Source organism: Enterobacter sp. Ap-1006 (assembly GCF_011752835.1).
GTDB lineage: Bacteria > Pseudomonadota > Gammaproteobacteria > Enterobacterales > Enterobacteriaceae > Cedecea.
In genome coordinates this window covers 1-57,005 of the sequence record NZ_VWWU01000009.1, presented here as the reverse complement: position 1 = coordinate 57,005, position 57,005 = coordinate 1, and the positions used below count along the sequence as shown (strand labels likewise).

53 protein-coding genes, 5 tRNA genes and 2 other RNA genes (1 of these 60 running past the window's edge) are annotated in these 57,005 nt (G+C 53.8%); 46 read left to right on the top strand and 14 right to left on the bottom strand.

Going from position 1 to position 57,005, the window contains the following annotated elements; genetic code table 11:
- The 12 genes from wzxE to F3J28_RS21205 all read left to right on the top strand — a co-directional run.
- On the top strand, nt 1-462 hold the 3' portion of the coding sequence (gene wzxE / locus F3J28_RS21260) for a lipid III flippase WzxE (RefSeq protein ID WP_166879552.1). 789 nt of this gene lie to the left of the window's left edge; 462 of the gene's 1,251 nt are visible here — the last part of the coding sequence; its start codon lies off the left edge, out of view; its stop codon occupies nt 460-462.
- Entirely contained in the window at nt 459-1,538 is a 1,080-nt protein-coding gene (locus F3J28_RS21255) for a TDP-N-acetylfucosamine:lipid II N-acetylfucosaminyltransferase (protein WP_166879549.1), read from the top strand. The genes wzxE and F3J28_RS21255 overlap by 4 nt, the downstream gene beginning before the upstream one ends.
- Complete coding sequence (gene wzyE, locus F3J28_RS21250) at nt 1,535-2,890, top strand: ECA oligosaccharide polymerase (RefSeq protein WP_166879546.1); 1,356 nt, start codon at nt 1,535-1,537, stop codon at nt 2,888-2,890. Before F3J28_RS21255 ends, wzyE begins: the two co-directional genes overlap by 4 nt.
- A gap of 11 nt (nt 2,891-2,901) precedes the next feature.
- Complete coding sequence (gene wecG / locus F3J28_RS21245; protein ID WP_166879544.1) at nt 2,902-3,642, top strand: lipopolysaccharide N-acetylmannosaminouronosyltransferase; 741 nt, start codon at nt 2,902-2,904, stop codon at nt 3,640-3,642.
- Nucleotides 3,643-3,898: 256 nt separating this feature from the next.
- Entirely contained in the window at nt 3,899-5,284 is a 1,386-nt protein-coding gene (gene thrP, locus F3J28_RS21240; RefSeq protein ID WP_166879541.1) for a bifunctional threonine/serine APC transporter ThrP, read from the top strand.
- Nucleotides 5,285-5,398: 114 nt separating this feature from the next.
- Nucleotides 5,399-5,475: transfer RNA gene (locus F3J28_RS21235), tRNA-Arg, on the top strand.
- A gap of 60 nt (nt 5,476-5,535) precedes the next feature.
- Nucleotides 5,536-5,611: transfer RNA gene (locus F3J28_RS21230), tRNA-His, on the top strand.
- A gap of 15 nt (nt 5,612-5,626) precedes the next feature.
- Nucleotides 5,627-5,713 (top strand) — tRNA-Leu (locus F3J28_RS21225).
- 33 nt (nt 5,714-5,746) lie between these two features.
- Nucleotides 5,747-5,823, top strand: a tRNA-Pro gene (locus tag F3J28_RS21220).
- A 95-nt stretch (nt 5,824-5,918) separates the two neighbouring features.
- Nucleotides 5,919-5,995, top strand: a tRNA-Pro gene (locus tag F3J28_RS21215).
- 34 nt (nt 5,996-6,029) lie between these two features.
- Nucleotides 6,030-6,143: non-coding RNA, RtT sRNA (locus F3J28_RS21210), on the top strand.
- 34 nt (nt 6,144-6,177) lie between these two features.
- Nucleotides 6,178-6,291, top strand: a non-coding RNA gene (locus tag F3J28_RS21205) — RtT sRNA.
- Nucleotides 6,292-6,989: 698 nt separating this feature from the next.
- Here F3J28_RS21205 and hemY read toward each other — a convergent pair.
- Genes hemY through hemC form a run of 4 tightly spaced genes read right to left on the bottom strand, consistent with a single transcriptional unit; the run spans nt 6,990 to nt 11,076 of the window.
- Nucleotides 6,990-8,186: a protoheme IX biogenesis protein HemY gene (gene hemY / locus F3J28_RS21200; protein WP_166879538.1), complete on the bottom strand. Its 1,197-nt coding sequence runs from the start codon at nt 8,184-8,186 to the stop codon at nt 6,990-6,992.
- A 2-nt stretch (nt 8,187-8,188) separates the two neighbouring features.
- Nucleotides 8,189-9,373 (bottom strand): uroporphyrinogen-III C-methyltransferase, encoded by a 1,185-nt coding sequence (gene hemX / locus F3J28_RS21195; protein WP_166879535.1) that lies wholly within the window; start codon nt 9,371-9,373, stop codon nt 8,189-8,191.
- 18 nt (nt 9,374-9,391) lie between these two features.
- Complete coding sequence (gene hemD / locus F3J28_RS21190) at nt 9,392-10,138, bottom strand: uroporphyrinogen-III synthase (protein WP_166879533.1); 747 nt, start codon at nt 10,136-10,138, stop codon at nt 9,392-9,394.
- Nucleotides 10,135-11,076 (bottom strand): hydroxymethylbilane synthase, encoded by a 942-nt coding sequence (gene hemC, locus F3J28_RS21185; RefSeq protein WP_166879529.1) that lies wholly within the window; start codon nt 11,074-11,076, stop codon nt 10,135-10,137. Before hemC ends, hemD begins: the two co-directional genes overlap by 4 nt.
- Nucleotides 11,077-11,363: 287 nt before the next feature.
- Between hemC and cyaA the strand changes: the two genes are divergently transcribed.
- Nucleotides 11,364-13,913 (top strand): class I adenylate cyclase, encoded by a 2,550-nt coding sequence (gene cyaA, locus F3J28_RS21180; RefSeq protein ID WP_166879527.1) that lies wholly within the window; start codon nt 11,364-11,366, stop codon nt 13,911-13,913.
- Here cyaA and cyaY read toward each other — a convergent pair whose 3' ends face one another.
- Nucleotides 13,914-14,234, bottom strand: a complete 321-nt coding sequence (gene cyaY / locus F3J28_RS21175; RefSeq protein ID WP_008455522.1) for an iron donor protein CyaY — start codon at nt 14,232-14,234, stop codon at nt 13,914-13,916.
- Nucleotides 14,235-14,518: 284 nt separating this feature from the next.
- Here cyaY and lptM point away from each other — a divergent pair, with 284 nt between their 5' ends.
- The 8 genes from lptM to corA all read left to right on the top strand — a co-directional run bounded on the left by lptM (nt 14,519) and on the right by corA (nt 21,461).
- A complete protein-coding gene (gene lptM, locus F3J28_RS21170; protein ID WP_008455520.1) occupies nt 14,519-14,725 on the top strand; it encodes an LPS translocon maturation chaperone LptM in 207 nt (68 codons plus the stop codon).
- A 38-nt stretch (nt 14,726-14,763) separates the two neighbouring features.
- A complete protein-coding gene (gene dapF / locus F3J28_RS21165) occupies nt 14,764-15,588 on the top strand; it encodes a diaminopimelate epimerase (protein WP_008455518.1) in 825 nt (274 codons plus the stop codon).
- Entirely contained in the window at nt 15,585-16,289 is a 705-nt protein-coding gene (locus tag F3J28_RS21160) for a DUF484 domain-containing protein (RefSeq protein ID WP_166879524.1), read from the top strand. The genes dapF and F3J28_RS21160 overlap by 4 nt, the downstream gene beginning before the upstream one ends.
- Nucleotides 16,286-17,191: a tyrosine recombinase XerC gene (gene xerC, locus F3J28_RS21155; protein WP_166879521.1), complete on the top strand. Its 906-nt coding sequence runs from the start codon at nt 16,286-16,288 to the stop codon at nt 17,189-17,191. The genes F3J28_RS21160 and xerC overlap by 4 nt, the downstream gene beginning before the upstream one ends.
- Nucleotides 17,191-17,907, top strand: coding sequence for a 5-amino-6-(5-phospho-D-ribitylamino)uracil phosphatase YigB (yigB, locus tag F3J28_RS21150; protein WP_166879518.1), 717 nt, complete (start codon nt 17,191-17,193; stop codon nt 17,905-17,907). The genes xerC and yigB overlap by 1 nt, the downstream gene beginning before the upstream one ends.
- A 69-nt stretch (nt 17,908-17,976) precedes the next feature.
- On the top strand, nt 17,977-20,139 hold the full coding sequence (gene uvrD / locus F3J28_RS21145) for a DNA helicase II (protein ID WP_008455510.1): 2,163 nt from the start codon (nt 17,977-17,979) through the stop codon (nt 20,137-20,139).
- 149 nt (nt 20,140-20,288) lie between these two features.
- Entirely contained in the window at nt 20,289-20,345 is a 57-nt protein-coding gene (gene ysgD, locus F3J28_RS22560; RefSeq protein ID WP_353591484.1) for a YsgD/CorL family protein, read from the top strand.
- 165 nt (nt 20,346-20,510) lie between these two features.
- Complete coding sequence (gene corA / locus F3J28_RS21140; protein WP_039289228.1) at nt 20,511-21,461, top strand: magnesium/cobalt transporter CorA; 951 nt, start codon at nt 20,511-20,513, stop codon at nt 21,459-21,461.
- A 65-nt stretch (nt 21,462-21,526) separates the two neighbouring features.
- Here corA and F3J28_RS21135 read toward each other — a convergent pair whose 3' ends face one another.
- The 3 genes from F3J28_RS21135 to yigI form a co-directional block, all read right to left on the bottom strand.
- Complete coding sequence (locus F3J28_RS21135; protein ID WP_166879516.1) at nt 21,527-22,810, bottom strand: hypothetical protein; 1,284 nt, start codon at nt 22,808-22,810, stop codon at nt 21,527-21,529.
- Between the two features lie 142 nt (nt 22,811-22,952).
- Nucleotides 22,953-23,846 (bottom strand): EamA family transporter RarD, encoded by an 894-nt coding sequence (gene rarD, locus F3J28_RS21130; RefSeq protein WP_166879513.1) that lies wholly within the window; start codon nt 23,844-23,846, stop codon nt 22,953-22,955.
- Nucleotides 23,847-23,898: 52 nt separating this feature from the next.
- Nucleotides 23,899-24,369 carry an acyl-CoA thioesterase YigI gene (gene yigI, locus F3J28_RS21125; protein WP_008455502.1) on the bottom strand — a complete coding sequence of 157 codons (471 nt, stop codon included), beginning with the start codon at nt 24,367-24,369 and terminating at the stop codon, nt 23,899-23,901.
- A gap of 167 nt (nt 24,370-24,536) precedes the next feature.
- Here yigI and pldA point away from each other — a divergent pair, with 167 nt between their 5' ends.
- The 3 genes from pldA (at nt 24,537) to rhtC (ending at nt 27,981) form a co-directional block, all read left to right on the top strand.
- On the top strand, nt 24,537-25,403 hold the full coding sequence (gene pldA, locus F3J28_RS21120; RefSeq protein ID WP_034807964.1) for a phospholipase A: 867 nt from the start codon (nt 24,537-24,539) through the stop codon (nt 25,401-25,403).
- Between the two features lie 63 nt (nt 25,404-25,466).
- Nucleotides 25,467-27,296 carry an ATP-dependent DNA helicase RecQ gene (gene recQ / locus F3J28_RS21115; RefSeq protein WP_039299290.1) on the top strand — a complete coding sequence of 610 codons (1,830 nt, stop codon included), beginning with the start codon at nt 25,467-25,469 and terminating at the stop codon, nt 27,294-27,296.
- A 64-nt stretch (nt 27,297-27,360) separates the two neighbouring features.
- On the top strand, nt 27,361-27,981 hold the full coding sequence (gene rhtC / locus F3J28_RS21110; RefSeq protein ID WP_166879511.1) for a threonine export protein RhtC: 621 nt from the start codon (nt 27,361-27,363) through the stop codon (nt 27,979-27,981).
- Here the strand turns inward: rhtC and rhtB are convergent, their stop codons facing one another.
- A complete protein-coding gene (gene rhtB, locus F3J28_RS21105; protein WP_008455495.1) occupies nt 27,982-28,602 on the bottom strand; it encodes a homoserine/homoserine lactone efflux protein in 621 nt (206 codons plus the stop codon).
- A gap of 100 nt (nt 28,603-28,702) precedes the next feature.
- On the opposite strand from rhtB, the gene pldB reads away from it, so the two are divergent.
- From pldB to F3J28_RS21090, 3 genes are all read left to right on the top strand, one after another.
- The gene (gene pldB / locus F3J28_RS21100) at nt 28,703-29,695 is read left to right on the top strand and encodes a lysophospholipase L2 (RefSeq protein WP_166879508.1); all 993 of its coding nucleotides are present in this window, start codon (nt 28,703-28,705) and stop codon (nt 29,693-29,695) included.
- Between the two features lie 32 nt (nt 29,696-29,727).
- The gene (gene yigL / locus F3J28_RS21095; protein ID WP_166879505.1) at nt 29,728-30,534 is read left to right on the top strand and encodes a sugar/pyridoxal phosphate phosphatase YigL; all 807 of its coding nucleotides are present in this window, start codon (nt 29,728-29,730) and stop codon (nt 30,532-30,534) included.
- A gap of 111 nt (nt 30,535-30,645) precedes the next feature.
- Entirely contained in the window at nt 30,646-31,545 is a 900-nt protein-coding gene (locus F3J28_RS21090) for a carboxylate/amino acid/amine transporter (RefSeq protein WP_166879503.1), read from the top strand.
- Here F3J28_RS21090 and metR read toward each other — a convergent pair.
- Nucleotides 31,433-32,386, bottom strand: a complete 954-nt coding sequence (metR, locus tag F3J28_RS21085; RefSeq protein WP_166879500.1) for an HTH-type transcriptional regulator MetR — start codon at nt 32,384-32,386, stop codon at nt 31,433-31,435. The genes F3J28_RS21090 and metR overlap by 113 nt on opposite strands.
- 117 nt (nt 32,387-32,503) lie before the next feature.
- Between metR and metE the strand changes: the two genes are divergently transcribed.
- The 3 genes from metE (at nt 32,504) to F3J28_RS21070 (ending at nt 35,836) form a co-directional block, all read left to right on the top strand.
- Nucleotides 32,504-34,765, top strand: coding sequence for a 5-methyltetrahydropteroyltriglutamate--homocysteine S-methyltransferase (gene metE / locus F3J28_RS21080; protein ID WP_166879497.1), 2,262 nt, complete (start codon nt 32,504-32,506; stop codon nt 34,763-34,765).
- Between the two features lie 209 nt (nt 34,766-34,974).
- Nucleotides 34,975-35,553 carry a peptidoglycan-binding domain-containing protein gene (locus F3J28_RS21075; RefSeq protein WP_286178416.1) on the top strand — a complete coding sequence of 193 codons (579 nt, stop codon included), beginning with the start codon at nt 34,975-34,977 and terminating at the stop codon, nt 35,551-35,553.
- Between the two features lies 1 nt (nt 35,554).
- Entirely contained in the window at nt 35,555-35,836 is a 282-nt protein-coding gene (locus F3J28_RS21070; RefSeq protein WP_250153703.1) for a hypothetical protein, read from the top strand.
- A gap of 69 nt (nt 35,837-35,905) precedes the next feature.
- Here F3J28_RS21070 and F3J28_RS21065 read toward each other — a convergent pair whose 3' ends face one another.
- A complete protein-coding gene (locus F3J28_RS21065; RefSeq protein WP_166879492.1) occupies nt 35,906-36,733 on the bottom strand; it encodes a dienelactone hydrolase family protein in 828 nt (275 codons plus the stop codon).
- Nucleotides 36,734-36,987: 254 nt separating this feature from the next.
- Between F3J28_RS21065 and udp the strand changes: the two genes are divergently transcribed.
- The 10 genes from udp (at nt 36,988) to hemB (ending at nt 45,982) form a co-directional block, all read left to right on the top strand.
- Complete coding sequence (udp, locus tag F3J28_RS21060; protein ID WP_008455474.1) at nt 36,988-37,749, top strand: uridine phosphorylase; 762 nt, start codon at nt 36,988-36,990, stop codon at nt 37,747-37,749.
- Between the two features lie 141 nt (nt 37,750-37,890).
- Nucleotides 37,891-39,324, top strand: a complete 1,434-nt coding sequence (gene rmuC, locus F3J28_RS21055; protein WP_166879489.1) for a DNA recombination protein RmuC — start codon at nt 37,891-37,893, stop codon at nt 39,322-39,324.
- Nucleotides 39,325-39,415: 91 nt separating this feature from the next.
- Nucleotides 39,416-40,186 carry a bifunctional demethylmenaquinone methyltransferase/2-methoxy-6-polyprenyl-1,4-benzoquinol methylase UbiE gene (gene ubiE / locus F3J28_RS21050; RefSeq protein ID WP_166879487.1) on the top strand — a complete coding sequence of 257 codons (771 nt, stop codon included), beginning with the start codon at nt 39,416-39,418 and terminating at the stop codon, nt 40,184-40,186.
- 12 nt (nt 40,187-40,198) lie between these two features.
- Complete coding sequence (gene ubiJ / locus F3J28_RS21045) at nt 40,199-40,804, top strand: ubiquinone biosynthesis protein UbiJ (RefSeq protein WP_166879484.1); 606 nt, start codon at nt 40,199-40,201, stop codon at nt 40,802-40,804.
- Nucleotides 40,801-42,441 carry a ubiquinone biosynthesis regulatory protein kinase UbiB gene (ubiB, locus tag F3J28_RS21040; RefSeq protein WP_008455465.1) on the top strand — a complete coding sequence of 547 codons (1,641 nt, stop codon included), beginning with the start codon at nt 40,801-40,803 and terminating at the stop codon, nt 42,439-42,441. Before ubiJ ends, ubiB begins: the two co-directional genes overlap by 4 nt.
- 77 nt (nt 42,442-42,518) lie before the next feature.
- The gene (tatA, locus tag F3J28_RS21035) at nt 42,519-42,773 is read left to right on the top strand and encodes a twin-arginine translocase TatA/TatE family subunit (protein WP_008455463.1); all 255 of its coding nucleotides are present in this window, start codon (nt 42,519-42,521) and stop codon (nt 42,771-42,773) included.
- A gap of 3 nt (nt 42,774-42,776) precedes the next feature.
- Nucleotides 42,777-43,334 carry a Sec-independent protein translocase protein TatB gene (gene tatB, locus F3J28_RS21030; RefSeq protein WP_166879481.1) on the top strand — a complete coding sequence of 186 codons (558 nt, stop codon included), beginning with the start codon at nt 42,777-42,779 and terminating at the stop codon, nt 43,332-43,334.
- A 2-nt stretch (nt 43,335-43,336) separates the two neighbouring features.
- Nucleotides 43,337-44,119: a Sec-independent protein translocase subunit TatC gene (gene tatC, locus F3J28_RS21025; protein ID WP_008455457.1), complete on the top strand. Its 783-nt coding sequence runs from the start codon at nt 43,337-43,339 to the stop codon at nt 44,117-44,119.
- 43 nt (nt 44,120-44,162) lie between these two features.
- Nucleotides 44,163-44,963, top strand: coding sequence for a 3'-5' ssDNA/RNA exonuclease TatD (gene tatD / locus F3J28_RS21020; protein ID WP_166879478.1), 801 nt, complete (start codon nt 44,163-44,165; stop codon nt 44,961-44,963).
- Complete coding sequence (gene hemB, locus F3J28_RS21015; RefSeq protein WP_166879474.1) at nt 44,960-45,982, top strand: porphobilinogen synthase; 1,023 nt, start codon at nt 44,960-44,962, stop codon at nt 45,980-45,982. The genes tatD and hemB overlap by 4 nt, the downstream gene beginning before the upstream one ends.
- Before the next feature lie 46 nt (nt 45,983-46,028).
- On the opposite strand, the gene rfaH is transcribed toward hemB, so the two are convergent.
- Nucleotides 46,029-46,517, bottom strand: a complete 489-nt coding sequence (gene rfaH / locus F3J28_RS21010) for a transcription/translation regulatory transformer protein RfaH (protein ID WP_166879472.1) — start codon at nt 46,515-46,517, stop codon at nt 46,029-46,031.
- 180 nt (nt 46,518-46,697) lie between these two features.
- Between rfaH and ubiD the strand changes: the two genes are divergently transcribed.
- Nucleotides 46,698-48,191: a 4-hydroxy-3-polyprenylbenzoate decarboxylase gene (gene ubiD, locus F3J28_RS21005; RefSeq protein ID WP_166879589.1), complete on the top strand. Its 1,494-nt coding sequence runs from the start codon at nt 46,698-46,700 to the stop codon at nt 48,189-48,191.
- Nucleotides 48,192-48,238: 47 nt separating this feature from the next.
- A complete protein-coding gene (gene fre / locus F3J28_RS21000) occupies nt 48,239-48,940 on the top strand; it encodes an NAD(P)H-flavin reductase (RefSeq protein WP_008455448.1) in 702 nt (233 codons plus the stop codon).
- A 119-nt stretch (nt 48,941-49,059) separates the two neighbouring features.
- Here fre and fadA read toward each other — a convergent pair whose 3' ends face one another.
- Together fadA and fadB are read right to left on the bottom strand one after the other, a co-directional pair.
- Nucleotides 49,060-50,223: an acetyl-CoA C-acyltransferase FadA gene (fadA, locus tag F3J28_RS20995; protein WP_008455446.1), complete on the bottom strand. Its 1,164-nt coding sequence runs from the start codon at nt 50,221-50,223 to the stop codon at nt 49,060-49,062.
- Nucleotides 50,224-50,232: 9 nt separating this feature from the next.
- On the bottom strand, nt 50,233-52,422 hold the full coding sequence (fadB, locus tag F3J28_RS20990) for a fatty acid oxidation complex subunit alpha FadB (RefSeq protein WP_166879469.1): 2,190 nt from the start codon (nt 52,420-52,422) through the stop codon (nt 50,233-50,235).
- Between the two features lie 190 nt (nt 52,423-52,612).
- Between fadB and pepQ the strand changes: the two genes are divergently transcribed.
- The 4 genes from pepQ to hemG are packed head-to-tail and all read left to right on the top strand — an operon-like array spanning nt 52,613 to nt 56,596.
- On the top strand, nt 52,613-53,944 hold the full coding sequence (gene pepQ / locus F3J28_RS20985; RefSeq protein ID WP_166879466.1) for a Xaa-Pro dipeptidase: 1,332 nt from the start codon (nt 52,613-52,615) through the stop codon (nt 53,942-53,944).
- A complete protein-coding gene (locus tag F3J28_RS20980; RefSeq protein ID WP_166879463.1) occupies nt 53,944-54,558 on the top strand; it encodes an IMPACT family protein in 615 nt (204 codons plus the stop codon). Before pepQ ends, F3J28_RS20980 begins: the two co-directional genes overlap by 1 nt.
- A gap of 41 nt (nt 54,559-54,599) precedes the next feature.
- Entirely contained in the window at nt 54,600-56,051 is a 1,452-nt protein-coding gene (gene trkH, locus F3J28_RS20975; protein ID WP_008455438.1) for a Trk system potassium transporter TrkH, read from the top strand.
- An 11-nt stretch (nt 56,052-56,062) separates the two neighbouring features.
- The gene (hemG, locus tag F3J28_RS20970) at nt 56,063-56,596 is read left to right on the top strand and encodes a menaquinone-dependent protoporphyrinogen IX dehydrogenase (protein ID WP_166879461.1); all 534 of its coding nucleotides are present in this window, start codon (nt 56,063-56,065) and stop codon (nt 56,594-56,596) included.
- The last annotated feature ends 409 nt before the right edge of the window (nt 56,597-57,005 follow it).

The window sequence follows — 57,005 nt, the reverse complement described above, 5'->3', positions numbered from 1 at the left end:
TATCTGCAGTTTATTACGGCATCTTTTAGCGTTTACCTGTTGCCAACGCTTGCTCGTCTGAAAGAAAAAAGCGCCATCACGCGTGAAATTGTGCGCTCGCTAAAGTTTGTTCTGCCCGCCGTGGCAACCGCAAGTCTGACAGTCTGGCTGCTGCGTGATTTCGCCATCTGGCTACTGTTTTCGCCAAAATTTATCGCCATGCGTGATTTGTTTGCCTGGCAGCTGGTGGGGGATGTGCTGAAGGTAGGCGCCTATGTGTTTGGCTATTTGGTTATCGCGAAGGCGTCACTGCGCTTTTATATTTTGACTGAAATCAGCCAGTTTATGCTGTTAACCGGCTTTTCGCGTTGGTTAATACCTGCTCATGGTGCGCTGGGCGCGGCTCAGGCTTATATGGCGACCTATATTGTTTATTTTGCGCTCTGCTGTGGCGTATTTCTTATTTATCGTAGACGAGCATGACAACACTGATTCACGTATTGGGATCTGATATCCCGCATCATAATCAGACGGTATTACGTTTTTTTAACGACGTTCTGGCCGCCACGACGCCTCATGCACGAGAATTTATCGTGGTTTCAGAGGATCGCTCTTTGCTGTCCGCTTTTCCGGCGCTGTCGATCTCTCTATGCCCTTCAAAGCAGGCTATTGCCGCAGAAATTGTGGCAAAAGCTCGAGCTAACCGACAGCAGCGTTTCTTTTTTCACGGGCAGTTTAACGGCAGCCTTTGGATTGCCTTGCTAACCGGGGGACTAAAGCCGGAGCAGGTGAACTGGCATATCTGGGGAGCCGATCTTTATGAGGTTTCACGCAGCATCAAATTTCGGCTTTTTTACCAGTTACGCCGTTTTGCCCAAGGGCGAGTTGGGTGCGTTTACGCCACGCGTGGGGATTTAAGCTATTTTCACCAGCGGCACCCACAGGTGCCTGGCGAGCTGCTGTATTTCCCAACGCGTATGGATCCTGGCCTCAATACAATGGCTGTTGATCGGGAACGCAGCGGGAAGTTGACGTTACTCGTGGGTAACTCTGGTGACCGCAGTAACCAGCATGTTGATGCACTGAAGGCTATTCATCAGCAATTTGGCGACACGGTGCGCATTGTTGTGCCGATGGGATACCCGACAAATAACGAAGCTTATATTGCAGAGGTAAAGCAGGCTGGCGGCGGTTTATTTAGCCCGGAAAACCTTGACGTGCTGACGGAAAAAATCGAATTCAATGATTACCTCACTCTGCTGCGTCAGTGCGATCTCGGCTATTTTATCTTTGCACGCCAGCAGGGTATCGGCACACTTTGCTTACTGATTCAGGCCGGGATCCCCTGCGTGCTGAACCGGAAAAATCCTTTCTGGCAAGACATGGTTGAGCAGCATATTCCGGTGCTCTTTACCGGAGATATCCTGGATGAGGCGACTGTGCGGGAAGCTCAGCGCCAGCTACGCTTACTGGATAAACAAAGCATCGCTTTCTTTAACCCGAACTATATCTATGGGTGGCATCGCGCGCTTAGCACCGCGGCTGGAGAGCAAAAATGAGTCTGACGCAATTTGGCGGGTTATTTGTTGTCTGGTTCCTGTCGGTCGGGTTTATCGGATTGTTGACGTATCAAGAGTTTCGCCGCGTGCGCTTTAACTTCAACGTCTTCTTTTCACTGCTTTACCTGTTGACCTTTTTCTTCGGCTTTCCGTTTACCTGTACCCTGGTGTTTCGTTTTGGGGTATCGGTGGTGCCCGCGGACGTGCTGTTGCAGGCTCAGCTCGCGGCGGCATGTTTCTATGGTATTTACTATGTGACCTATAAAACGCGGCTTAGGGCGAAGGCAGGGCACATGGAGCGGCGTCCGCTATTTACCATGAATCGCGTTGAGACGCACCTGACGTGGCTGATGCTGGTGTTAGTGGCTCTGCTCAGCGTCGGGATCTTCTTTGCCCATAACGGCTTCCTGTTGTTTAAGCTGCATTCTTACAGCCAAATTTTCTCCAGTGAAGTATCAGGCGTAGCGCTTAAGCGCTTCTTCTATTTCTTTATACCAGCCATGCTGGTGGTGTACTTCCTGCGTCAGGACAGCCGGGCCTGGATTTTCTTCCTGGTCAGTACTGTGGGTTTCGGCCTGTTAACGTACATGATTGTCGGCGGGACGCGTGCCAACATCATCATCGCCTTCGCCATCTTCTTGTTTATCGGCATTATTCGCGGATGGATCTCTCTCTGGATGCTGGCGGTGGCGGGTGTGCTAGGGATCGTCGGGATGTTCTGGCTGGCGCTTAAGCGCTATGGCCTGAACGTCAGCGGTGACGAAGCGTTTTATACCTTCCTTTATTTGACCCGAGATACGTTCTCTCCGTGGGAGAATCTGGGTCTCTTGCTGCAAAATTACGACAAGATTGAATTCCAGGGGCTCGCACCTATTATTCGGGATTTCTACGTATTTATCCCCAGTTGGGTCTGGCCAGATCGTCCTGGTACGGTGCTGAATACCGCGAACTATTTCACCTGGCAGGTACTGAACAACCATTCGGGGTTGGCCATTTCCCCAACGTTGATCGGCTCACTGGTGGTGATGGGCGGCGTGTGGTTTATCCCACTCGGGGCAGTTGTCGTCGGCTTGATTATCAAATGGTTTGACTGGCTGTACGAGCTGGCGAACAGAGAAAGTAATCGCTATAAAGCGGCAATAATCTATGCGTTCTGCTTCGGGGCGATTTTCAATATGATCGTTCTGGCTCGTGAGGGGCTGGACTCTTTTGTTTCACGCGTGGTGTTCTTCCTGGTCATCTTTGGTGCCTGCCTGGTCGTGGCAAAATTACTTTATTGGCTATTTGAAAGCGCGGGGCTTATTCATGAGCGCTTGCGCCGCGTGTCCACAGTCGACGCGCAAAATGCATGACAAGGATATTCATGAACAACTCTACTGAAGCCCCTTTTTATACTCTTCGTGGTCTTGACCTGTTGGGATGGCGAGATATGCAGCATGCGCTGGATTATCTCTATGCGGGGGGGCGATTGCGCCAGGGGACGTTAGTGGCGATTAATGCTGAAAAAGTGCTGACGGCAGAAGACGATGAGCAAACTCGCGGCCTTATTGCGGCAGCGGAATACAAATACGCCGACGGCATCAGCGTCGTTCGCTCCATCCGGAAAAAATACCCTGAAGCTGTGGTTAATCGCGTAGCGGGGGCCGATCTGTGGGAAGCCTTGATGGTGCGGGCGGGTCAGGAAGGGACCCCGGTATTTTTGGTGGGCGGCCAGCCCGACGTTCTTGCGCAGACCGAAGCTAAGCTACGGCAGCTTTGGCAGGTCAATATTGTCGGCAGCCAGGACGGTTATTTTACCGATGCGCAGCGGCCAGCCTTGTTTGAGCGCATTCGTGACAGTGGGGCGGAACTTGTTACCGTCGCGATGGGCTCGCCGCGTCAGGAGATCCTCATGCAGGCGTGCCGGAAGGTACATCCCAATGCGCTTTATATGGGCGTGGGTGGAACATATGACGTATTTACCGGGCGAGTAAAGCGGGCGCCTAAGGTTTGGCAAAAATTCGGACTGGAGTGGTTATACCGGCTGTTATCCCAGCCAACGAGAATCAAAAGACAGCTCAGACTGCTGCGCTATCAGCGCTGGCATCTGACCGGTAAGCTTTAAACCTTTCAACGCGCTCATCCGGGCGCGTTTTGCTTTCCCTGCATGATTTTCAACCAGACTTATTCCAGTTTGTTACGCAGTTATTTGTAATTTTGTAAAAAATACGGAACCATTGCGCCCACTCGATGCAGTGCCGTAGTGATGTTGCGCCAGCAAATCTCTTGCCGACGCTGCATGGCCTGTTATTGACCCTGGCAACAACCAAACACAATAACCGGTAAAAACCGGAGTAAAGCAAACACAATACAGAGGATTTATGGCAGAGAAAAAAGCAGAGCTGCAGCGCGGGCTGGAAGCTCGACACATCGAACTTATCGCCCTGGGAGGGACCATTGGTGTTGGCCTGTTTATGGGCGCCGCCAGTACCCTAAAATGGGCCGGACCGTCGGTACTGCTGGCGTACATTATTGCGGGCCTGTTCGTGTTCTTTATTATGCGTTCAATGGGAGAAATGTTGTTCCTTGAACCCGTAGCCGGGTCGTTTGCCGTCTATGCGCACCGCTATATGAGCCCCTTCTTCGGCTATCTGACGGCCTGGTCCTACTGGTTTATGTGGATGGCGGTTGGCATCTCCGAAATTACAGCGATTGGCGTCTACGTCCAATACTGGTTCCCGGATCTTCCTCAGTGGCTGCCCGCCATTTTTGCCGTAGGACTTGTGACGCTGGCAAACCTTGCGGCAGTGCGCCTTTACGGGGAAATCGAGTTCTGGTTTGCAATGATTAAAGTGACAACCATCATCGTGATGATTGTCGTTGGCCTGGGCGTTATCTTTTTCGGTTTTGGAAATCATGGTCAGGCGACTGGCTTTAGCAACCTTACAGAGCACGGCGGCTTCTTTGCTGGCGGCTGGAAAGGATTCCTGACCGCGTTGTGTATTGTTGTGGCTTCCTATCAGGGCGTGGAGTTAATTGGTATTACCGCCGGCGAAGCTAAGAACCCGCAGGTCACCTTACGCAGTGCCGTAGGGAAAGTGCTGTGGCGTATTCTGATTTTCTATGTGGGCGCGATTTTCGTTATCGTCACTATTTTCCCATGGAACCAAATTGGCACGACAGGTAGCCCGTTTGTACTGACCTTCGCGAAAATAGGCATCACCGCGGCGGCAGGGATTATTAACTTTGTTGTTTTGACGGCGGCATTGTCTGGCTGTAACAGCGGTATGTACAGCTGTGGGCGTATGCTGTATGCCCTGGCGAAAAACCGCCAGCTCCCGGCCAAAATGGCGAAGGTTTCCCGTAGCGGCGTGCCTGTCGTTGGGGTAGCTGTTTCTATCGGTATTCTGCTGCTCGGTTCTTGTCTGAATTACATCATTCCAAATCCGCAGCGCGTTTTCGTGTATGTCTACAGCGCTAGCGTATTACCGGGCATGGTGCCGTGGTTTGTGATCCTGATTAGCCAGATTCGATTCCGTAAAGCGCACCGGGAAGCCATTGCCAGCCACCCGTTCCGATCTATTTTATTCCCGTGGGCTAACTACCTGACCATGGCGTTTCTGGCGTGTGTGCTTGTGGGGATGGGCTTGAATGAAGATACGCGGATGTCGCTGACGGTCGGCGTTGTTTTCCTGGCTGCGGTGACGTTGGTTTATAAGGTGTTTGGCCTGAATAAGCACGCCGTTAGTGAAAAACTGAACGGATAAGCATCAGGATGCACAAAGCATAACCAAACGCGCAGTTTTGCGAGTATTTTATTGAAATAAGCACTAGACAGCTGAGCACGAAGCCCGTATTATCCGACCCCGCAACGGCGCTACGCGCCCGTAGCTCAGCTGGATAGAGCGCTGCCCTCCGGAGGCAGAGGTCTCAGGTTCGAATCCTGTCGGGCGCACCATTTATTATAATGGCGCTAGAGCTGCGGTGGTATCATGTACCGCGTGAAAGTTTTACAGTGGTGGCTATAGCTCAGTTGGTAGAGCCCTGGATTGTGATTCCAGTTGTCGTGGGTTCGAGTCCCATTAGCCACCCCATTAATTTAGATGTATGCGAAGGTGGCGGAATTGGTAGACGCGCTAGCTTCAGGTGTTAGTGTTCTTACGGACGTGAGGGTTCAAGTCCCTCTCTTCGCACCACACCTAAATTAATCAGCAGTAAAAGCAGTATTTCGGCGAGTAGCGCAGCTTGGTAGCGCAACTGGTTTGGGACCAGTGGGTCGGAGGTTCGAATCCTCTCTCGCCGACCAAATTTTAAAAGCCCTTCTGAAGAAGGGTTTTTGCTTTCAGCCCGGAGCCCTAATAAGCTTTTGATGTGTTGAAAGCAGCAGTAAAAGCAGTATTTCGGCGAGTAGCGCAGCTTGGTAGCGCAACTGGTTTGGGACCAGTGGGTCGGAGGTTCGAATCCTCTCTCGCCGACCACCTTAGAAAAGGCCAGCTTTCGAGCTGGCCTTTTTGCATCTGAGGCTTACAGAGGATGAGAACCTCCGAAGGAGGTTTGAGCCGAGCGTAGCGAGACAACGTTGCTTCAGCAACGGCCCTTAGGGGAATAATCCTCTCTCGCCGACCACCTTAGAAAAGGCCAGCTTTCGAGCTGGCCTTTTTGCATCTGAGGCTTACAGAGGATGAGAACCTCCGAAGGAGGTTTGAGCCGAGCGTAGCGAGACAACGTTGCTTCAGCAACGGCCCTTAGGGGAATAATCCTCTCTCGCCGACCACTTTAAAAAAGGCCAGCTTTCGAGCTGGCCTTTTTGCATCTGAAGCTTACAGAGGATGAGAACCTCCGAAGGAGGTTTGAGCCAGGTTAAGCGAGACAACGATGCATCTGCAACGCCCTTCAAGGAATTAATTCTCTCTCGTTAATCACCGTTGGTGGCGCCCTTTGCCTGGGATTATATGCACCTGTTCTCTGATGTTGTCGCTCAGGTGAGACAATCAGGTTATTTCGTGTCGCCAAATGGAGACATTTAAGATTTTGTTTTTATTGCATTTAATTTTTACCTCCATAAGCCGTCTCCTGGAGGAGACATTTTATTTCTTCTGACGAAAGTAAGCTGGGAAGGCTGAGGTGGAGCGCTTTCTTACGCTAATTCTATGAAAATATTAATGTTAATCGTGATGTGCGTTTCTAAATGCAAACCTGGCATGTATTGTGCAATAATACCTGCGTAGATGCTCATTCCACTTCTTATGTTTGCTTCGGCTTCATAAACCAAGGAATGACGCAGAGCTGATTACGGTGCTTATCGTCCACCGACAGATGTCGCCCCCATGGGGTCTCATCGAACACCCTGGACATAACGTTGAGTGAAGCACCACTTAGTTGTCAAACAGACCTGTTTTAACACCTGCCTTGCGGCAGGTGTTTTTTTTTGCGTGGGAAAAAGAAAAGGGCGGTAGAGCTCCGCCCTGATGATCAGCTGTTAGAGGGAGTTTGCAGCGTGAGCAACAGACCGTCACGACGCATGAGGGCGGCTTCTTCAGGCTTATGTAATTTGTCGAGAGAGTCTGCCAGCCAGGCGTAATCGTAGGCATCCGGGCGCTGTTTAATGGCCTCACGGAATGCATCACATGCCTGCTGCCATTCACCATGTTTCATCAGCAGCTGGCCAAGCGTACTCTGCAGTAAAGGGCGATCGCCTTGCGTTTTGATCTGCTGGCGCAATGCTTTCTCTAACTGCTCTGGGTTACCTGACTTCAGACGCGGCATCAGCAATACCAGACGATCGTCATACTGGCGCTTCAGCCCGTCAAGGATGATCTCCTGGGCGGCGTCGTGATCATCGCACTCAATAAGATGCTCTGCCATGGCGACCTGCAGCGTGGTCTGGTGGCGCGTTTTACGGCTTTGATTACGCCACCAGGCTTTGAGGCCTTCGTTACCCTGTCCGGCCATCGCCTGATCCATAAGGCCGATCCACGCCTGCTGTTGCAGCGCATCGCGGTGGGCTTCATCCCCAATCTGCACTTTTTCCATGGCCGGCAGAATATCCAGCAGGGAACTCCATGCGCCGGTTCGCAGGTAAGCTTGCTCGGCCAGGCGAAGCACTTCAGGATGGCGCGGCGCTATTTCCAGAAGCTTATCAATGCCGTGGCGTGCGGCGTGGTTTTCATTACGGGCAAGCTGCAGGCGAACGCGAGTGATTTCGACCGGGAGCTGATCGTTATCCGCCAGTTCGGCGGCGCGCTCTAAATGCTGGTTCGCACGAATTTCATCCCCGCGTTGCTGGGCGGCTTCAGCAGCCAGCAAGTAGTTAACCACCGGCTGTTCGGCGTGATCGGCATTCTTACTCATCAGCTTCTCAACCTGCTGATAATCGCCTTCGGCCAGTTTCAACAATGCGGCTTTGGTCTGCTTGCGGGCGCGGCTGCGCTTGCGGCCCAGGAACCACCCACGGGTACGGGCACCGGTACGGAAAATGCGGCGCAATACCCATTCGATAGCGAACAACACCAGCATGGTCAGGATCAGAATAATGACTAACCCGGTCACGCTGGTTTCAATGTTGTAGTTATCGGTCTGGATTAAAACATAGCCCTGATGGCCTGCCAGCATTGGGCCCAGCACGATGCCCGCAATCAGCAGCAGGAAGAGCAATAAGACTTTAATCATATTTATTCCCCCTGACTTACGGCGGGTGCCGGCTGAGCGGGGGCCGCTTCAGGCTGCGCATTATTGGCAGCAGGACTTGCCGGCTGAGCAAGCAAATTGCGAACCCGAGTCTGCATCAGCTTTTCAAGCAGGGCCTGGCTTTGCAGCGTTTGCGGAATATCCATATGAATACTTTGCTGGCTCAGGCCATCAAGCTCTTCAAGGAACGCTTTGGTGGCGGAATCATTGGTGTCGTAGTAGGCGCGAACCCACGTTGAAACGTTATCCAGCGCCTGCTTGTAAGTGTCTTCCTGATGGCGTGGCACCGCCTGCGCGGCGACTAGCAGGCGGGAGCGGATGTTTTCGCGCAGGTAGATATCCTGATTCGGCGCCAGGAGCGGAACCGCGGTTTCATCGCGGCGGCGGATAGTAATAAAGCTATCCATAAAGCTGTGCCAGCTTTTCACCAGATTTTGGCGCCATTCGGTAATCGTACCTGACAGCTCGCTGCTGTCAGAATCCATTGGGGAATCATCGCTGTCGTTGTCGGCCAGACGCAAATTATCCAGGCCGTTAGAGAGCTGATTTAGCTTGAGGATAATCCCGTCGTAGTCGACCTGTGTTACCGTAGACAGCGTAGAAATATCGTCGGTCAGTGCGCGGCGAGCGGTGATCAAACTTGGATCGTTCATATCTGCCAGGCTGGCGTCAGCGCTTTTCAATAGCGCAGCGGCCGTGGTGACATCCTGATCGCTCCACAGCTTGCGGCCGGCCAGTTTCACAAGGAAATCGGCCTGTGCAAGCAGCCAGGTTTTGGAATCGCTACCGGAAATAGTCGCGACTTTTTGCTGCACTTCGTCCAGATGACGTGCCAGCGCTGCCTGCTGTTTGTTGGCGTCGCTAAGTGCGGTCGTCTGCTGTTTTAGCGCCGCTTCAAATTCACTTTTTTGTTCTTCTTGCTGTTTTTGCAGGGCAATCAGCTGATTTGCCAGCGCATCGCTGGTGGCCGTCTGAGTGGACGCCTGATGCTTACCATAGCTATAAAGTCCGCCACCTAATGCCAGGGCAATGGCAATCGCGATGGCCCCCAGCGCAATACCGGCAATACCGGAACGATTTTTCTTCGTCACGGGCTCAGCGTGTGATGGCGTCTCCGCCGCGGGTGTGGTTTCCTCAACTATGGCGGAGGAAGTATTTTGTTCCGTCATTGTGGCGTCCTGTTATTGTTAGGTGTGTTGTAACGCACGAAGCAGCGCGTCATTGTCCGCATTCGCGGCGACCCGAATATTCTGCCAACCCAATGTCCTGGCAAGGCTTGCCAAACGCTCGCTGACAACAAGTAACTCACAGCGAAGTAACCAGTTCTCGCGATACCAGTCAGGCGTAAGCGTATAAAGCTGCTGTAGCATTTCGCCGCTGGTCACGACCAGCGTTGAGATCCTCCGGGCGTGCCAACGGTGGGCTTCTTCTGTTCCATCGTAAATAATAGCGCTTCGCTGATAGCATTCGCAGAAGCTAACTTCTGCACCTCGCGCTTCCAGCGTTTCGCCCAACAGTTCACGCCCGCCATTACCACGTAAAATCAATGCGCGCTTACCAGCAACATTTTGTAATTCCGGTAATTGTAGCAAGATTTCGCTGGTTTCCCGATCTTGTGGATAGCGAATCGGAATATGGCTGACGGTATGAAAAGCCAGTGCGGTAGTCCTGCCGATAGCGAACCAACTGAGATTGCCCGGCCACGGGATGCCGTTACGGCGCAAAAGTGGGGCGGCATAGTCAATAACGTGCTGTGAGAGGACAAAGACCAGATCGCCTGGCGCGAGCGCCGCAAGCTGGGCCGGAAGCTGTGATAGTTGCCGGCCGGGCGAGAACTCGATAAGCGGGAAGCTGTAAGCCACCTGCCCGAGTGTGCGCAGTCGGCTCACTAACTCTTCCCCGGCTGGGGAGGGGCGGGTGACGAGGATCGTCATGCGGGAGCGTCTCCATCATAAACGTCGGCGAGGATTTCCCTGGCGCCGTTATTCAACAGCTCTTCAGCCAGTGAAACACCCATCGCCACGGCATCTTCTGGCTTACCTCGACGTTCACCACGAACCATAATGGAACCGTCCGGCGCGCCAACTAATGCGCGCAGCCAAAGCTCGTTATCTTTCAGCTCTGCATAGCTGCCGATCGGCACCTGACAGCCACCTTCAAGGCGCATATTCATCGCACGTTCGGCGCTAACGCGAACGGCGGTTTCATGGTGATTCAACGGTGCGAGCAGTGCTTTGGTGCGTTCATCGTCCAGGCGACATTCGATGCCGACGGCGCCCTGGCCGACCGCGGGTAAAGACACTTCCGGCGGTAAGGCGTAGCGAATGCGATCCTGCATCTCAAGGCGGTTTAGCCCGGCAACGGCAAGAATAATGGCATCGTATTCGCCTTTATCCAGTTTACCAAGGCGGGTGCCAAGATTGCCGCGCAGGGAACGAATCACCAGATCTGGACGCTGCTCGGCTATCTGACACTGACGGCGCAGGCTTGAGGTGCCCACAATGCTGCCGGCAGGCAACTCCTCCAGCGTTTGATAATGATTGGAAACAAAAGCGTCGCGGGGATCGTCGCGCTCGCAGATGGTGACCAGCCCCAGACCTTCAGGGAATTCCACCGGCACATCTTTCAGGGAATGGACGGCGATGTCCGCGCGCCCGTCCAGCATTGCCAGCTCCAGCTCTTTAACGAACAGCCCTTTGCCGCCGACTTTGGCAAGCGGTGTATCCAGCAGGACGTCGCCACGGGTGACCATTGGCACTAGCTCAACGGTGAGCTGCGGGTGAAAAGCTTCAAGACGTTGCTTAACATAATGTGCTTGCCAGAGTGCAAGGGGACTTTGGCGAGTGGCAATTCTGAGTATATTGTCTAACATGCTTGTTACCGTAATTATCGTCCACTGACCATCCTACCACTCTTAGCGGAAGGCTGTCAGGTTCGGCGGTTTTTCCGGCAACAGAGGGACGTGATTCGTATTATGGAAGAAACAGCCTGTGGCCAGGGCATCTACCACTTTGGTAGCGCATCTTTCTTTACGGTCAACAGGCAAGGTGTTAAATTGATCACGTTTCCAGCAATTGCTGTCCCGATCGTTTATAATAAAGGGGACAACAACCAGGAAACGGGTTTTTTCGTAATACTGAAACCATCAGGCGATACGTCTTGTACCTCTATATTGAGACACTTAAACAGAGACTGGATGCCATTAACCAACTGCGCGTAGATCGTGCGCTTGCTGCTATGGGGCCTGCCTTCCAACAGGTCTACAGTCTACTGCCAACGTTATTACATTATCATCACCCGCTGATGCCGGGTTACCTTGACGGTAACGTTCCCCGCGGCATTTGCCTCTACACGCCTGATGAAACCCAACGCCACTACCTGGACGAACTCGAACTGCAGCGCGGTATGCCGCCTCAGGAGACGCCAGCGGGCGAACTGCCGATCACCGGCCTCTATTCTATGGGCAGCACCTCCTCCGTGGGGCAAAGCTGCTCTTCTGACCTTGATATCTGGGTTTGCCACCAGGCCTGGCTCGATAACGACGAGCGCCAACTGCTGCAGCGCAAATGTAGCCTGCTGGAAAGCTGGGCGGCTTCCCTTGGCGTTGAGGTCAGTTTCTTCCTGATTGATGAAAACCGCTTCCGCCACAACGAAAGCGGCAGCCTGGGCGGCGAAGACTGCGGTTCTACCCAGCATATCTTGCTGCTGGACGAATTTTACCGTACTGCGGTACGTCTGGCCGGGAAGCGCATTCTGTGGAACATGGTGCCGGGCGATGAAGAAGAGCATTACGACGATTACGTGATGAGCCTCTATGCGCAGGGTGTCCTGACGCCGAACGAGTGGCTAGATCTCGGTGGATTAAGTTCACTGTCTGCTGAAGAGTACTTTGGTGCCAGCCTGTGGCAGCTCTATAAAAGCATCGACTCGCCGTATAAAGCTGTGCTGAAAACGCTGCTGCTGGAGGCGTATTCCTGGGAATATCCGAACACGCGCCTGCTGGCAAAAGACATTAAACAGCGCCTGCACGACGGCGAAATTGTCTCCTTTGGCCTCGATCCGTACTGCATGATGCTGGAACGCGTCACCGAGTACCTGACGCAAATCGAAGATCATGCGCGTCTGGACCTGGTTCGCCGCTGTTTCTATCTGAAAGTTTGCGAAAAACTTTCACGTGAGCGTGCCTGTGTTGGCTGGCGCCGTGAAGTCCTTAGTCAACTGGTGAAGAGCTGGGGCTGGGACGAAGCGCGTCTGGCGATGCTGGACAACCGTGCAAACTGGAAAATCGACCAGGTCCGCGAGGCGCACAACGAACTGCTCGACGCGATGATGCAAAGCTACCGCAATCTGATCCGCTTTGCGCGCCGCAACAACCTGAGTGTTTCTGCCAGCCCGCAGGACATCGGCGTGTTAACGCGTAAGCTGTATGCTGCGTTTGAAGCGCTGCCGGGCAAAGTCACGCTGGTAAACCCGCAGATTTCCCCGGATCTGTCTGAACCGAACCTGACCTTTATCCATGTGCCGCTTGGCCGTGCGAACCGCTCTGGCTGGTATCTCTACAATCGCGCGCCGAACATGGACTCTATCGTCAGCCATCAACCGCTGGAATATAACCGTTATCTTAATAAGCTGGTGGCGTGGGCCTACTTTAACGGCCTGCTGACCTCGCGTACCCGCCTGTTTATTAAGGGCAACGGTATTTGTGATTTACCGAAGCTGCAGGAGATGGTGGCGGATGTCTCCCATCACTTCCCGCTGCGGCTCCCGGCACCGACGCCAAAAGCGTTGTATAGCCCGTGCGAGATTCGCCATCTGGCGATTATCGTCAACCTTGAATACGACCCGACGGCCGCCTTCCGCAATCAGGTTGTACATTTCGATTTCCGTAAGCTGGATGTGTTCAGCTTCGGCGAGCAGCAGCAGTGCCTGATTGGCAGCGTTGACCTGCTGTATCGCAATTCGTGGAACGAAGTGCGTACCCTGCACTTTAACGGCGAGCAGGCGATGATCGAGGCATTGAAAACCATTCTTGGGAAAATGCACCAGGACGCCGCACCGCCGGATAGCGTGGAAGTCTTCTGCTACAGCCAGCATTTGCGTGGCCTGATCCGCACTCGTGTACAGCAGTTGGTGTCTGAATGCATCGAATTCCGCCTTTCCAGCACGCGCCAGGAGCCGGGCCGCTTTAAAGCACTGCGCGTCTCCGGGCAGACATGGGGCCTGTTCTTCGAGCGTTTGAATGTCTCGGTACAAAAACTGGAAAACGCCGTTGAGTTTTATGGTGCCATCTCGCACAACAAGCTGCATGGCCTGTCGGTGCAGGTTGGCACTAACCAGGTACAGTTGCCGGCGGTGGTGGATGGCTTTGCCAGTGAAGGGATTATTCAGTTCTTCTTTGAAGAAGCCAGTGAAGACCAGGGCTTCAACATCTATATCCTGGATGAAAGCAACCGGGCGGAAGTTTATCATCATTGCGAAGGCAGCAAAGAAGAGCTGGTGCGCGACGTGAGCCGCTTCTACTCCTCGTCCCACGATCGTTTTACCTACGGCTCAAGCTTCATCAACTTCAACCTGCCGCAGTTCTATCAGATTGTGAAAACGGATGGGCGGGTGCAGGTCATTCCGTTCCGCACCCAGTCAATCACAACAGCCGCGCCGGTTAATCAGGACGACAACTCAGCGCCGCTGCTGCAGCAGTACCAGCCGTAATCAGCGGAAGCTAACCGCTTCACCTGCCTGCTGCGTGCTGGCTTCTTCCAGCAACTGCCAAAACTCTGCGCCGCTACGGTCGCATATCCATTCGTCACCTTTCAGGTTGAAATGGTAGCCGCCGCTTTTGGTGGCCAGCCACACCTGATGCAAAGGCTCCTGGCGGTTGATAATGATTTTGCTGCCGTTTTCAAAGCTGATGGTCAGCACGCCACCGTTGATCTCACAATCAATATCGCTATCGCCGTCCCAGTCGTCCAGGCGCTCTTCAATCGTGCGCCACAGGTTATCGGCTAAAAGGTGAAATTCGCTGTCGTTCATGTCTGCTTCCTGTTGGGATTTCAGGGCAGTATAAGAGCATCGCCGGTAATTAGAAACTGCGGCTCAGGGATCATTCAGGGCCGTAATACTCATCCGTTTTATCTGTGCCACCTTTTGAAAGACAACCTGCGTCAGCGATGAGAAGGGGCCAGGTAGCAGCGATTATTTTCTTGCCCGATTTGCTGCCAGGTGATTTTCAGCGGTCTGGGTGATGAAGAGTATTGCTTTTCAGGGTTCACCTGCGATGATAGACGGCAGAATAGTGAATCACAGGCTACCCGATAATGAAGAAGATTTTCTGCCCTCTAGCTTTGGCACTGACGCTCGTCAGCCTCACCGGCTGCGGCCTGAAGGGGCCTCTTTATTTCCCTCCGGCTGATAAAAAAGCGACGCCGACAACGCATAGCGCAACCCCAGAACAACCTGTCCAGACGGCACCCGTCCGCAACAGTCGCGGCATTGATGATGCGCCGACTCAGGTTGTTTACTAGCTAAATCGTGCTTTGTAACCGCGCTAATGGAGCAGAAGATGCAGTTCTCTAAAATGCATGGCCTTGGTAATGACTTTATGGTCGTCGACGCGGTGACGCAGAATGTTTATTTCTCTCCGGAGCTGATCCGTCGGCTTGCGGATCGTCATCTTGGCGTTGGCTTCGATCAGTTGCTGATCGTTGAGCCTCCCTACGATCCCGATCTCGACTTTCATTACCGGATCTTTAACGCCGATGGCAGTGAAGTTTCCCAGTGTGGTAACGGCGCGCGCTGTTTTGCCCGCTTTGTGCGCCTGAAAGGGCTAACCAATAAGCGTGAAATTCGCGTCAGTACCGCCAATGGCAGAATGGTACTGAGCGTGACGGAAGATGAGATGGTTCGCGTCAATATGGGCGAGCCTAACTTCGATCCTTCCCAGGTACCGTTTCGGGCAAACAAAGCAGAAAAGACCTATATTATGCGTGCCGCCGAACAAACGATTATGTGCGGCGTCGTTTCAATGGGTAACCCGCATTGCGTTATTCAGGTCGATGACATCGAAACCGCCGCGGTTGAAAGCCTGGGCCCAGTGATGGAAAGCCATGAACGCTTCCCTGAGCGAGCCAACATCGGCTTCATGCAGGTGGTGAGCCGCGAACACATCCGCCTGCGCGTTTACGAACGCGGTGCGGGCGAAACTCAAGCCTGCGGCAGCGGCGCCTGTGGCGCAGTGGCGGTTGGTATTCAGCAAGGATTACTGGCGGAGCAGGTGCGCGTCGAGCTGCCTGGTGGCCGTCTTGATATCGCCTGGAAAGGGCCAGGGTCACCGCTTTACATGACCGGCCCGGCGGCCCACGTCTATGATGGATTTATACATCTATGAAGAATGCCGAGGAACAGCAAGAAGCCCTTCTTGAGCTTAACGATGTCGCGGTTGCCGAATACTTACAGCGCAACCCTGATTTCTTTATTCGCAATGCCCACCAGGTGGAGAGCATGCATGTTCCTCACCCGGTGCGCGGCAGCGTTTCGCTGGTGGAGTGGCATATGGCCCGCAGCCGTAACCACATCAACCACCTCGAAGAGAACATGACGCTGCTGATGGAGCAGGCGAGCGCCAACGAAGGTCTGTTCTATCGGCTACTGAAGCTTCAGGGGCGGCTGGCTTCGGCTTCCAGCCTGCAGGAAATGCTGAACCGGCTGCATCGCTGGGCGCGGGACATGGGTCTTGCCGGGGCGAACATCCGGCTTTTTGCTGACCGCTGGCGTATCGGCGCTCCGTCAGACTTCACGCATCTCGCGCTGAACCGCCAGGCTTTTGAGCCGCTGCGTATTCAGCGTCTTGGCGAAAGCCAGCACTACCTCGGCCCGCTTAATGGCCCGGAACTTTTGTTGGTCTTGCCGCAGGCAAAAGCCATTGGTTCCGTTGCCCTGTCGCTGATGGGCAACGAGGGCGATCTTGGCGTTCTGTTGTTCAGCAGCCGCGACCCGCAACATTATCAACAGGGGCAGGGCACTCAGCTGCTGCACGAGCTGGCGCTGATGCTGCCAGACTTGCTGGAGCGTTGGATTGAACGGGCATGACCACTTCCGTATTAACATCTCACGTTGATGGTTTTCTGCGATACCTCAAGGTTGAGCGTCAGCTCAGCCCGCTCACTCTCCTGAACTACCAGCGCCAGCTCACGGCGATTATTCACATTGCCGAAGAGATGAAGCTCACCAGTTGGCAGCAATGCGATGCCGCCGCCGTGCGCTCACTGGCCGTGCGTAGCCGCAGGGCAGACCTACAGGCCTCCAGCCTCGCGTTGAGACTTTCGGCACTACGCAGCTTTTTTGACTGGATGGTTAGCCAGGGAGAGCTGAAAGCGAATCCTGCCAAAGGCATCACCACGCCAAAAGCCGGTCGGCATTTGCCTAAAAACATCGAAGTCGATGATGTGAATCATCTGCTGGATATCGATCTGAACGATCCGCTGGCGGTGCGCGATCGGGCAATGCTGGAAGTGATGTACGGCGCTGGCCTGCGTCTTTCCGAACTGGTGAATATGAACTGTGGTCATATAGATCTTTCTACCGGAGAGGTCTGGGTGATGGGGAAAGGGAGCAAAGAGCGCCGCGTACCCGTTGGCCGGAGCGCAGTGACCTGGGTTGAACACTGGCTGGATTTGCGCGAACTTTTTGGCCCGGACGACGATGCGTTATTTCTGGCTAAAACGGGGAAGCGAATATCCGCCCGCAACGTGCAAAAGCGGTTTGGCGAATGGGGTATCAAGCAGGGGCTAAGCAGCCATGTGCATCCCCATAAGCTGCGTCACTCGTTTGCCACGCACATGCTGGAATCCAGCGGCGATTTGCGCGGCGTTCAGGAACTGCTTGGGCACGCCAACCTGTCCACTACGCAAATCTATACCCATCTCGACTTTCAACATTTAGCCTCGGTGTATGATGCCGCGCATCCACGCGCCAAACGGGGGAAAACGTAATGCATTTTTACCGCCCACTCGGGCAAATTGCCGCCCTGACCTTCGATCTCGACGATACGCTTTATGATAACCATCCGGTGATCCTGCGCACCACTCAGGAGTCGCTGGCCTTTGTGCAGAATTATCACCCAAAGCTCAGCGCGTTTACCGCCCTGGATTTTCATCGCAGCCGTGAGACGCTGCGCGTGAAAGAACCGGAAATTTATCATGATGTCACCGAGTGGCGCCGTCGCGCCGTCGAGCAAATGATGATAGATGCCGGGCTTAGCCCGGAAGAGGCCTTTACCGGTGCCGGTGCCGCCATGGAGAACTTCGCAAAATGGCGCAGCCGCATCGACATCCCACAGGAAACGCACGACACGCTGGCAAAGCTTGCTAAAAAATGGCCGCTGGTGGCGATCACCAACGGTAACGCAGAGCCGCACCTGTTCGGGCTGGATAACTACTTCGAATTCATTCTGCGGGCCGGGCCGGATGGGCGGGCTAAACCTTTCAGCGATATGTATCATACCGCTGCCCAGCGTTTAGGTGTGCCGCTGGAGCAAATCCTGCATGTTGGCGATGACCTGACCACCGACGTGGCGGGTGCCGTGCGCTGCGGAATGCAAGCCTGCTGGATTAACCTGCGCGAAGGCGACCTGATGCGTATAGATGACAGCCGTTTATTACCGCATCTGGAGATTTCGCGGTTGGCATCCCTTTTCGCGCTGATATAATCAACAGTAACTCTGTACAAATCACCAGTAGTTGGCTGAGCCAACTCTTTCTCTTTTTCGGCGGTGCCAATGGACGTTTCTTACCTGCTCGACAGCCTCAACGACAAACAGCGCGAAGCGGTTGCCGCCACGCGCAGCAATATGCTGGTGCTGGCCGGGGCGGGCAGTGGTAAGACACGTGTGCTTGTGCACCGTATTGCGTGGTTGATGACGGTCGAAAACTGTTCGCCGTACTCGATCATGGCGGTGACCTTTACCAACAAAGCGGCGGCGGAAATGCGCCATCGTATCGGCCAGCTGATGGGCACCAGCCAGGGCGGGATGTGGGTAGGTACCTTCCACGGCCTGGCGCACCGTCTGCTGCGCGCGCACCATATGGACGCCAATCTGCCGCAGGACTTTCAAATCCTCGACAGCGAAGATCAACTGCGCCTGCTGAAGCGCCTGATTAAAGCGATGAACCTGGACGAGAAGCAGTGGCCGCCGCGCCAGGCGATGTGGTACATCAACGGCAAAAAAGACGAAGGTCTGCGCCCGCATCACGTTGAAAGCTACGGTAACCCGGTGGAGCAAACCTGGCAGAAGGTATACCAGGCCTATCAGGAAGCCTGCGACCGCGCCGGGCTGGTGGATTTTGCTGAGCTGTTGCTGCGCGCCCACGAACTGTGGCTGAATAAGCCACATATCCTGAATCACTATCGCGAGCGCTTCACCAACATCCTGGTGGACGAATTCCAGGATACCAACAGCATTCAGTATGCGTGGATCCGCCTGCTGGCCGGGGACACCGGTAAAGTGATGATCGTCGGCGATGATGATCAGTCGATCTACGGCTGGCGCGGGGCGCAGGTTGAAAATATCCAGCGCTTCCTGAATGACTTCCCGGGGGCACAAACGATTCGTCTGGAGCAAAACTACCGCTCGACGAACAACATTCTGAACGCGGCCAACGCCCTGATTGCCAATAACTCTGGCCGCCTTGGTAAAGAGCTGTGGACCGACGGCAGCGACGGCGAACCTATCTCAATCTATTGCGCTTTCAACGAACTGGACGAAGCCCGTTTCGTGGTTAACCGCATTAAAACCTGGCAGGAAAACGGCGGTGCGCTGGAGCAATGTGCCATTCTGTACCGCAGCAACGCCCAGTCGCGCGTGCTGGAAGAGGCGCTGCTGCAGGGCAGTATGCCGTACCGTATTTACGGCGGGATGCGCTTCTTCGAACGTCAGGAAATCAAAGACGCGCTCTCCTATCTACGCCTGATGGCCAACCGCAACGACGATGCAGCCTTTGAACGCGTGGTGAATACGCCAACCCGCGGTATCGGTGACCGCACGCTCGACGTCGTGCGACAGACCGCGCGTGACCAGCAGCTAACGCTGTGGCAATCTTGCCGCCTGCTGCTGCAGGAAAAAGCGCTAGCTGGCCGTGCTGCCTCTGCGTTGCAGCGCTTTATGGAGCTGATTGACGCGCTCGCCCATGAAACTGCGGATATGCCGCTGCACGTCCAGACCGACCGGGTAATTAAAGATTCAGGCCTGTTCATCATGTATGAGCAGGAAAAAGGCGAGAAAGGCCAGACCCGAATTGAGAACTTAGAAGAGCTGGTGACGGCCACGCGCCAGTTCAGCTACAACGACGAAGACGAAGATCTGATGCCGCTGCAGGCTTTTCTCTCCCATGCCGCGCTGGAAGCGGGGGAAGGCCAGGCAGATACCTGGCAGGATGCCGTGCAACTCATGACGTTGCACTCAGCCAAAGGTCTGGAGTTCCCGCAGGTGTTTATCGTGGGGATGGAAGAAGGCATGTTCCCGAGCCAGATGTCCCTCGACGAGGGTGGGCGCCTGGAAGAAGAGCGCCGTCTGGCCTACGTGGGCGTAACCCGCGCAATGCAAAAGCTGACGTTGACCTATGCGGAAACGCGCCGCCTGTACGGGAAAGAAGCCTACCATCGTCCGTCTCGCTTTATCGGCGAGCTGCCCGAAAACTGCGTGGAAGAAGTACGCCTGCGCGCAAGTATCAGCCGTCCGGTCAGCCATCAGCGGATGGGTACTCCTCTCGCCCAGAACGATTCTGGCTTTAGCCTGGGGCAGCGCGTGCGTCATCCTAAGTTCGGCGAAGGGACTATTGTGAACCTGGAAGGCAGCGGGGAGCACAGCCGCCTGCAGGTGGCATTCCAGGGGCAGGGAATCAAGTGGTTAGTTGCCGCTTATGCGCGCCTGGAAACCGTGTAACCTACAGAAATTAATTACAATTTTTAGTGTGTGGGCTACCCTTAATATGTCACTGGCATGAACTTGTTCAGCCGTGTCCCGTTGCGTGTTGACGCCATATTAGTGGTGGCGTAACATGCGCGCACGAATACGCTAAGAGGACACTCGCCTTGGACACACCCAGTAGATGCTGGCTCAATAACCTGTCATCCAGGTACAACTTCTAAGGCTATCCTCTGATGCTGATAGCCTTCGTGGTTGTCAGCGACCTCGTGTATTTTCATTCCGTCGCCCCTTGAGTCAGACTGTTTAATGGTCTGAAACCTCTATTGTTTCTGTCTGTGTGCCAACCGAATTGTCCCTGATCTTTTTTTGCATTGGGAGTCCCGGTCATGCTGAGCGCATTTCAACTGGAAAATAATCGCCTTGCCCGCATTGAGCTGGACGAGACGGATACCCTTGCCAATTCGGTATGGGTCGATCTCGTCGAGCCGGAAGAGAGCGAGCGAGAGCGAGTGCAAACGGAACTTGGTCAAAGCCTGGCAACCCGACCAGAGCTGGAAGACATCGAAGCGTCCGCGCGGTTTTTTGAGGACGAAGATGGCCTTCACATCCACTCCTTTTTCTTCTTTGAAGATGCCGATGATCACGCCGGTAACAGCACGGTCGCTTTTACCATTCGTGAAGGTCGCTTGTACACGCTGCGTGAACGTGAGCTACCTGCGTTTCGCCTTTACCGCATGCGCGCCCGCAATCAGTCCATGGCGGACGGCAACGCGTGGGAGCTGCTGCTGGATCTGTTTGAAACCAAAATCGAACAGCTGGCGGATGAAATCGAAAACATTTATAGCGACCTGGAACAGCTTAGCCGTGTGATCATGGAAGGGCATCAGGGCGACGAATACGACGCCGCGCTTTCGACGCTGGCGGAGCTGGAAGATATCGGCTGGAAGGTTCGTCTGTGCCTGATGGATACCCAGCGCGCGCTGAATTTCCTGGTGCGTAAGGCACGTTTGCCGGGCAGCCAGCTGGAGCAGGCTCGCGAAATCCTGCGAGATATCGAATCCCTGCTGCCGCATAACGAATCTCTGTTCCAGAAGGTGAACTTCCTGATGCAGGCGGCGATGGGCTTCATCAACATCGAGCAGAACCGCATCATCAAAATATTCTCGGTGGTTTCGGTTGTTTTCCTGCCGCCAACGCTGGTGGCGTCCAGCTACGGGATGAACTTCGAGTTTATGCCTGAGCTGAAGTGGAGCTTTGGCTACCCCGGCGCGATCATCTTTATGATGCTCGCGGGCTTAGCGCCCTATCTCTACTTTAAGCGTAAGAACTGGCTTTAAACCGGCTGCGGCTTTCGTCCTGAAAGCCGCATCTGTCGATAGCATTTATTATCTTGTCTTTGCGATTATCTTGAGGGGCAGTTGCTTCTCAGCTCTAGTACTGTGCGAATTGACCATTTATTTTCATGACTTATTTCGGGATTGTCACGAATGTGATCCATCAGGTAATTTCTACAGGAGTATTCCTTTTGATCATTAGTAGAGTTGACATAACTCTCCTGATAATCAAATGTGGCCGTGTCGTCCATCCCTCGGGCGAGTAACCAAATGATTAAATTTTCTGAGCCATATCTGAATATATAGCTTAATAGATCTATTTTACTGTTCCTCCAAACGTGATGATCTGAGCTCAACAGCTCGATATTTAGAAAGTTTTTATTTTCCTCAATCTTTTTCATGATTTTTTCATCTGCATGGCTTAAGACACTTGTTGCCAAAAGCAGGTTTTCATTTTTAGTAGAATGATATGGGAAGGCGTAATTAATAAAGGTTATATTGCCGTAATCTATTGCGTTTATGATATCTTGCTCATCTATTTTTATGTAGTTAGTTAATTCTGGATGTTTTTTGATAAGGAAGTTAAAGCGCTCTACGAACCATGTATTTTTAGCTGAATAGCGGTTGTTTATTTCGGAAGTGATTTCTTCTACAAGATTATTTTTATCACTTTCATTGAGTTTATGATAATAATCAGCGTAGAGTAGGTTTAATAGTGCTGTGTTTGTATTTTCACGAAGTAATGCGTTTTTGTAAAAAATTATAAACTGAAATGGGACATGTTTCGTCTCGGTGCTTCCAGCCATACAGTCCAGCATAAAGGCAAACGATTTTGCAGGATAAGTTTCAACCTCAGCCATTTCGTTTAGATAATCAAAAGTGATACTATTATTTGAGCATTCATCATTAAATACTTGCTGAAGTTTTTGTATATTCCCTTGTTCCAAAGCAGAAAAAACCATTGCGCGGTGATCTTGCTTTAATTTTTCTGAAAAGCAATAAGAATTATATACACAAAGTGATAAGCTAAACAGTATTATGTACGTATAAATGTCAACTTTTTTGGGTAGATTAATTAACAATGACAAAGAGGCTGGAAGGAAAGTTATCAGACCCATGGTGATAAAAAAAATCGTATGGGAGCTATAGGGCAAACTATTTGGTGAGAAAAAATAATAGAGTATGTTAACTATTATCAAAACATTGACAGATAATATTATTTTGATGAATATAATTTGTTCTCTTTTCTTAAAAATACCATAAATAGTGATTAGTGTATAAATAAAAGGAGTTGTATAGATAATTGCTATAATTGCAAGGAATATATAAAAATCGCTCGATGATGAAAACATTTATTGTCCTTAAATATTATTAATCCATTAATTTTTTACATTATCATGAATAATTCTTCGTCACTACTCCGTATATTGATTTGTGCCTGCTGCTTCACAGGCACATTACCTAAAAAATTGAACTTATAACGGTTAGCGTATTTTATACCTTACGTAGACGCCGCTGGGTATAAATCGCATCGGCAATAAACAGCGCCAGCGCCGCCCAGATAAAGCCAAAAGTAATCAGCTTATCCTCCGTCACCACTTCGCCGTAGAACGTCACCGCCAGCAGGAACATCAGCGTCGGCCCCAGATACTGGAAGAAGCCCAGCGTTGAAAGGCGCAAGCGGGTCGCGGCGGCAGTAAAGCAAAGCAGCGGCACCGTGGTGATCACCCCGGCGGCGATAAGCATCAGGTTCAGCGTCCACGGGTTCATTCCCATATGGCTGGTGGCACTGTCGGCGATGCCGAACAGGTAAATGCCCGCGATCGGCAGCAGCCACAGCGTTTCAAAAAGCATCCCGGTTTGTGCATCTACGGCAATCTTTTTGCGGATCAGGCCATAGAAAGCGAAGCTGAAGGCCAGACCCAGGCCGATGATCGGCAGCGAACCGAAAGTCCAGAGCTGAACCAGCACGCCACAGAAGGCCAGCAAGACAGCGACCCACTGCATCCGCCGGAAGCGTTCACCCAAAAAGATCATCCCCAGCAGCACGTTCACCAGCGGGTTGATGAAGTAACCCAGGCTGGCTTCCAGCATGTGCTGATTATTCACCGCCCAGATATAAAGCAGCCAGTTACCGCCAATCAACACGGCGCTTAACGCCAGCGCGAGGATCTTTTTACGGTTCTGGCAGGCGCGTTTAACCTGCGGCCACTGGCGGCAGACAGTGATCAGCGCCAGCATAAAGAAGAATGACCAGATAACGCGGTGGGTCAGGATTTCGGTGGCCGGTACGTAGTGAATCAGTTTGAAATATACCGGCGCGATGCCCCAGATAAAGTAGGCCGTCAGGGCAAGTAAGATCCCCTGACGTGTCTGTTTCGGATCCATGAAGAAAACTCAGCAAAAAAATAGTGAGCAAATAATAACAGGGTTTACATCCTTACCCTACCATGTAGGTAGCCGTTGCGCTGGCAATGTGCAGTTGATCCTGGTTATGCAGCTCTACTCGCGCTACCGCAACTTTGTTACCGGCGCGCAACAGGCTGCTGCTGGCCGTGAAGCGCTCTCCGCGGCCCGGACGCAGATAATCCACGCGCAAATCGATGGTGCCCATTTTGGACAGACGTTGACGAAGCTCGTCTTCGGTGATGGTGTCGTGGCGAGTCAGCGTACTGCCTACGCAGACCAGGCCAGCCGCCACGTCCAGCGCGGAGGCAATAACGCCGCCGTGCAAAATACTTTGTGCCCAGTTGCCCACCATCATCGGTTGATTATTAAAACTCAGCTGGGCGAACGCTTTTTCGTAGCGCTCCAGCTCCAGGCCAAGTGCGCGGTTAAACGGCATGTGATACACGAAGATTTCGCCCACCAGCTTGAGGGCGGCTTCTGTGGTCAATACGGGGGAAGACATCGTTCATTCCTCGAACAAATAACGAATAAGTTAACAAGATGTGTAGTTTATGCTTCTCAATTGTTGCTTTCCACTTTCGGAACCGCAGAGACGTGCTTTGGGGCATCCTGCGGTAAAATGTTTGGTGATAAATATTTAGACACTTTTTGTTATGGAGAACGGGACTAATGCTGAAACCTTTGGGGTGGGGAGTAGCCGCGATGCTGCCCTTGACCGCCTTCGCACAAGAAACCACCATCGATAAGATTCACGACAAGCCCGCGGTGCGAGGCAGCATCATTGCTAATCTGCTGCAGGAACATGACAACCCTTTCACGCTGTACCCGTACGACACGAATTACCTGCTGTATACCTGGACCAGCGATATGAACAAAGAGGCAATCAGCTCTTATGACTGGGCCAGCAACGCGCGCAAAGACGAGGTGAAGTTCCAGCTCAGCCTGGCCTTCCCGCTTTGGCGCGGAATTCTGGGGGATAATTCAGTGCTGGCCGCCTCCTATACCCAGAAATCCTGGTGGCAGCTTTCCAACCGCAATGAATCCTCCCCGTTTCGTGAAACCAACTATGAGCCTCAGCTATTCCTCGGTTTCGCAACGGAAGCAACGTTTGCGGGCTGGACATTGCGGGACGTCGAGTTTGGCTATAACCACGATTCAAACGGTCGTTCTGACCCAACCTCGCGCGGCTGGAACCGCCTGTACACCCGCCTGATGGCACAACACGGCGACTGGCAGGTGGAAGTGAAACCCTGGTATGTGGTGGGAAGCGTTGAGGATAACCCTGATATCACCAAATACATGGGTTACTACCAGCTTAAGGTGGGCTATGCGCTGGGCGATGCGATTTTCAGCGTGAAGGGGCAATACAACTGGAATAGTGGCTACGGTGGGGCAGAATTTGGCGTGAGTTACCCGATCTCGAAAAACGTTCGCTTCTATACCCAGGTCTATAGCGGCTACGGTGAATCGCTCATCGATTACAACTTTAACCAGACACGGGTTGGCGTAGGCGTTATGCTAAACGATCTTTTCTAAAGCATTGCAGTTTCTCTTCCAGGCGCTGAAAATGGCGCCTGAATTTTAGGTAGTGGGGATAGCGTGGCACAGGCGGAAGTAATCAATCAGGCGTCGCTGGCGAGACAGGTTCTGCAGGATACCTTTGGGTACCAACAGTTCCGCCCGGGTCAGGAAACCATCATCGACACGGTGCTGGAGGGGCGTGACTGCCTGGTAGTGATGCCAACCGGCGGTGGTAAATCCCTGTGTTATCAAATTCCTGCCCTGGTGTTTGGCGGCCTGACCGTAGTGGTCTCACCGCTGATTTCCCTGATGAAAGACCAGGTCGATCAGCTGCTGGCTAACGGCGTGGCGGCGGCCTGCCTTAACTCGACCCAAACTCGCGAACAGCAGCTGGAGGTGATGACCGGCTGTCGCACCGGGCAGATTCGCCTGCTGTATATCGCCCCTGAACGCCTGATGATGGACAACTTCATCGACCATCTCAGCAACTGGCAGCTTTCGATGGTGGCAGTGGACGAAGCCCACTGCATTTCGCAGTGGGGGCACGACTTCCGCCCGGAATATGCTGCCCTTGGTCAGCTTCGCGAAAGATTGCCTGCCGTCCCCTTTGTTGCATTAACGGCCACGGCGGACGACACCACCAGGCTCGATATCGTGCGCCTGCTCGGGCTCCACGACCCGTTTATCCAAATCAGCAGCTTCGACCGGCCGAATATTCGCTACATGCTGATGGAGAAGTTTAAGCCACTCGATCAGCTCACCCGCTATATTCAGGAACAGCGCGGTAAGTCCGGGATTATTTACTGCAACAGCCGGGCGAAAGTGGAAGACATCGCCGCCCGACTGCAAAGCAAAGGTATTAGCGCTGGCGCTTATCACGCGGGCCTGGAGCACCAGGTGCGCGGTGAGGTGCAGGAAAAATTCCAGCGTGACGATCTGCAAATTGTGGTCGCGACAGTCGCTTTTGGCATGGGCATCAACAAGCCGAACGTGCGTTTTGTCGCCCACTTCGATATCCCCCGCAACATTGAATCTTACTATCAGGAAACGGGCCGCGCCGGGCGCGATGGCCTGCCTGCGGAAGCGATGCTGTTTTACGATCCGGCGGATATGGCCTGGCTGCGTAAATGCCTTGAAGAAAAAGCACCGGGACAGCTGCAGGACATCGAGCGCCATAAGCTCAACGCCATGGGCGCGTTTGCCGAAGCGCAAACCTGCCGCCGTCTCGTGCTGCTGAACTACTTCGGCGAAGGCCGCCAGCAGTCATGCGGCAACTGTGATATCTGCCTCGATCCGCCTCGTCGCTATGACGGCCTGATGGACGCGCAAAAAGCGCTGTCCTGCATTTACCGCGTCGGCCAGCGCTTTGGGATGGGCTACGTGGTTGAAGTGCTGCGTGGTTCTAACAATCAGCGTATCCGTGACCTTGGCCACGATAAGCTGAAGGTTTACGGCGAGGGCCGCGAGCACACGACTGAGCATTGGGTCAGCGTGATCCGCCAGCTCATTCACCTCGGCGTGGTGACGCAAAATATCGCCGCGCACTCAGCGCTGCAGCTCACGGAAGCGGCACGTCCTTACCTGCGTGGTGAAGAGCCGCTGATGCTCGCGGTGCCGCGAGTAGTTGCAATCAAGCCTCGGGCCAGCCAGAAAGTCTTCGGTGGTAATTACGATCGCAAGCTGTTTGCCAAACTCAGAAAGCTGCGCAAATCCATCGCGGATGAAGAAAATATCCCGCCTTATGTGGTGTTTAACGATGCGACGCTGATTGAAATGGCGGAGCAGATGCCGCTGTCTCCCGGCGAGATGCTGGGCATTAATGGGGTGGGGACGCGTAAACTTGAGCGCTTTGGCCGCCCGTTTATGACGCTTATCCGCGACCACGTTGACGGCGTGGATGAAGAGTAGCCTGCCGCGAGGAAAAGTGGCAGGATAATGACTCTTCGAATTATCTGCACGCGAGCTATTCCCTATGTTAATGCTATTTCTGACCGTGGCGCTGGTGCACATCGTTGCCCTGATGAGCCCGGGGCCTGACTTTTTCTTTGTTTCCCAGACTGCCGTAAGCCGCTCTCGCAAAGAGGCGATGATGGGCGTGCTGGGGATCACCGCTGGCGTCATGGTTTGGGCAGGCGTGGCGCTGCTAGGCCTGCACCTTATCCTCGAAAAAATGGCCTGGCTGCATAACATCATCATGGTCGGCGGCGGGCTGTATCTTTGCTGGATGGGCTATCAGATGCTGCGCGGCGCATTCAAGAAAGAAGTTAAAAGCGAAGAAGCGCCGAAAGTCGAGCTGGCGAGCGGTGGGAAGAGCTTTGTGAAAGGGCTGCTGACGAACCTGGCTAACCCGAAAGCGATTATCTACTTCGGCAGCGTGTTCTCGCTTTTTGTTGGCGACAACGTGGGCAGCGCCGAGCGCTGGGGCCTGTTTGTGCTGATCGCGATTGAAACCTTCGCCTGGTTCACTATCGTGGCGAGCCTGTTCGCCTTACCAAAAATGCGTCGCGGCTATCAGCGCCTCGCCAAATGGATTGACGGCATGGCTGGCGCTCTGTTCACCGGGTTTGGTATTCACCTGATCATCTCCCGATAATCAGGCCTGGCGCGCTCCCGCAAGCAGCGCGCCAACCAGCATAAACAGCGAGCCAAAGACCCGGTTCAGGGCTTTCATCTGGCGCGGCCCTTTAATCCAGGCGGCAATCCGTTTGGCCAGGGTCGCATAGCCAATCATCACAATAATATCGACGACGACTGTGGTAACACCGAGCACAACGTACTGCATCGCCTGGGGCTGATGCGGGACGATAAACTGCGGAAACAGCGCGGCCAGAAACACGATGCTCTTTGGGTTGGTCAGGTTAACAAACACCGCTCGCTTGAACAGTTTGCTGCGCGGTTGCGTGGTGGCCAGCGTGTTTAAGTCCAGTGCACCAGCGGCTCTCCATTGCTGGATGCCCAGCCAGATAAGATAGGCAACGCCCGCCCACTTCAGCACTTCAAAGGCCAGCAGCGAGCGTGAAAACAGGGCCCCAAGCCCAACGCCGACCAGCACAATATGCAGCGCCAGCCCGGTTTGCAGCCCGGTAATTGACGCTGCCGCTCCGCGATAGCCGTGGCTGATAGCGGTAGTCATGGTATTGATGGCACCGGAGCCGGGGGAAAGGCTAAGAATTATTGTGGTTAGCAGATAGGTAAACCACCACTCGAAGGTCATGCGAAACTCCCTGAACGCGCGCTTTTATGCCACAATACGCTATTGTTGATAAGCGTGCCACGGGCCATAAAAAAACCACAGATACCTGATGCCGACCCCTATGTCTCAGCATAAAAATGGATGGTTAGAACGCGAAGGCGCATTTGCTGCTTTTGCCACGGGCCCACTGACGCACTTCTGGCGCAAGCGGGAAGAGCGTGAATTTACCGGCGTGGACGACGTGCCGGTTCACTACGTTCGCTTCTGTTCACCGCAGCACGATCGCGTGATTGTGGTCTGCCCTGGTAGAATAGAAAGCTACGTGAAATATGCTGAGCTGGCGTATGACCTGTTCCACAGCGGTTTTGATGTGTTGATCATCGACCACCGTGGGCAGGGGCGTTCAGGACGGATGCTGTCGGACACTCACCGTGGCCACGTCGTCAACTTTAGTGACTATGTCGAAGATTTTGACCGTTTTTACCAGCAGGAAGTGGCGTCAGGGCACTGGCGTAAACGCTACCTGTTGGCCCATTCGATGGGCGGCGCCATTGCCGCGTTATGGTTACAGCAAGCCCCGGGCGCTTTTGATGCGGTCGCGCTCTGCGCCCCGATGTTTGGTATTATCCTGCGCTGGCCGGAATGGATGGTGCGTCATATTCTTGACTGGGCCGAAGGGCATCCACGTATTCGGGAAGGATACGCCATTGGGACGGGCCGCTGGCGCGCGCTGCCGTTTAGCGTTAACGTCCTGACCCACAGCGAAGAGCGGTACCGCCGCAGCCTGCGTTTTTATGCTGATGAGCCAGCATTGCGGGTGGGCGGGCCAACGTTCCACTGGGTACGAGAAGGGATCCTCGCCGGAGAAAAGGTGTTAGCAGGAGCCACTGCCATCACCACGCCGATCTTTTTACTCCAGGCGGAAGAGGAGCGAGTGGTCGATAACCGCGCGCACCGGCAATTCTGCGAAATTATGGCCGCGGCGGGCCACCCTTGTGAGGGGGAAACACCTTACGTCATTGAAGGCGCGTATCACGAGATCCTGTTTGAGAAGGACGCTATGCGAGCCAGAGCATTGTCTGCCGTGCTTGAGTTTTTCGACCGGCATAACTAATTGAAATATCTCTCCAGAGGCTGAATATCCCTATGTACCACGTCGTTGCTTCAGATTTAGATGGCACCTTGCTGTCTCCCGATCATTTCCTCTCCGCTTACGCGAAAGAAACGTTAAAACTGCTCACCGCTGAAGGCGTTAACTTTGTTTTTGCCACCGGCCGTCACCATATCGATGTGGCGCAAATTCGCGACAATCTTGATATCAAGGCGTACATGATCACCTCGAACGGCGCTCGCGTGCACGATACCGACGGCAACTTGTTCTTCTCTCACGATCTCGACCACGACATCGCTCAGGACTTGTTTGGCGTGGTGCATAACAACCCGGACATCGTGACCAACGTCTATAAAGGCGACGAGTGGTTTATGAACCGCCACCGCCCGGAAGAGATGAAGTATTTCCAGGAAGCCAAATTCAGCTACACCCTGTTTGAACCGGGCCTGCTGGAAGCCGACGGCGTCAGCAAAGTATTCTTTACCTGCGACGATCACGACACGCTGCTGCCGCTGGAACAGGCGATCAACGCCCGCTGGGGTGACCGCGTGAACGTCAGCTTCTCGACGCTTACCTGCCTGGAAGTGATGGCGGGCGGTGTTTCCAAAGGGCACGCGCTGGAGGCGGTCTCGAAAGCGATGGGTTACAGCCTGAAGGATTGTATTGCCTTTGGTGACGGCATGAACGACGCCGAGATGTTGAGCATGGCGGGCAAGGGCTGCATCATGGGCAACGCTCACCAGCGCCTGAAAGATCTGCTGCCGGAGCTGGAAGTCATTGGCACCAACGGCGATAACGCCGTGCCGCATTATTTGCGCAGACTGTTCCTCAAGGCTGAGTGATCGGCAAATGACGAGTGGTTAATCAATGGCCACTCGTCAACTAAATAGTTAAGCCGATGTAGCCTCCTCTCAGTACAATGGCGCAATCTTGTTCGTTGTGGATTGCTCATTGTGCCATTACTCATCATTACCACGATTCTGTGGGCCTTCTCGTTTAGCCTGATTGGGGAGTACCTCGCCGGGCATGTGGACAGCTATTTCTCGGTGCTGATGCGCGTTGGCCTGGCGGCACTGGTGTTTCTGCCGTTCCTGCGTTTTAAAGGCTACCCGCTCAAAACCCTGCTGCTGTACATGCTGGTGGGCGCGCTACAGCTGGGCGTGATGTACCTCTTCAGCTTCCGCGCTTACCTCTATCTCACGGTATCCGAATTCCTGCTTTTCACGGTAATGACGCCGCTGTACGTCACGCTGATTTACGACCTGCTGAGCGGCAATAAACTGCGCTGGGGCTATGCGCTGAGTGCGGGGCTGGCGGTGATTGGCGCGGCGATTATTCGTTACGATAAAGTCAGCGATCACTTCTGGATCGGCCTGCTACTGGTGCAGGGGGCGAACATCTGCTTCGCTATCGGCATGGTGGGCTACAAGCGCCTGATGGAAACGCACCCGATGCCGCAGCACTGCGCGTTTTCGTGGTTCTATCTGGGGGCGTTTATTGTCGCCGTTGTTGCCTGGTTTGCGCTTGGCAATCCGCAGAAACTCCCCACCACGACGCTACAGTGGGGGATTTTGGTCTGGCTTGGCGTTGTCGCTTCCGGGTTGGGTTATTTTATGTGGAACTATGGCGCAACTCAGGTGGACGCCGGCACGCTCGGCATCATGAACAACGTGCACGTCCCGGCCGGGCTGCTGGTGAATCTTGCCATCTGGCAGGAGCAGCCCCACTGGCCGAGCTTTATTATTGGGGGAACGGTAATAATGGCCTCGCTGTGGGTACATCGCCGATGGGTCGCTCCGCGTTCTTCACAAACGGTAAATGGTCGCAGGCGTGCTGGCGCGTCGAGCGAATAAACGCCTCGGTCACCGGCTGGCGCTGTTCGCCGTCACGTACCGCGGCGTAGAGGCGGCTCCATAAACCTTCACCCAGGGTTCTGGTCACAATCAGGCCCTGGTGCTCGAAGCTTTCCACCACCCAATGCGGCAGGGCGGCAATCCCCATCCGCGCCGATACCATCTGAATCAGCAGCAGCGTGTTATCGACGTTTTTCAGCGACGGGTTAACCCCTGCTGGCTGCAGGAAATGACGCCAGATATCCATACGCTCACGCTGTACCGGGTAAATAAGCAGCGTTTCAAGCGTTAAGTCTTCAGGCTCAATGCTCTCTTTCTTCGCCAATGGGTGGTCGGTCGCCATCACCAGGCGCACTTCAAAATCAAACATCGGCGAATAATGTAGCCCGCTGCGCGGCAAAATATCCGATGTCAGAACGATATCCAGCTCGCCCTGCTGCAGCGCAGGCTGTGGATCAAACGTAACGCCGGATTTAAAGTCCATCTCCACCTGCGGCCAGTGCTGGCGGAAATTTTCCAGCGCAGGCGTCAGCCACTGAATACAGCTGTGGCACTCAATCGCAATGCGCAGCCGGGTTTGATGCGGCTCATTGCAGGCCTGCAGGGCGCGGCCAATCTGCGGCAACACTTGTTCCGCCAGCTGCAGCAGGATCTCCCCCTGCGGCGTGAAGCGAAGTGGCTGACTTTTACGGATAAACAGGCGGAAGCCGAGCCGCTGCTCCAGATCGCTGAACTGGTGAGAGAGGGCCGACTGAGTCTGATGCAGGGCGGCAGCAGCGGCGGCCAGCGAACCGCTGTGTCGTAACGCTTGCAGCGTCCGCAGGTGTTTAATCTCGATCATGAAAGTCCTTCACTTCGGCATGAACAAATTGCGCTTGAGGATTATACAGTACCTGCTGATTATAGAAGTGTAAACATCTGGATGGCTAAATACATCGCACCGAATAGAGGAAAGACCATGACAATCCATAATCACACCCTGGGGTTCCCTCGCGTCGGCCTTAAGCGCGAGTTGAAAAAAGCACAGGAAAGCTACTGGGCAGGGAATACCTCCCGCGAAGAATTACTGGCGGTTGGCCGCGAACTGCGTGCCCGCCACTGGGACCAACAAAAACAAGCCGGCGTCGAATTACTGCCGGTGGGCGATTTCGCCTGGTACGACCATGTTCTGACCACCAGCCTGCTGCTAGGTAACGTACCGGCTCGTCATCAGAACAAAGACGGCAGCGTCGATATCGATACGCTGTTTCGCATCGGCCGTGGCCGGGCGCCAACCGGCGAGCCTGCTGCTGCCGCAGAAATGACCAAATGGTTCAATACCAACTATCACTACATGGTGCCGGAATTTACTAAGGGGCAGCGGTTCAAACTGACCTGGACTCAGCTGCTGGAAGAAGTCGACGAGGCGCTTGCGCTGGGCCATAAGGTAAAACCTGTCCTGCTTGGGCCAGTGACTTACCTGTGGCTGGGCAAAGTGAAAGGCGAGCCTTTTGACCGCCTGAGCTTGTTGAAAGATATTTTGCCGGTCTACCAGCAGGTGCTGGCCGAACTGGCTAAGCGTGGCGTTGAGTGGGTACAAATCGATGAGCCTGCACTGGTGCTGGAGCTGCCAAAAGCGTGGCTGGATGCCTTCAAACCGGCCTATGACGCGCTGACCGGCCAGGTGAAGCTGCTGCTTACCACCTACTTCGAAGGCGTAGGGCCAAACCTGGACACCATCACTGCGCTGCCGGTGCAGGGTCTGCACGTTGATTTTGTGCATGGCAAAGATGACGTGAATGATATCCATAAAAAACTGCCTGCAAACTGGCTGCTGTCTGCGGGTGTAATCAACGGTCGTAACGTCTGGCGCGCCGATCTGACGGAGAAATACGCTCAGCTAAAAGATCTGGTGGGTCAACGTGAGCTGTGGGTGGCTTCTTCCTGCTCTCTGCTGCACAGTCCAATCGACCTGAGCGTAGAAACTCGCCTGGATGCCGAAGTTAAAAGCTGGTTCGCTTTTGCGCTGCAGAAGTGTGCCGAGCTGTCTCTGCTGACTGAAGCGTTAAACAGCGGGAATACCGCAAAAATTGCTGAATGGAGCGCCCCGATTCAGGCTCGTCGTCAGTCGAAGCGTGTGCACAATGCCGCCGTCAGCGAGCGTCTGGCTAAAATTACCGCTCAGGACAGCCAGCGCCAGAATGCTTACACTGCCCGTGCAGCTGCCCAGCGTGAACGCTTCAACCTGCCGGCCTGGCCAACGACGACCATCGGCTCCTTCCCGCAAACAACTGAAATTCGCGGCCTGCGTCTGGACTTCAAAAAAGGCAAGCTGGACGCGAACAACTATCGCACCGGTATCGCCGAACATATTAAACAGGCGATTGCAGAGCAGGAACGTCTGGGACTTGATGTGCTGGTGCACGGTGAAGCTGAGCGTAACGACATGGTTGAGTATTTCGGCGAGCATCTGGATGGCTTCGTCTTTACTCAGAACGGCTGGGTGCAGAGCTACGGTTCCCGTTGCGTAAAACCCCCGATTGTTATCGGTGATATCAGCCGTCCGGAGCCGATCACCGTTGAGTGGGCCAAATACGCGCAGTCCCTGACCGACAAACCGGTTAAAGGCATGCTGACCGGCCCGGTGACGATTCTTTGCTGGTCCTTCCCGCGTGAAGATGTTTCCCGGGAGACTATCGCGAAGCAGATTGCGCTGGCCTTGCGTGACGAAGTAGCGGATCTGGAAGCCGCAGGTATCGGTATCATCCAGATTGATGAACCCGCTCTGCGTGAAGGTTTGCCGCTGCGCCAGTCCGACTGGCAGGCTTATCTGGAGTGGGGCGTGGAAGCTTTCCGTCTGAACGCCGCCGTGGTGCGAAATGACACCCAAATCCATACCCACATGTGCTACTGCGAGTTCAACGACATCATGGACTCCATTGCGGCGCTGGATGCGGACGTGATCACCATCGAAACTTCCCGTTCCGATATGGATCTGCTGGAGGCGTTTAAAGAGTTTGAATACCCGAATGAAATCGGGCCGGGCGTGTACGACATCCACTCTCCAAACGTTCCGGATGTGCAATGGATTGAAGCCCTGCTCAAGAAAGCGGCGGAATCCGTCCCGGCAGAGCGCCTGTGGGTTAACCCGGACTGCGGCCTGAAAACCCGTGGCTGGCCAGAAACCCGTGCGGCGCTGGCAAACATGGTGCAAGCGGCACAGAATCTGCGCGAGGCTTAATACTAAAACGGAGGTGAGAGCCTCCGTTTTTCACACAGTTAAAATCACGCCCTCATCTCCCTGTTCACTAATGCATACTGATGCCAGGAATAATGCCCTTACCCTTTTCTGAAAGTCGTATTTATCCAACATTCACCTTGTCACGCTGAATTTTTTCTTGAGAAGCTTACTGCGCAGTTTGTCTTTTTTTGTGAAATAAAAGGATACTTATGAAGCAGCTAAGCGGTGAAAGCTGGGTTAGTCGATTCCAGGGAAGTAGTGACACGCAAACCCTGAGTCCAATATTCCGGGCAAATGTTAATAATTTTCTAAAAAGCCTTGAAGATGCTGGCGTCAGGGTAACTATTTCGGCGACATTACGTCCGCCGGAAAGGGCATATTTAATGCACTGGTCCTGGAAGCTGGCACGAGGAATGGTTGAACCCGCCAATATTCCTGAAAAATCGGGTGTGGAAATTGAATGGGTGCATAAAGGTGCGAACGGAAAGGCTGACAGAAATAAAAGCATTAATGCGGCAAAAGCGATGGTCCGGGCTTATGGCATGTCCAATCTCAACGTTGCTCCGGCGTTAAGGAGCCGACATACGGAAGGCAATGCTATTGATATGACGCTGTCGTGGATGGGTAACCTGGAAATTAAAGATAATAAAGGTGAGACTGTTATTATCAAAACAATGCCCCGTGATGGCATGAATGCTCAATTACATGAAGTAGGGAAAAGCTTTGATGTGATAAAGTATCACGGCGGTGCTAACGATAAACCTCATTGGTCAACGGATGGTCGATAATATGAATAAAAGCCTAATTTTCTGTGCGCTATTCTTTTTGGTTTCCTGCGCTCAGGCTGCGGATAAATATCCAAAAGACGTTACTGAGTTTCTGATAAATGCAGATGATTGCCAGCATTTGTCTGGTGAATGGGATTCGAGCTTGCCAAAAGAGCAGCAAAAGGATATTGAAAAACAGGTTAATGTTATCTGTGGTAAAGCAAAATCGCAGCAGGGTGCTTTGAGAACTCGCTACCATAATGAAAAAAGTATTCTAGATGTGATTAACGAATACGATTTTTAGATGTCAGGGATATAACGGGCCGTGACGGACGGCCCGTTATGTTATGCAGTCCGGGGTAACCGACCGGCTTTACTTCCTTACTCCGTACCGTTTAAACCACGCCAGCATCCTTTCCCAGCCATCTTTGGCCGACGCTTCATGGTAGCTCGGGCGGTAGTCAGCGTTAAAAGCATGTCCGGCTTCCGGGTAAACAATGATTTCCGCCCTGGCATTGGCCGCTCTTAGTGCCTGGCGCATGGTCTCAACGCTTTCCTGAGAGATCCCGGTATCCTGACCACCATACAGGCCTAGCACTGGCGCATTAAGATTGACGGCGATATCGACCGGATGGTGATGAGAGTTCAACGTTTTCTCACCCGTCAGCTTGCCGTACCAGGCGACGGCCGCTTTCAGCTGTGGATTGTGCGCCGCATAAAGCCAGGCAATTCGCCCGCCCCAGCAAAAACCGGTGACCATCAGGCGATGCGCGTCGCCACCGTTGCGTGAAGCCCAACTGGCCACATGATCAAGGTCGCCCAGTACCTGGTTATCCGGCACTTTTGAGACAAGGCCGCCTAACAATGTGGGGATATCGGCGAAATCCCCCGGCTCTCCCTGGCGAAAATAAAGCTCCGGGGCGATAGCCAGATAGCCTTCAAGTGCCAGCCGGCGACAGAGATCGCGGATATGTTCGTGAACGCCAAAAATCTCCTGAATGACAATCACCACTGGCAGCGGGCCATCGGCATTTTTGGGTCTGGCGTGGTAAGCCGGCATATTGTCGCCCTGGCTTGGAATAGACGTTTCCCCAGAAAGAATAGCGTCGTCTGGCGTTAGCAAAGCAGTGGAGGTGATGGGGGAGGCCGCCGGTGCGAAGCCATCGCCCGGTGTGTTATGTGTTGTTTGCTTTTGTTTCATGGTTTTCTCCGAACCAGCATTAGCGCAGTGTGATAACTATAGCCAGGATTAGTAGCAAATCTGGCGGGCAAAAAACGCTGTCAAAGTTCAAAAAATAGCCCGATCGACACTTAATTGTGACTTATGTCTCTTATGTGAATACAAATAATGTAATTTGTTTCATTCAAAGTGAGCGCCATCACGAAATTATGCTCAGGGGTTCTGTAAAGTGTCGCTTTGCTTCTCCTGAAACCTACTCAACAGAGGAGTCTGTTATGTCCAAGTCTGATGTTTTCCATCTCGGCCTCACTAAAAATGACCTGCAAGGGGCTACGCTTGCCATCGTCCCTGGCGATCCTGAGCGTGTGGAAAAAATCGCCGCGCTGATGGACAAGCCGGTTAAGCTGGCTTCCCACCGTGAATTCACTTCCTGGCGTGCTGAACTCGACGGCAAGCCGGTTATCATCTGTTCTACCGGTATCGGCGGCCCATCTACCTCTATTGCCGTTGAAGAACTGGCACAGCTTGGCATTCGCACTTTCCTGCGCGTCGGGACTACCGGGGCGATTCAGCCGAACATCAACGTGGGCGATGTGCTCGTGACCACCGCATCTGTTCGCCTGGATGGTGCCAGCCTGCACTTCGCGCCAATGGAATACCCGGCTGTGGCAGACTTCGCATGTACTACCGCGCTGGTTGAAGCGGCAAAAGCCGTGGGCGCAACGACGCACATCGGCGTGACGGCATCCTCCGACACCTTCTACCCTGGTCAGGAGCGTTACGACACGCTCTCCGGCCGCGTAGTTAGCCGCTTCAAAGGCTCAATGAAAGAGTGGCAGGAAATGGGCGTGATGAACTATGAAATGGAATCCGCCACGCTGCTGACCATGTGCTCCAGCCAGGGTCTGCGTGCGGGTATGGTTGCCGGGGTCATCGTGAACCGTACTCAGCAAGAGATCCCTAACGCGGAAACCATGAAGAAAACGGAAAGTCACGCGGTGAAAATCGTGGTCGAGGCGGCGCGTCGCCTGCTGTAGTTTTGCTTTTCCATTCATAAGGCCGGCGCTCGCCGGCTTTTTTTATGCTTTGCGCGCTCCCTTCCGGAAAATCCCTTTTCATCTGGACATTTATACAGCAGAATTTTATTTTGCCGATGTTGGTATCGTTTTGGGGGAAGCATGGATATTTCACTGTTGTTTGGGCTGGGTATCGGGTTGGTGGGCTTGCTGACCGGCTGGCTCGTCGCCAGTCTGCGTGCGGCGCAGCGGTTGGCGGCTTTGCATGAAGAACAGCGTGAAATCTACGGTGAGCTCACAGCCGCGCGGCAGGAGCTTCAGCAAAACCAGCACTGGCGAGATGAGTGCGACCAGCTTAACCGTGAGGTCCGTGCTCAAATGGAAATTAACAGCGGGCAGGAAGCAGATATTCGTGAGCTGACCACGTTGCTCGAGCAAACCCGGCTCAATGCTGAAGACAAGCATCGCCAAATGCTTAACAGCGAGCAGCGCCTGAACGAGCAGTTTGAGAATCTGGCCCACCGTATTTTTGAGCAAAGCGGGCGTAAGGTTGAAGAGCAGAACCGCCAAAGCCTTAACGTGTTGCTTTCCCCACTTCGAGAACAGCTTGATGGCTTCCGACGCCAGGTCCAGGAGAGTTTTGGCCAGGAAGCACGCGAACGGCATACGTTGACGCACGAAATCCGTAACCTGCAGCAGCTCAATGCACAAATGGCGCAAGAGGCGCTCAATCTCACCAAAGCACTGAAGGGCGACAACAAAACCCAGGGTAACTGGGGGGAAGTGGTGTTAACTCGGGTATTGGAAGCTTCTGGCCTGCGTGAAGGGCATGAATACCAGACTCAGGTGAACATCCAGCTTGAAAACAACAGTCGTATGCAGCCGGATGTTATCGTCCGCCTGCCTCAGGGCAAAGACGTTGTTATTGATGCAAAAATGACGCTGGTGGCCTATGAGCGTTACTTCAATGGTGAAGATGAACTCACGCGTGAAAGTGCGCTGAATGAGCACATCGCCGCTATCCGCAGCCATATTCGCCTGCTGGGGCGCAAAGATTACCAACAGCTACCGGGGCTACGTTCGCTGGACTATGTGTTGATGTTTATTCCCGTTGAGCCCGCTTTCCTGCTGGCTATCGACAGGCAGCCTGAACTGATTAGTGAAGCGCTGAAAAATAACATTATGCTGGTGAGCCCGACGACGCTGCTGGTGGCGCTGCGCACTATTGCCAATCTGTGGCGCTATGAACATCAAAGCCGTAATGCCCAGCAAATCGCCGACAGGGCGGGGCGCTTGTACGATAAAATGCGCCTGTTCGTGGATGATATGTCTGCGATTGGGCAAAGTCTCGATAAGGCGCAGGATAACTACCGGCAGGCGATGAAAAAACTTTCATCCGGGCGTGGGAATATCCTGGTTCAGGCGGATGCGTTTCGCGGGCTTGGCGTAGAAGTCAAACGTGAGATGAATCCAGATCTGGTCGAACGCGCTCGTCAGGAAGATGAGGATGATTCGGCTCGACTGGGCCATGCGGGCGAAGAACCTGAGGCTGAATTCGATACTTTGTCTTCATCGCGCACGGGTGAAGAGCGTTAAACTGAGGCTGAGTAGCACGGTTGAATCATAGGGCTTTCACGCCCATTCTGTTACACTTCCCGAACATTTTCTTTATTAAGCAGGCATTGAGATGGTTGATGAATCCCAGGAGTCCGGATCCCAGGAAACAACGCACTTTGGCTTCCGTACCGTAGCTAAAGAGCAAAAGGTCGATATGGTGGCGAACGTGTTCCACTCTGTTGCGGCGAAATACGACGTAATGAACGACCTGATGTCTTTTGGTATCCACAGGTTGTGGAAACGCTACACGATAGACTGCAGTGGCGTACGTCGTGGCCAGCGCGTGCTGGATCTTGCGGGCGGTACGGGCGATCTGACGGCGAAATTCTCTCGCCTGGTTGGTGAGACCGGTGAAGTCATATTGGCCGATATTAACGATTCGATGCTGAAAATGGGGCGTGAAAAGCTGCGCAATATCGGCATTGTGGGGAACGTCAGATACGTGCAGGCTAACGCCGAAGCGCTGCCATTCCCGGACAACACCTTTGACTGCATCACCATCTCCTTTGGCCTGCGTAACGTCACGGATAAAGACGCTGCATTGCGCTCTATGTTCCGCGTTCTCAAACCCGGTGGCCGCCTGCTGGTGCTTGAGTTCTCCAAACCAGCTTTCGAGCCGCTGAACAAAGCCTACGACGCGTATTCCTTCCACATTCTGCCACGCATCGGTGAAATGGTCGCTCAGGACGGTGAAAGCTATCGCTACCTGGCAGAATCCATTCGCATGCACCCGGATCAGGAAACGCTGAAAGGCATGATGGAAGAAGCCGGGTTTGAAAACACCACCTATTACAATATGACCGGTGGGATTGTTGCCCTGCACCGTGGCTATAAATTCTAACAGGGAGCCGCGATGCCATTTATGTCGCTGATGACTGCCGGAATCGAAGGTGTGCTGAACACCTTCCTCTGGCGCGATCGTAGCCTGAAATCCGCGCGTCAACGCCTGCAGGGCAAGACGTTGCGCGTTAGCCTGAAAGAATTTTCAGCGCCGCTGGTGCTGGTGTTCAGTGAACAACAGCTGGACGTACTGAGCCAGTGGGAAGGTGAGGCGGATTGTAGCGTCACAACCCATATCGGCGTGCTGCCGAAACTGCGCGATCGCCAGCAACTTACCGCTCTGATTCGCAGCGGTGAACTTGACGTGGCGGGTGACATTCAGGTTGTACAAAATCTGGCATCGCTGATGGATCTCGCGGAGTTTGATCCTGTGGAACTGCTGGCTCCGTATATAGGCGATATTGCCTCTGAAGGTATCAGTAAGTTTGCGCGTCATGGCGGAAAGCTGCTGAAAAAAGGATTGATCCGCAATCAGCAGTATCTGGGAGAAGCGCTCACCGAAGAGTGGCGCGTTGCGCCTGGCTCACTCGAAGTGGCCTGGTTTGCAGAGGAAACCGAAGCGCTGGCACGCTCGGCGGACACACTCAGCAAACGGCTGGATAAGCTGGAGGGCAAATGACGCCAGGAGAAATTCGCCGCCTTTATTTCATTGTCCGTACCTTTCTGAGCTATGGCCTTGATGAACTGATTCCCAAAATGCGCATTACGCTGCCGTTACGTTTGTGGCGGCGTTGCCTGTTCTGGATGCCGAATCGTCACCGTGATAAGCCTTTGGGAGAACGTCTTCGCCTTGCGCTGCAGGAGCTTGGTCCCGTTTGGATCAAGTTTGGTCAGATGCTTTCTACCCGTCGCGATCTGTTCCCACCGATCATTGCTGACCAACTGGCTATGCTGCAGGACAGAGTTGCGCCTTTTGACGGTGCGTTGGCGAAGAAACAGATTGAACTGGCGATGGGTGGCATTCCCGTTGAAAGTTGGTTCGACGATTTTGACATCAAGCCTCTGGCCTCTGCCTCCATTGCTCAGGTGCATACCGCACGCCTGAAAGAGAGCGGCAAAGAGGTTGTGATTAAGGTCATTCGGCCTGATATCCTGCCGGTGATCAAAGCCGATATGAAACTTATCTATCGTCTCGCCCGTTGGGTGCCGCGTTTGCTGCCGGATGGCCGTCGTCTCCGCCCGCTGGAAGTGGTGCGTGAATACGAAAAAACGCTGATCGATGAGTTAAACCTGCTGCGTGAAGCGGCGAACGCCATCCAACTGCGGCGTAACTTCGAAAATAGCCCAATGTTGTATGTGCCGGAGGTTTATTCGGACTACTGCACCGAGAACATGATGGTGATGGAGCGGATTTACGGTGTTCCGGTCTCTGATACCGTTGCGCTCGAAGCTCAGGGCACCAACATGAAGCTGCTTGCCGAACGTGGCGTGCAGGTCTTCTTTACGCAGGTCTTCCGCGACAGCTTCTTCCATGCGGACATGCATCCGGGCAACATCTTCGTGAGCTACGACCACCCGGAAGATCCGCAATACATTGGTATCGACTGCGGTATCGTGGGCTCGCTGAACAAAGACGATAAGCGCTATCTGGCAGAAAACTTTATTGCCTTCTTCAACCGGGATTACCGCAAGGTAGCCGAGCTGCATGTGGACTCTGGCTGGGTGCCGGCAGATACGAATGTCGAAGAGTTCGAGTTTGCGATTCGCACCGTGTGTGAACCTATTTTTGAGAAGCCGCTGGCGGAGATCTCCTTTGGCCATGTGCTGCTGAACCTGTTCAATACCGCGCGTCGTTTCAACATGGAAGTTCAGCCGCAGTTAGTTTTACTGCAGAAGACCCTTTTATACGTCGAAGGCGTCGGTAGGCAGCTTTATCCGCAGCTGGATCTGTGGAAAACGGCGAAACCTTTCCTGGAAAGCTGGATCAAAGATCAGGTTGGTATTCCTGCTCTGGTACGTGCTTTCAAAGAAAAAGCGCCTTTTTGGGTGGAAAAAATGCCGGAATTGCCGGAACTGGTGTACAACAGTTTGCGCCAGGGCAAGCAATTACAGCTTAGCGTTGATAAAATTCAGCGCGACCTGCAACTTCATCACGTGCGGCAGGGACAGTCGCGTTACCTGTTCGGCATCGGTGCCACGCTTATATTGAGCGGGACGCTGCTGCTGATCAACAAACCTGAGTGGGATTTTATGCCTGCCTGGTTGATGGCGGGGGGAATCGTTGTCTGGCTGATTGGCTGGCGGCGCTCTGCCTGAACTTTAATCGGAATTAACGGGTGATTGCCGTATAATAGCGGTTCTCATTGCCTTAACATCTTTATTCAGGAGTAGGTATGGGCATCAGTTGGCCACAATTGCTAATCATTGTTGTTATCGTTGTTTTATTGTTTGGCACCAAGAAGCTGGGTTCTTTAGGTTCAGATCTTGGCGCGTCTATTAAGGGCTTTAAGAAAGCCATGAGCGACGACGACGGCAAAGAGAAAGAAAATGGTGAGAAGGATGCTGATTTCACAGCGAAATCCCTCTCTGAAAAACCGAGCGACGTGAAAAAAGACGAAGCGAAAAGCAACGATAAAGAGCAGGTATAAACCGTGTTCGACATTGGTTTTGGCGAACTGCTGCTGGTGTTTGTGATTGGCCTGATTGTTCTGGGTCCGCAGCGCTTGCCGGTGGCGGTAAAAACAGTTGTTGGCTGGGTGCGCGCGCTGCGTTCTCTGGCTACCACGGTGCAGAACGAACTCGCTCAGGAACTGAAGCTGCAGGAACTGCAGGACAGCCTGAAAAAGGTCGAGAAAGCCAGTATGGATAACTTGACGCCTGAACTGAAGGCGTCAATGGACGAACTGCGCCAGGCCGCTGAGTCGATGAAGCGTTCCTATACCCAGCACGATCCTGAAAAGAACAGCGACGAAGCGAATACCATCCATAACCCGTTGGTTAAGGATGAACAGCTAAGTCATGAAGGTGCCACGCCAGCCAATGCGGCACATCAGGCGGCTGCGCCTGATGCCGTACCTTCAGAGACGGTGACACCGGCACCCGTGGCGGTCGAAAGCGCCGTCGAATCCGCTGTCGAGCCTCAGGTGAAGCCTTTGCCCGAGGCTGCACCCGTTGTCACCCCAACGCAACTTCCAGGTGAAAAATCTTAACTATGGCTGTTGAAGATACCCAACCGCTCATTAGCCATCTGATCGAGCTGCGTAAGCGCCTGCTGAACAGCATGATCGCCGTGCTGGTGATTTTCCTGGCGCTGGTCTATTTCGCCAATGACATCTATCAGGTGGTTTCCGCCCCGCTGATCAAACACATGCCACTGGGTTCAACGATGATTGCGACCGATGTCGCATCACCGTTCTTTACCCCGATAAAATTAACCATTTACGTTTCGGTGTTCCTGGCCGCGCCGGTCATTCTGTACCAGATCTGGGCTTTTGTTGCTCCTGCATTGTACAAACATGAGCGTAAGCTGGTGATGCCGCTGCTGTTCTCCAGCACGCTGCTTTTTTATATCGGCATTGCCTTTGCGTATTTTGTGGTCTTCCCGCTTGCCTTTGGTTTCCTGACAAAAACTGCGCCAATAGGGGTGGTCGTCTCGACGGACATCACGAAATATCTCGACTTTGTGATGTCGCTGTTCATGGCCTTTGGCGTAGCGTTTGAGGTGCCCGTCGCCATTATCCTGCTGTGCTGGATGGGGGTGACAACACCGGAATCATTGAAACAGAAGCGCCCTTATATTCTGGTTGGGGCTTTTGTTGTCGGCATGCTGTTAACGCCGCCGGATGTTTTCTCGCAAACCCTTCTGGCGGTGCCAATGTACTGCCTGTTTGAGGTTGGCGTCTTCTTCTCCCGCTTCTACGTCGGTAAAGGGCGTAATGGCGATGAAGATGACGAGCCTGAATCTGAAGAGACGCGCTCGGAAAAAGAGCAGTAATTAAATAACCGCCCTCAGGGGCGGTTGTCGTTTGGAGGGAGAGATGTTTGATATTGGCGTAAATTTAACCAGTTCTCAATTCGCAAAAGATCACGAGGATGTGGTCGCTCGCGCATGGCAGGCTGGCCTGAGTGGCATGATGTTGACCGGTACCAACCTCCATGAAAGTGAACAAGCGTTACTCCTGGCGCAGCAGTATGAAAACTGCTGGTCCACCGCCGGAGTGCATCCCCATGATGCCAGCCAGTGGAATGACGAAACTGCAGGTGCCATCCGCCGTTTAGCAGCTGCCCCCCAGGTCGTCGCTATCGGCGAATGCGGTCTGGATTTTAACCGTAACTTCTCTACTCCTGCAGAGCAGGAACGCGCTTTCACCGCGCAGTTGGCGCTGGCCGCGGAGCTGATGATGCCGGTATTTTTACACTGCCGGGATGCACATGAACGTTTTCTTGCGCTGCTTGACCCCTGGTTGGATCAACTGCCCGGCGTGGTGCTGCACTGCTTTACCGGAACTGAAGAGGAAGCCCGCGATTGCCTGCTTCGCGGACTGTTTATCGGCATTACCGGCTGGGTTTGCGATGAGCGCCGTGGCCTGGCATTAAGAGAGTTACTTCCGGTTATCCCCGCTCAGCAACTGCTACTGGAAACCGATGCGCCCTATTTGTTGCCCCGGGATCTACAACCAAAACCTGCGTCCCGCCGCAACGAACCCTGTTATCTGCCCCATATCCTGAATAAGGTCGCCGAATGGCGCGGTGAAGACCCGGCCTGGCTTGCGCAGGTAACAGATGACAATGCTCGTCGGTTATTCCGACTGGGTTTTAATCAGGAGAAAGTTAAATGAGCTATGCATTTCCCGGTACGTTTCCCGGGCGTCGTATGCGCCGCGTACGTCGTCATGACTTCAGCCGTCGTCTTGTGGCTGAAAACCAGCTGACGGTAAACGACCTTATTTACCCTGTGTTTATCATGGAAGGCCACAACCAGCAGCAGGAAGTGCCGTCTATGCCGGGGGTTTATCGTATGACTATCGATCAACTGCTGAAAGAAGCAGAGGCGGTCGCGAAGCTGGGCGTCCCTGTGCTCTCTTTGTTCCCGGTCATTGAAAGCGACGGGAAATCGCTGCATGCGGAAGAAGCCTATAACCCAAATGGCCTGGTACAGCGCGCTGTGCGTGCGCTGAAAGATGCTGTGCCTGAGCTTGGGTTGCTGACTGACGTTGCCCTGGACCCTTACACCACTCACGGGCAGGACGGCGTCATTGACGCTGATGGCTATGTGATCAACGACGTCACTCGCGAGATTCTGGTTCGTCAGGCACTTTCCCATGCTGAAGCCGGGGCCGAAATTGTCGCGCCTAGTGATATGATGGATGGGCGTATTGGCGCTATCCGGGACCGGTTAGAAGCTGATGGCTTCGTGAATACCCAGATCATGTCCTATGCCGCAAAATATGCTTCCTGCTACTACGGCCCGTTCCGGGATGCCATTGGCTCTTCCGGTAACCTGAAAGGCGGCAATAAGAAGACTTACCAGATGGATCCGGCTAACAGCGACGAAGCTTTGCAGGAAGTGGCGCAAGATCTGCAGGAAGGGGCCGACATGGTGATGGTGAAACCTGGGATGCCTTATCTCGACGTTGTGCGCCGCGTGAAAGACACCTTTGGGGTGCCAACATTTGCCTACCAGGTATCCGGTGAATATGCCATGCATATGGCTGCGATTCAGAACGGCTGGCTGGCCGAAAAACCGGCCATTATGGAATCTTTGATGTGCTTTAAGCGTGCTGGAGCGGATGGCGTGCTGACGTACTTCTCAAAACGTGTTGCCCAATGGCTGCACGAGGAGCAGATGCAGCGCTAGTTGCGATTCAGGAAGAAAGAGGCCAGCATTTGCTGGCCTCTTTGCATTAAACCTTGCGGAAGTCGGTATTCCTGATGCTTTGCTGCACCTGCTTATTCAGTAAATTCAGCAGCAACATTGAGCGGGCTTCACCGTCTGGTTCAGCGAAGATGGCTTCTAATCCCTTGAAGGCTCCTTCGGTAATCACCACGCTATCGCCGGGATACGGCGTTTCTGGGTCGAGGACATTCTCTATTTGATAGTGCATCAGTTCATGAATCACTGTTTCCGGAACCGTTGCCGGCTGCGCGCCGAAGCGAACAAAATGGCTGACGCCACGGGTGGAATTCACCGTGGTGGTATGGATAGATTCTGGATCGAACTCGACAAACAGGTAATTAGGGAACAGAGGCTCGCTGACCGCAGTTCTTTTACCACGCACCATTTTTTCCAGCGTGATCATTGGTGTAAGACAATTAACTTCCTGGCGCTCAAGATGCTCTTTGGCGCGCAGTAATTGACCTCGTTTACAGTAAAGAAGATACCAGGATTGCATAATTTCTCTTTTCGCCCGCTTCAGCGCGTCAGAATAACAAAACGTCCTTCGCAGAGATACACAGCTTCAGTATAACCTGTCCGTGGGCGGCCGGCAGGCGGCCAGTTTCACGCTAATTTAACAAAAATACAGCATGGTGGCGGTGAAGTCCGTATAATGACGGGCAAATCCGACGTCACGATAAATTGCATGAAATACCACGACCTACGCGAATTTCTTGCGCTGCTTGAGCAGCAGGGCGAACTCAAACGTATCGCATTGCCTGTCGATCCGAATCTGGAAATGACCGAAATTGCCGATCGCACGCTGCGAGCCGGCGGCCCAGCTTTGCTGTTTGAAAACCCGAAAGGCTACACCATGCCGGTGCTATGTAACCTGTTTGGAACGCCGAAACGCGTAGCGATGGGCATGGGGCAGGAGGACGTTACTGCCCTGCGTGAAGTAGGGAAACTGCTGGCTTTCCTTAAAGAACCGGAGCCGCCAAAAGGCTTCCGCGACCTGTTTGATAAGCTGCCGCAGTTCAAACAAGTTCTGAATATGCCGACTAAACGTCTGCGTAATGCACCTTGCCAGGAACAGGTTTGGGAAGGGGATGAGGTCGATCTTAATCGCATTCCGATCATGCGCTGCTGGCCGGAAGACGTCGCCCCGCTGATTACCTGGGGGTTAACGGTCACCCGTGGTCCGCATAAAGAGCGCCAAAATCTGGGGATTTACCGCCAGCAGCTGGTCGGCAAAAACAAGCTGATTATGCGCTGGTTGTCTCATCGCGGCGGTGCGCTGGACTTCCAGGAATGGTGTGAGGCTCACCCGGGTGAGCGCTTCCCTGTCTCCGTAGCGCTTGGCGCAGATCCCGCAACCATTCTTGGGGCGGTGACGCCGGTGCCGGATACGCTTTCCGAATATGCTTTTGCCGGGCTGCTGCGCGGGACCAAAACCGAGGTCGTGAAATGTATCTCCAACGATCTTGAAGTTCCTGCAGGTGCAGAAATTGTGCTGGAAGGTTACATTGAGCCTGGTGAAATGGCACCGGAAGGCCCGTATGGCGACCATACGGGGTACTACAACGAAGTGGATAGCTTCCCGGTGTTCACCGTAACCCACGTTACCCAGCGGCAGGATGCGATTTACCATTCCACCTATACTGGCCGCCCGCCGGATGAGCCTGCGGTGCTGGGTGTGGCGCTTAATGAAGTGCTGGTACCCATCCTGCAAAAGCAATTTCCGGAGATTATTGATTTCTATCTCCCGCCGGAAGGGTGTTCATACCGACTCGCGGTAGTGACGATTAAAAAACAGTATGCCGGACATGCCAAGCGAGTCATGATGGGGGTTTGGTCGTTCCTGCGTCAGTTTATGTACACCAAGTTTGTTATTGTGTGTGATGACGACGTCAATGCACGCGACTGGAACGATGTTATCTGGGCGATCACTACGCGTATGGATCCGTCCCGTGATACGGTGCTGGTGGATAACACGCCGATAGACTATCTGGATTTTGCCTCCCCGGTTTCCGGGCTGGGCTCTAAAATGGGACTGGACGCCACCAATAAATGGCCGGGCGAAACCCAGCGTGAATGGGGGCGCCCAATCAAGAAAGATGTTGAGGTATGCGCGCGTATTGATGCAATCTGGGATGAACTGGCTATTTTTGATAACGACAAAGGCGCCTGAGTGGCGACCTTTACGGTTTAGCATTATTGACCCGACAGAGGGGACGCATGACAACCTTAAGCTGTAAAGTGACCTCGGTAGAAGCGATAACCGACACGGTATATCGCGTTCGATTGCTGCCGGAAGGCGATTTCTCATTCCAGGCCGGGCAGTATTTGATGGTGGTGATGGATGAGCGGGATAAGCGCCCGTTCTCTATGGCTTCCACGCCGAGCGAGCGTGAGTTCATTGAGTTACATATTGGTGCCTCTGAGCTCAACCTCTATGCCATGGCGGTAATGGACCGTATTCTGAAAGGGCAGGAAATTGTGGTTGATATGCCACACGGTGATGCGTGGCTGCGCGAAGATGAAGACCGTCCTCTTATCCTGATCGCCGGCGGTACTGGGTTCTCTTACGTTCGTTCTATTCTGCTGACGGCGCTGGCGCGTAACCCAGAGCGTGAAATTGCAATCTATTGGGGCGGGCGTGAAGAGAAGCATCTTTACGACCTGGCCGAGCTGGAAGGGCTGACCCTGCAGCATCCTAATCTGCGTGTTGAAGCCGTGGTTGAGCAGCCGGAAGAAGGCTGGCGTGGCCGGAGCGGGACTGTACTCACCGCCGTTATGCAGGATCACGCTTCACTGAGCGGGCACGATATCTATATCGCAGGTCGTTTCGAAATGGCGAAAATTGCCCGTGAACTGTTCTGCAACGAGCGCGGGGCGCTGGTTGAACATATGTTCGGCGACGCTTTCTCCTTTATTTAAGGCCGTTCGTCGTCAGAATAAGCCACCGCATCGTCGGTGGTTTTTTTTATCTTTCAGATATAAAAAACCCGCCCCTGACAGGCGGGAAACACGGCAACTAAACTCAGTTTCGTTTTTTATTAAACGCGTTCAAATACGGTCGCGATGCCCTGACCCAGGCCAATACACATGGTAGCCAGGCCAAACTGCGCGTCGCGACGCTCCATCAGGTTGATAAGCGTGGTGCTGATACGCGAGCCGGAGCAGCCCAACGGGTGGCCCAGCGCGATCGCGCCACCGTTCAGGTTGATCTTTTCGTCGATCTTATCCATCAGCCCCAGATCTTTAATGCACGGCAGGATCTGGGCGGCAAACGCTTCGTTCATCTCAAACAGGTCGATATCCTGAGCGGTCAGGCCCGCTTTTTTCAGCGCTAGTCGGGATGCAGGCACCGGGCCGTAACCCATAATGGACGGGTCGCAGCCGACGACGGCCATCGAGCGAACGCGTGCGCGAATTTTCAGGCCCAGCTCTTTGGCGCGAGTTTCGCTCATCAGCAGCATCGCGGATGCCCCATCGGACAGCGCCGAAGATGTGCCTGCGGTGACGGTGCCATTGACCGGATCAAAAGCAGGTTTCAGCGCCGCCAGGCCTTCAACCGTGGTTTCCGGGCGAATAACTTCATCGTAGTCGTAACGCTTCAGAACGCCGTCGGCATCGTGACCGCTGGTCGGCATAATTTCCGCTTTGAAGTGCCCGGCTTCTGTGGCAGCCCAGGCGCGCTGATGGGAACGAGCGGCAAACTGATCCTGCATTTCACGGCTGATGCCGTGTAAGCGGGAAAGCATTTCAGCCGTCAGGCCCATCATGCCCGCAGCTTTTGCCACGTTGCGGCTTAGGCCTGGGTGAAAATCAATCCCGTGGGTCATCGGTACGTGGCCCATGTGTTCCACGCCGCCGATCAGGCAAGCATGCGCATCGCCGGTTTGAATCATGCGTGCTGCATCGTGCAGCGCCTGCATGGAGGAACCGCACAGGCGGTTCACCGTGGTGGCTGGCACTGAATGAGGGATTTCCGCCAGAAGCGATGCATTGCGGGCAATATTGAAACCCTGCTCAAGGGTCTGCTGGACGCAGCCCCAGTAGATATCGTCCAGCGCTGCGGCTTCGAGTGCCGGGTTACGGGACAGGATACTGCGCATCAGATGCGCCGACAGATCCTCAGCGCGAACGTTGCGGAACGCGCCGCCTTTCGAGCGGCCCATCGGCGTACGGATGGCATCAACAATAACAACCTTTTCCATGTTCACTCCTCAGGCGCTTTTCAGGTCACTGGTCGGGCGGGCGGGCTCGACCGGGGGATAGTACGGCTCGTTGCGTGATGCTTTGGCCTTAAGGCCTTCAGGCACGACGTACAGCGGGCCGAGGTTTTGGTACTGCTGCGCCATATCGAAATACTTCGCGCTGCCCAGGGTGTCCAGCCAGCGGAACGCGCCGCCGTGGAACGGAGGGAAACCGAGGCCGTAAACCAGAGCCATATCGGCTTCTGCCGGGCTGGCAATCACGCCTTCTTCGAGGCAGCGAACCACTTCGTTGACCATTGGGATCATCATGCGGGCGATAATTTCTTCGTCGCTGAAGCTGCGCTTAGGCTGGCTCACGTCTGCCAGCAGGCTATCAACAGCTTCGTCCTGGTCTTTGCGCGGTTTGCCTTTGCTGTCTTCTTTAAAACGATAGAAGCCCTGCTGAGTTTTCTGGCCGTAGCGTCCGGCATCAAACAGAACGTCGATTGCGTCGCGGTAATCTTTGTTCATACGCTGCGGGAAGCCTGCGGCCATGACCGCCTGTGCGTGATGGGCGGTATCAATTCCGACCACGTCCAGCAGGTAAGCCGGGCCCATCGGCCAGCCGAACTGTTTTTCCATCACTTTGTCGATCTGGCGGAAATCCGCGCCGTCGCGCAGCAACTGGCTAAAGCCTGCAAAGTAGGGGAACAGCACGCGGTTGACGAAGAAGCCCGGGCAGTCATTGACCACGATAGGGGTTTTACCCATTTTGCTTGCCCATGCCACCACTTTGGCGAGGGTTGCGTCTGAGGTTTTTTCTCCGCGAATGACTTCAACCAGCGGCATGCGATGCACCGGGTTGAAGAAGTGCATCCCACAGAAGTTTTCCGGGCGTTTCAGCCCGCTTGCCAGTTCGCTAATCGGGATGGTTGAGGTGTTGGAAGCCAGCACGGTATCAGGGCGAACCTTATCTTCGGTTTCTGCCAGCACCGCTTTTTTCACTTTCGGATTTTCAACTACGGCTTCAACGACAACGTCTACACGATCGAACCCTGCGTATTCCAGCGTTGGCTGAATGGTTGAAATCACCTGCGCCAGCTTCATGCCGTCAATTTTGCCGCGCTCAAGCTGTTTGTTCAGCAGCTTGCTGGCTTCATTAATGCCCAGCGCCAGAGACTTCTCGTTAATGTCTTTCATTAATACCGGCACGCCTTTCCAGGCGGACTGATAAGCAATGCCGCCGCCCATAATACCCGCGCCGAGTACGGCCGCGTGTTTAGGCGTTTCGATATCTTTGGTGAGTTTTTTCGCTTTGCCTTTGACAAACTGATCGTTCAGGAAGATGCCGACCAGCGCGCGGGCTTCATTGGAGCGAGCCAGCGGCACAAAGCTTTGGGTTTCCAGCTTCAGGGCTTCATCGCGGCCAAGACCGGCGGCAGCTTCAATGGTTTTTACCGCAGTCATTGGCGCTGGGTAATGCTTCCCGGCGATCTGCGCCACCATGCCTTTAGCAATGGTGAAGCTCATACCGGCTTCGATTTTGCTTAAACGTAACGGCTCAAGTTTCGGGGCGCGTTTTGCCTGCCAGTCCAGCTCGCCTTTGATCGCCTGACGGAGGACTGCCAGTGCGCCGTCACGCAGTTTTTCGGTTTTTACCACTCCATCAACCAGGCCAAGTTTTTGCGCTTCTGCTGCGCCAACGTCTTTGCCCGCGGTGATAATTTCAAGCGCGCTATCGGCACCCAATAAACGCGGCAGACGAACGGAACCGCCAAAGCCCGGCATAATGCCTAGCTTAGTTTCCGGCAGGCCAATACGGGTATCCGGCGTCGCCAGGCGGTAATCAGTTGCCAGTACACATTCGCATCCGCCGCCTAACGCGTAACCATTCACCGCGGCGATGGTTGGGACGGGCAAGTCTTCCAGGCGGTTAAACACGCTGTTGGCAAATTGCAGCCAGTGGGTCAGCTGTTCGGCAGGGACCAGGAACAGCGACAGGAATTCGGTAATGTCGGCGCCAACGATGAAGGCGGATTTGCTGGAACTCAGCAGCAGGCCTTTGAGGTTAGGCTGTTTTTCAAGTACGGCCAGCGCTTCGCCGAGGCTGGCGACGGTCGCTGTATCCAGCTTGTTGACGGAGCCGGGGGCATCAAAAACCAGTTCGGCGATGCCGTCTTCCAGCCAGTCGAGATGTAGGGTTTCACCTTGGTAGAGCATGTCAGTCTCCTGAATCCAGCAATGGGATCTGGTCGTACCAGATGAAGCGGAGTGTGGAATTGATGTTAATGAAATGCAAATTTCTCTTTAAATATTTGCAAACTCGATCACAGGCGGCGGAAATAACTCGGCGGTTTGTCCGGTATGCTAAGATGCGATGCGAACAGAGACAAAAACAGAAGGATAAATTATGGAATCACTGGCCGCGCTGTATAAAGATCATGTGGCAACGCTACAGGAGCGTACCCGCAACGTTCTGGCGCGTTTTAACCTTGATGCATTACTTATTCACTCCGGGGAGCTGTTCAATGTCTTCCTCGATGATCATGCCTATCCGTTTAAAGTAAACCCGCAGTTCAAGGCCTGGGTGCCGGTGACCCAGGTACCTAACTGCTGGCTGCTGGTGGACGGCGTGAATAAGCCGAAGCTGTGGTTCTATCTGCCGGTGGATTACTGGCACAACGTGGAGCCGCTGCCGGAATCCTTCTGGACCGACGATATTGAAGTGATTGCGCTGCCAAAAGCCGACGGTATCGGCAGCCAGCTGCCTGCCGCACGCAGCAATATTGGCTACATTGGCCCGGTGCCAGAGCGTGCATTACAGCTGGAGATCACGCCAGCCAACATCAACCCGAAAGGGGTTATCGACTATCTGCATTATTATCGCGCTTATAAAACGGACTACGAGCTGTCCTGCATGCGCGAAGCACAGAAAACGGCAGTCGTCGGCCATCGCGCTGCGCACGAAGCGTTCCTGTCCGGCATGAGCGAATTCGATATTAACATCGCTTACCTGACGGCGACCGGACACCGCGATACCGATGTGCCGTATGGCAATATCGTGGCGCTCAATGAGCATGCTTCGGTGCTGCACTACACTAAGCTGGATCATCGCGTACCTGCCGAAATTCGGAGCTTCCTGCTGGACGCTGGCGCTGAATATAACGGCTATGCCGCCGACCTGACGCGGACCTGGACGACCCAAAGCGACAGCGATTTCGCTCATCTGATTAAAGACGTGAACGAAGAGCAACTGGCGCTGATCGACACTATGAAGTCCGGCGTGCGCTATACCGATTACCACATCCAGTTCCATCAGCGTCTGGCTAAGCTGCTGCGTCGCCACAAGCTGGTGAACGACATCAGTGAAGAGGCGATGCTGGAAGCCGGGATCACTACCCCGTTCATGCCGCACGGCATCGGGCATCCCCTTGGGTTGCAGGTTCACGATGTAGCCGGGTTTATGCAGGACGATACCGGGACGCATCTGGCTGCACCTTCGCAGCATCCTTATCTGCGCTGTACCCGCGTGCTGGAACCCCGCATGGTGCTGACCATCGAGCCAGGTTTGTACTTCATCGAATCACTGCTGGCACCGTGGCGTGAAGGGCAGTACAGCAAACACTTCGACTGGAAGCGTATTGAGGCGCTGAAGCCGTTTGGCGGCATCCGCATTGAAGATAACGTCGTTATCTATGAAAACAGCATCGAAAACATGACGCGTAACCTGAAGCTCGCGTAATGGAAAGCTGGCCAATCCCTGCCGAGCCCGTCACGGTCAGCGAGGAGATCAAGAAAAGCCGCTTTACTACCTTTGTCGCCCATACGGATGGGGTAATAGCGGCTAAAGCATTTGTTGAGAAAATCCGGGCTGAACACCCGGACGCTCGTCACCATTGCTGGGCGTGGGTTGCTGGCGCGCCGGATGACTCGCAGCAGCTAGGTTTCTCGGATGATGGTGAGCCTGCAGGCACCGCAGGGAAACCTATGCTTGCCCAACTGATGGGAAAAGGTATTGGTGAAATCACTGCGGTGGTGGTGCGCTACTACGGTGGGGTGAAGCTGGGTACTGGTGGCCTGGTGAAAGCCTATGGCGGCGGCGTACAGCTGGCGTTAAACCAGCTTTCTACAGTGCTCAAAGTGCCGTTAACCGAATATACTTTGCATTGCGACTATTCGCAGCTGGCGGGTGTGGAAGCGCTACTCAAGCAAAGCGATGGTCTTATTGTGGAAAGCGACTTCCAGGCCATCGTTGCTATGCGCGTAGCGTTGCCGCAAACCCAGGTGGCTGCCTTCAGCGCCAGGCTGAGTGACTTTAGCCGCGGTGCGTTGCATTTATTGCCGTTTGAACAATAATCCCACCTCGTTATTTATAGATATTTAAGGAAGCGGCTGAAATGCATTTTCGCGCCATTACCCGAATCGTTGGCCTGTTGGTTATCCTCTTTTCCGGAACCATGATACTCCCCGGCTTAGTGGCTCTAATCTATCGAGACGGTGCCGGCCGCGCCTTTACCCAAACCTTTTTTGTTGCGCTGGCGATAGGTTCTTTACTGTGGTGGCCAAATCGCCGTGAGAAAAGGGATCTCAAACCGAAGGAAGGCTTCCTGATCGTTGTGTTGTTCTGGACTGTGCTGGGCAGCGTGGGTGCGCTGCCGTTTGTCTTTGCCGAGCGGCCGAATCTGACGGTAACAGACGCCTTTTTTGAATCCTTTTCTGGCCTGACAACGACCGGCGCGACAACGCTGGTGGGGCTGGACTCTTTACCCCACGCGATTCTCTTCTATCGGCAGATGCTGCAATGGTTCGGCGGGATGGGGATCATCGTCCTGGCGGTGGCAATCCTGCCTATTCTTGGCGTCGGCGGGCTGCAGCTGTACCGGGCAGAAATGCCGGGGCCGCTTAAAGATAATAAAATGCGCCCGCGTATCGCCGAAACGGCAAAGACGCTGTGGCTTATTTATGTCCTGCTGACGATTGCTTGCGCGCTGGCGCTTTGGTTCGCGGGGATGCCGGCGTTTGATGCTATCGGGCATAGCTTCTCTACTATTGCGATTGGTGGCTTCTCGACACATGATGCGAGCGTGGGCTACTTCAATAGCCCAACCATCAATACCATTATTGCTATCTTCCTGTTGATCTCTGGCTGTAACTACAGTCTGCACTTCTCCCTGCTGAGCGGGCGTAGCCTCAAAGTGTACTGGCGCGATCCGGAATTTCGGATGTTTATCGGTGTGCAGCTCTCGCTGGTTCTGGTCTGTACTCTGGTGCTTTGGTTCCATAATACCTACCAGTCAGCCTGGCAGACTTTGAACCAGGCTTTCTTCCAGGTCGTGTCGATGGCGACCACCGCGGGCTTTACTACGGACAGCATCGCTCGCTGGCCGCTATTCTTGCCGGTTTTGCTGCTCTGCTCTGCCTTCATCGGCGGCTGCGCCGGGTCTACCGGCGGTGGCCTGAAAGTGATTCGCATCCTGCTGCTGTTTAAACAAGGTAACCGCGAGCTGAAACGCCTGGTACACCCGAATGCCGTTTACAGCATCAAGCTTGGGAACCGGGCCTTACCGGAACGAATTCTTGAAGCCGTATGGGGATTCTTCTCTGCTTATGCGCTGGTGTTTATCGTCAGTATGCTGGCTATCATCGCGACCGGCGTCGATGACTTCTCTGCTTTTGCCTCTGTTGCTGCAACGCTTAATAACCTGGGCCCGGGCCTTGGCGTCGTTGCCGACAACTTTGCCAGCATGAATCCCGTGGCCAAATGGATCCTGATCGTGAATATGCTGTTTGGCCGCCTTGAAGTATTTACCCTGCTAGTACTGTTCACGCCTACTTTCTGGCGCGAGTAACCGGAGCCTGTGTGAAAACCTTAATTCTGTTTTCGACCCGAGATGGTCAAACTCGTGAGATTGCTTCTTATATCTCTTCTGAACTGAAAGAGCTGGGCGTGGAGAGCGATGTGGTCAATCTCCATCGCTGCGAGGAACTTGCCTGGGCTAATTACGACCGGGTGATCATTGGTGCTTCTATTCGCTACGGACATTTCCATGCCTCTGTTGAGGCGTTCGTGAAAAAGTATCAGCTGCAGCTGAAGGAGCGCGCGAGTGCATTTTTCGCGGTCAATCTTGTTGCCCGTAAACCAGAGAAGCGTTCGCCGCAGACGAATCCTTATACCCGCAAGTTTTTGCTTAACTCGGTTTGGCAGCCCGATCATTGTGCCGTGTTTGCCGGTGCATTGCGTTACCCGCGTTATGGCTGGCTGGACCGCTTCATGATCCGCTTAATTATGAAAATGACTGGCGGTGAAACGGATACAAGTAAAGAAGTGGTTTATACCGATTGGCCGCAGGTAGCCCGATTTGCCCGTGAAATTGCACAGTTAAGCACCAAATAGCGTTGTAAATAAGCGAGTTGGCGAAAAAGAATGCGGTCAGAAAGTTTTTTTAAATAAACGCTTGTCACCGCCGAAGAACTCCCTATAATGCGCCTCCACTGACACGGAACAACGGCTTGCAAAGCGGCGTGTCAGGCGGAGTGAAGCGAAAAATAAATGCTTGACTACGCAGCGGGAAAGCGTAATATGCACAGCCCGCGCTACTGAGAAAGTAGCACTGCTCTTTAACAATTTATCAGACAATCTGTGTGGGCACTCGCAGGATTGATATCTCAGCATCTCCGGATGCAAACAAATATCAAGTCTTGAAGAGTGACTACTGATTTTATAAACAGTTTTAATTCTTTGAGCATCAAACACTTTTAAATTGAAGAGTTTGATCATGGCTCAGATTGAACGCTGGCGGCAG

What these genes read in the sequence shown, in the direction of transcription:
- trkH (WP_008455438.1), top strand. Translation starts at nt 54,600, where the DNA reads ATGCATTTTCGCGCCATTACCCGAATCGTTGGCCTGTTGGTTATCCTC.
- dapF (WP_008455518.1), top strand. Translation starts at nt 14,764, where the DNA reads ATGCAGTTCTCTAAAATGCATGGCCTTGGTAATGACTTTATGGTCGTC.
- hemD (WP_166879533.1), bottom strand. Translation starts at nt 10,138, where the DNA reads ATGACGATCCTCGTCACCCGCCCCTCCCCAGCCGGGGAAGAGTTAGTG.
- hemY (WP_166879538.1), bottom strand. Translation starts at nt 8,186, where the DNA reads ATGATTAAAGTCTTATTGCTCTTCCTGCTGCTGATTGCGGGCATCGTG.
- hemB (WP_166879474.1), top strand. Translation starts at nt 44,960, where the DNA reads ATGAGCTATGCATTTCCCGGTACGTTTCCCGGGCGTCGTATGCGCCGC.
- corA (WP_039289228.1), top strand. Translation starts at nt 20,511, where the DNA reads ATGCTGAGCGCATTTCAACTGGAAAATAATCGCCTTGCCCGCATTGAG.
- pldA (WP_034807964.1), top strand. Translation starts at nt 24,537, where the DNA reads ATGCTGAAACCTTTGGGGTGGGGAGTAGCCGCGATGCTGCCCTTGACC.
- pldB (WP_166879508.1), top strand. Translation starts at nt 28,703, where the DNA reads ATGTCTCAGCATAAAAATGGATGGTTAGAACGCGAAGGCGCATTTGCT.
- uvrD (WP_008455510.1), top strand. Translation starts at nt 17,977, where the DNA reads ATGGACGTTTCTTACCTGCTCGACAGCCTCAACGACAAACAGCGCGAA.
- F3J28_RS20980 (WP_166879463.1), top strand. Translation starts at nt 53,944, where the DNA reads ATGGAAAGCTGGCCAATCCCTGCCGAGCCCGTCACGGTCAGCGAGGAG.
- pepQ (WP_166879466.1), top strand. Translation starts at nt 52,613, where the DNA reads ATGGAATCACTGGCCGCGCTGTATAAAGATCATGTGGCAACGCTACAG.
- metE (WP_166879497.1), top strand. Translation starts at nt 32,504, where the DNA reads ATGACAATCCATAATCACACCCTGGGGTTCCCTCGCGTCGGCCTTAAG.
- udp (WP_008455474.1), top strand. Translation starts at nt 36,988, where the DNA reads ATGTCCAAGTCTGATGTTTTCCATCTCGGCCTCACTAAAAATGACCTG.
- rfaH (WP_166879472.1), bottom strand. Translation starts at nt 46,517, where the DNA reads ATGCAATCCTGGTATCTTCTTTACTGTAAACGAGGTCAATTACTGCGC.
- thrP (WP_166879541.1), top strand. Translation starts at nt 3,899, where the DNA reads ATGGCAGAGAAAAAAGCAGAGCTGCAGCGCGGGCTGGAAGCTCGACAC.
- tatA (WP_008455463.1), top strand. Translation starts at nt 42,519, where the DNA reads ATGGGCATCAGTTGGCCACAATTGCTAATCATTGTTGTTATCGTTGTT.
- wecG (WP_166879544.1), top strand. Translation starts at nt 2,902, where the DNA reads ATGAACAACTCTACTGAAGCCCCTTTTTATACTCTTCGTGGTCTTGAC.
- fadA (WP_008455446.1), bottom strand. Translation starts at nt 50,223, where the DNA reads ATGGAAAAGGTTGTTATTGTTGATGCCATCCGTACGCCGATGGGCCGC.
- hemX (WP_166879535.1), bottom strand. Translation starts at nt 9,373, where the DNA reads ATGACGGAACAAAATACTTCCTCCGCCATAGTTGAGGAAACCACACCC.
- rhtC (WP_166879511.1), top strand. Translation starts at nt 27,361, where the DNA reads ATGTTAATGCTATTTCTGACCGTGGCGCTGGTGCACATCGTTGCCCTG.
- yigI (WP_008455502.1), bottom strand. Translation starts at nt 24,369, where the DNA reads ATGTCTTCCCCCGTATTGACCACAGAAGCCGCCCTCAAGCTGGTGGGC.
- fadB (WP_166879469.1), bottom strand. Translation starts at nt 52,422, where the DNA reads ATGCTCTACCAAGGTGAAACCCTACATCTCGACTGGCTGGAAGACGGC.
- yigB (WP_166879518.1), top strand. Translation starts at nt 17,191, where the DNA reads ATGCATTTTTACCGCCCACTCGGGCAAATTGCCGCCCTGACCTTCGAT.
- wzyE (WP_166879546.1), top strand. Translation starts at nt 1,535, where the DNA reads ATGAGTCTGACGCAATTTGGCGGGTTATTTGTTGTCTGGTTCCTGTCG.
- ubiB (WP_008455465.1), top strand. Translation starts at nt 40,801, where the DNA reads ATGACGCCAGGAGAAATTCGCCGCCTTTATTTCATTGTCCGTACCTTT.
- F3J28_RS21065 (WP_166879492.1), bottom strand. Translation starts at nt 36,733, where the DNA reads ATGAAACAAAAGCAAACAACACATAACACACCGGGCGATGGCTTCGCA.
- F3J28_RS21255 (WP_166879549.1), top strand. Translation starts at nt 459, where the DNA reads ATGACAACACTGATTCACGTATTGGGATCTGATATCCCGCATCATAAT.
- F3J28_RS21070 (WP_250153703.1), top strand. Translation starts at nt 35,555, where the DNA reads ATGAATAAAAGCCTAATTTTCTGTGCGCTATTCTTTTTGGTTTCCTGC.
- F3J28_RS21075 (WP_286178416.1), top strand. Translation starts at nt 34,975, where the DNA reads ATGAAGCAGCTAAGCGGTGAAAGCTGGGTTAGTCGATTCCAGGGAAGT.
- F3J28_RS21135 (WP_166879516.1), bottom strand. Translation starts at nt 22,810, where the DNA reads ATGTTTTCATCATCGAGCGATTTTTATATATTCCTTGCAATTATAGCA.
- rhtB (WP_008455495.1), bottom strand. Translation starts at nt 28,602, where the DNA reads ATGACCTTCGAGTGGTGGTTTACCTATCTGCTAACCACAATAATTCTT.
- ubiE (WP_166879487.1), top strand. Translation starts at nt 39,416, where the DNA reads ATGGTTGATGAATCCCAGGAGTCCGGATCCCAGGAAACAACGCACTTT.
- lptM (WP_008455520.1), top strand. Translation starts at nt 14,519, where the DNA reads ATGAAGAAGATTTTCTGCCCTCTAGCTTTGGCACTGACGCTCGTCAGC.
- metR (WP_166879500.1), bottom strand. Translation starts at nt 32,386, where the DNA reads ATGATCGAGATTAAACACCTGCGGACGCTGCAAGCGTTACGACACAGC.
- F3J28_RS21160 (WP_166879524.1), top strand. Translation starts at nt 15,585, where the DNA reads ATGAAGAATGCCGAGGAACAGCAAGAAGCCCTTCTTGAGCTTAACGAT.
- hemC (WP_166879529.1), bottom strand. Translation starts at nt 11,076, where the DNA reads ATGTTAGACAATATACTCAGAATTGCCACTCGCCAAAGTCCCCTTGCA.
- cyaY (WP_008455522.1), bottom strand. Translation starts at nt 14,234, where the DNA reads ATGAACGACAGCGAATTTCACCTTTTAGCCGATAACCTGTGGCGCACG.
- tatD (WP_166879478.1), top strand. Translation starts at nt 44,163, where the DNA reads ATGTTTGATATTGGCGTAAATTTAACCAGTTCTCAATTCGCAAAAGAT.
- tatC (WP_008455457.1), top strand. Translation starts at nt 43,337, where the DNA reads ATGGCTGTTGAAGATACCCAACCGCTCATTAGCCATCTGATCGAGCTG.
- xerC (WP_166879521.1), top strand. Translation starts at nt 16,286, where the DNA reads ATGACCACTTCCGTATTAACATCTCACGTTGATGGTTTTCTGCGATAC.
- ubiJ (WP_166879484.1), top strand. Translation starts at nt 40,199, where the DNA reads ATGCCATTTATGTCGCTGATGACTGCCGGAATCGAAGGTGTGCTGAAC.
- yigL (WP_166879505.1), top strand. Translation starts at nt 29,728, where the DNA reads ATGTACCACGTCGTTGCTTCAGATTTAGATGGCACCTTGCTGTCTCCC.
- fre (WP_008455448.1), top strand. Translation starts at nt 48,239, where the DNA reads ATGACAACCTTAAGCTGTAAAGTGACCTCGGTAGAAGCGATAACCGAC.
- rarD (WP_166879513.1), bottom strand. Translation starts at nt 23,846, where the DNA reads ATGGATCCGAAACAGACACGTCAGGGGATCTTACTTGCCCTGACGGCC.
- rmuC (WP_166879489.1), top strand. Translation starts at nt 37,891, where the DNA reads ATGGATATTTCACTGTTGTTTGGGCTGGGTATCGGGTTGGTGGGCTTG.